The organism is Saccharothrix ecbatanensis (assembly GCF_014205015.1).
Lineage (GTDB): Bacteria > Actinomycetota > Actinomycetes > Mycobacteriales > Pseudonocardiaceae > Actinosynnema > Actinosynnema ecbatanense.
Map to the genome: position 1 here is coordinate 7,002,356 of NZ_JACHMO010000001.1, position 56,841 is coordinate 7,059,196.

The 56,841-nt window shown below is 71.1% G+C and carries 58 protein-coding genes (2 of these 58 only partly in view); 22 read left to right on the top strand and 36 right to left on the bottom strand.

Features of this window, described 5'->3' with window-relative positions:
- Positions 1-1,308, bottom strand: partial view of an AMP-binding protein gene (locus F4560_RS30195; RefSeq protein WP_184925825.1) — the 5' portion only. The gene continues 183 nt to the left of window position 1, outside the view; 1,308 of the gene's 1,491 nt are visible here — the first part of the coding sequence; the start codon lies at positions 1,306-1,308; its stop codon lies beyond the left edge, outside the window.
- Positions 1,309-1,476: 168 nt separating this feature from the next.
- Here F4560_RS30195 and F4560_RS30200 point away from each other — a divergent pair, with 168 nt between their 5' ends.
- The 3 genes from F4560_RS30200 (at position 1,477) to F4560_RS30210 (ending at position 4,317) form a co-directional block, all read left to right on the top strand.
- A complete protein-coding gene (locus F4560_RS30200; protein ID WP_184925827.1) occupies positions 1,477-2,130 on the top strand; it encodes a sigma-70 family RNA polymerase sigma factor in 654 nt (217 codons plus the stop codon).
- A 114-nt stretch (positions 2,131-2,244) separates the two neighbouring features.
- Positions 2,245-3,387, top strand: coding sequence for a DUF5667 domain-containing protein (locus F4560_RS30205; protein ID WP_184925829.1), 1,143 nt, complete (start codon positions 2,245-2,247; stop codon positions 3,385-3,387).
- Positions 3,388-3,426: 39 nt separating this feature from the next.
- Complete coding sequence (locus F4560_RS30210; protein WP_184925831.1) at positions 3,427-4,317, top strand: HAD family hydrolase; 891 nt, start codon at positions 3,427-3,429, stop codon at positions 4,315-4,317.
- A 138-nt stretch (positions 4,318-4,455) separates the two neighbouring features.
- On the opposite strand, the gene F4560_RS30215 is transcribed toward F4560_RS30210, so the two are convergent.
- The 21 genes from F4560_RS30215 to F4560_RS30315 form a co-directional block, all read right to left on the bottom strand.
- Positions 4,456-5,490: a lysophospholipid acyltransferase family protein gene (locus tag F4560_RS30215; RefSeq protein ID WP_312869565.1), complete on the bottom strand. Its 1,035-nt coding sequence runs from the start codon at positions 5,488-5,490 to the stop codon at positions 4,456-4,458.
- 6 nt (positions 5,491-5,496) lie between these two features.
- Positions 5,497-6,534, bottom strand: a complete 1,038-nt coding sequence (locus tag F4560_RS30220; protein WP_184925833.1) for an NAD-dependent epimerase/dehydratase family protein — start codon at positions 6,532-6,534, stop codon at positions 5,497-5,499.
- A gap of 221 nt (positions 6,535-6,755) precedes the next feature.
- Positions 6,756-6,857 (bottom strand): 30S ribosomal protein bS22, encoded by a 102-nt coding sequence (locus F4560_RS30225; protein WP_015105422.1) that lies wholly within the window; start codon positions 6,855-6,857, stop codon positions 6,756-6,758.
- Between the two features lie 122 nt (positions 6,858-6,979).
- Positions 6,980-7,183, bottom strand: a complete 204-nt coding sequence (locus F4560_RS30230; protein WP_033436603.1) for a helix-turn-helix domain-containing protein — start codon at positions 7,181-7,183, stop codon at positions 6,980-6,982.
- A 120-nt stretch (positions 7,184-7,303) separates the two neighbouring features.
- Positions 7,304-8,116 (bottom strand): pyrroline-5-carboxylate reductase, encoded by an 813-nt coding sequence (gene proC, locus F4560_RS30235; protein WP_184925835.1) that lies wholly within the window; start codon positions 8,114-8,116, stop codon positions 7,304-7,306.
- 242 nt (positions 8,117-8,358) lie between these two features.
- The gene (locus F4560_RS30240; protein WP_184925837.1) at positions 8,359-9,165 is read right to left on the bottom strand and encodes a thioesterase family protein; all 807 of its coding nucleotides are present in this window, start codon (positions 9,163-9,165) and stop codon (positions 8,359-8,361) included.
- An 8-nt stretch (positions 9,166-9,173) separates the two neighbouring features.
- Complete coding sequence (locus F4560_RS30245; RefSeq protein ID WP_184925839.1) at positions 9,174-10,097, bottom strand: proline dehydrogenase family protein; 924 nt, start codon at positions 10,095-10,097, stop codon at positions 9,174-9,176.
- A gap of 247 nt (positions 10,098-10,344) precedes the next feature.
- Positions 10,345-11,130, bottom strand: coding sequence for a sugar phosphate isomerase/epimerase family protein (locus F4560_RS30250; RefSeq protein ID WP_184925841.1), 786 nt, complete (start codon positions 11,128-11,130; stop codon positions 10,345-10,347).
- Positions 11,127-12,302, bottom strand: coding sequence for an Rv0497 family membrane protein (locus F4560_RS30255; protein WP_184925843.1), 1,176 nt, complete (start codon positions 12,300-12,302; stop codon positions 11,127-11,129). Before F4560_RS30255 ends, F4560_RS30250 begins: the two co-directional genes overlap by 4 nt.
- Positions 12,302-13,318: a Ppx/GppA phosphatase family protein gene (locus tag F4560_RS30260; RefSeq protein ID WP_184925845.1), complete on the bottom strand. Its 1,017-nt coding sequence runs from the start codon at positions 13,316-13,318 to the stop codon at positions 12,302-12,304. Before F4560_RS30260 ends, F4560_RS30255 begins: the two co-directional genes overlap by 1 nt.
- A 27-nt stretch (positions 13,319-13,345) precedes the next feature.
- Complete coding sequence (locus tag F4560_RS30265; protein WP_184925847.1) at positions 13,346-14,026, bottom strand: response regulator; 681 nt, start codon at positions 14,024-14,026, stop codon at positions 13,346-13,348.
- On the bottom strand, positions 14,023-15,252 hold the full coding sequence (locus tag F4560_RS30270; RefSeq protein ID WP_376775360.1) for a sensor histidine kinase: 1,230 nt from the start codon (positions 15,250-15,252) through the stop codon (positions 14,023-14,025). The genes F4560_RS30265 and F4560_RS30270 overlap by 4 nt, the downstream gene beginning before the upstream one ends.
- Positions 15,253-15,359: 107 nt before the next feature.
- The gene (locus F4560_RS30275; RefSeq protein ID WP_184929482.1) at positions 15,360-16,175 is read right to left on the bottom strand and encodes an oxidoreductase; all 816 of its coding nucleotides are present in this window, start codon (positions 16,173-16,175) and stop codon (positions 15,360-15,362) included.
- A gap of 123 nt (positions 16,176-16,298) precedes the next feature.
- Positions 16,299-17,045 carry a phosphoglyceromutase gene (locus tag F4560_RS30280; RefSeq protein ID WP_184925849.1) on the bottom strand — a complete coding sequence of 249 codons (747 nt, stop codon included), beginning with the start codon at positions 17,043-17,045 and terminating at the stop codon, positions 16,299-16,301.
- A gap of 154 nt (positions 17,046-17,199) precedes the next feature.
- Positions 17,200-17,484: a hypothetical protein gene (locus F4560_RS30285; RefSeq protein ID WP_184925850.1), complete on the bottom strand. Its 285-nt coding sequence runs from the start codon at positions 17,482-17,484 to the stop codon at positions 17,200-17,202.
- 155 nt (positions 17,485-17,639) lie between these two features.
- A complete protein-coding gene (locus F4560_RS30290; RefSeq protein WP_184925852.1) occupies positions 17,640-19,211 on the bottom strand; it encodes an AMP-binding protein in 1,572 nt (523 codons plus the stop codon).
- 415 nt (positions 19,212-19,626) lie between these two features.
- The gene (locus tag F4560_RS30295; protein ID WP_184925854.1) at positions 19,627-20,517 is read right to left on the bottom strand and encodes a DUF4349 domain-containing protein; all 891 of its coding nucleotides are present in this window, start codon (positions 20,515-20,517) and stop codon (positions 19,627-19,629) included.
- Between the two features lie 62 nt (positions 20,518-20,579).
- Entirely contained in the window at positions 20,580-21,089 is a 510-nt protein-coding gene (locus F4560_RS30300; RefSeq protein WP_246477899.1) for a type III secretion system chaperone family protein, read from the bottom strand.
- Positions 21,086-22,339: a D-inositol-3-phosphate glycosyltransferase gene (mshA, locus tag F4560_RS30305; RefSeq protein ID WP_184925856.1), complete on the bottom strand. Its 1,254-nt coding sequence runs from the start codon at positions 22,337-22,339 to the stop codon at positions 21,086-21,088. Before mshA ends, F4560_RS30300 begins: the two co-directional genes overlap by 4 nt.
- Positions 22,336-23,133 carry an alpha/beta fold hydrolase gene (locus tag F4560_RS30310; protein WP_184925859.1) on the bottom strand — a complete coding sequence of 266 codons (798 nt, stop codon included), beginning with the start codon at positions 23,131-23,133 and terminating at the stop codon, positions 22,336-22,338. The genes mshA and F4560_RS30310 overlap by 4 nt, the downstream gene beginning before the upstream one ends.
- 55 nt (positions 23,134-23,188) lie before the next feature.
- Positions 23,189-24,334: a L,D-transpeptidase gene (locus F4560_RS30315; RefSeq protein ID WP_184925861.1), complete on the bottom strand. Its 1,146-nt coding sequence runs from the start codon at positions 24,332-24,334 to the stop codon at positions 23,189-23,191.
- 79 nt (positions 24,335-24,413) lie between these two features.
- Between F4560_RS30315 and F4560_RS30320 the strand changes: the two genes are divergently transcribed.
- Positions 24,414-25,145 (top strand): SDR family NAD(P)-dependent oxidoreductase, encoded by a 732-nt coding sequence (locus F4560_RS30320; RefSeq protein WP_184925864.1) that lies wholly within the window; start codon positions 24,414-24,416, stop codon positions 25,143-25,145.
- On the opposite strand, the gene F4560_RS30325 is transcribed toward F4560_RS30320, so the two are convergent.
- Positions 25,099-26,094, bottom strand: a complete 996-nt coding sequence (locus F4560_RS30325; RefSeq protein WP_184925867.1) for a chymotrypsin family serine protease — start codon at positions 26,092-26,094, stop codon at positions 25,099-25,101. The two genes, F4560_RS30320 and F4560_RS30325, sit on opposite strands and share 47 nt — an antisense overlap.
- Before the next feature lie 102 nt (positions 26,095-26,196).
- Positions 26,197-27,306, bottom strand: a complete 1,110-nt coding sequence (locus tag F4560_RS30330) for a UDP-N-acetylmuramate dehydrogenase (RefSeq protein ID WP_246477900.1) — start codon at positions 27,304-27,306, stop codon at positions 26,197-26,199.
- Between F4560_RS30330 and F4560_RS30335 the strand changes: the two genes are divergently transcribed.
- From F4560_RS30335 to F4560_RS30355, 5 genes are all read left to right on the top strand, one after another.
- The gene (locus tag F4560_RS30335) at positions 27,305-27,799 is read left to right on the top strand and encodes a DUF2505 domain-containing protein (RefSeq protein ID WP_184925873.1); all 495 of its coding nucleotides are present in this window, start codon (positions 27,305-27,307) and stop codon (positions 27,797-27,799) included. The genes F4560_RS30330 and F4560_RS30335 overlap by 2 nt on opposite strands.
- Positions 27,778-28,584: a class I SAM-dependent methyltransferase gene (locus F4560_RS30340; protein ID WP_184925876.1), complete on the top strand. Its 807-nt coding sequence runs from the start codon at positions 27,778-27,780 to the stop codon at positions 28,582-28,584. The genes F4560_RS30335 and F4560_RS30340 overlap by 22 nt, the downstream gene beginning before the upstream one ends.
- 10 nt (positions 28,585-28,594) lie before the next feature.
- Positions 28,595-29,329: a maleylpyruvate isomerase family mycothiol-dependent enzyme gene (locus F4560_RS30345; protein ID WP_184925879.1), complete on the top strand. Its 735-nt coding sequence runs from the start codon at positions 28,595-28,597 to the stop codon at positions 29,327-29,329.
- Positions 29,330-29,340: 11 nt separating this feature from the next.
- Complete coding sequence (gene purU / locus F4560_RS30350; protein WP_184925882.1) at positions 29,341-30,219, top strand: formyltetrahydrofolate deformylase; 879 nt, start codon at positions 29,341-29,343, stop codon at positions 30,217-30,219.
- A gap of 68 nt (positions 30,220-30,287) precedes the next feature.
- Complete coding sequence (locus tag F4560_RS30355) at positions 30,288-31,358, top strand: LOG family protein (RefSeq protein WP_184925885.1); 1,071 nt, start codon at positions 30,288-30,290, stop codon at positions 31,356-31,358.
- Positions 31,359-31,381: 23 nt separating this feature from the next.
- Here F4560_RS30355 and F4560_RS30360 read toward each other — a convergent pair whose 3' ends face one another.
- From F4560_RS30360 to F4560_RS30370, 3 genes are read right to left on the bottom strand one after another with little or no spacing between them, the layout of a single operon-like run.
- Complete coding sequence (locus F4560_RS30360; protein WP_184925887.1) at positions 31,382-31,915, bottom strand: PIN domain-containing protein; 534 nt, start codon at positions 31,913-31,915, stop codon at positions 31,382-31,384.
- Positions 31,912-33,030 carry a helix-turn-helix domain-containing protein gene (locus F4560_RS30365; RefSeq protein WP_312869566.1) on the bottom strand — a complete coding sequence of 373 codons (1,119 nt, stop codon included), beginning with the start codon at positions 33,028-33,030 and terminating at the stop codon, positions 31,912-31,914. The genes F4560_RS30360 and F4560_RS30365 overlap by 4 nt, the downstream gene beginning before the upstream one ends.
- A 58-nt stretch (positions 33,031-33,088) precedes the next feature.
- Positions 33,089-33,637, bottom strand: coding sequence for a YbaK/EbsC family protein (locus F4560_RS30370; RefSeq protein WP_184925889.1), 549 nt, complete (start codon positions 33,635-33,637; stop codon positions 33,089-33,091).
- A 71-nt stretch (positions 33,638-33,708) separates the two neighbouring features.
- Between F4560_RS30370 and F4560_RS30375 the strand changes: the two genes are divergently transcribed.
- Positions 33,709-34,467 carry a MerR family transcriptional regulator gene (locus F4560_RS30375; RefSeq protein WP_184925891.1) on the top strand — a complete coding sequence of 253 codons (759 nt, stop codon included), beginning with the start codon at positions 33,709-33,711 and terminating at the stop codon, positions 34,465-34,467.
- 60 nt (positions 34,468-34,527) lie between these two features.
- On the opposite strand, the gene F4560_RS30380 is transcribed toward F4560_RS30375, so the two are convergent.
- From F4560_RS30380 to F4560_RS30400, 5 genes are all read right to left on the bottom strand, one after another.
- Entirely contained in the window at positions 34,528-35,082 is a 555-nt protein-coding gene (locus tag F4560_RS30380) for a type 1 glutamine amidotransferase domain-containing protein (protein ID WP_184925893.1), read from the bottom strand.
- 9 nt (positions 35,083-35,091) lie between these two features.
- A complete protein-coding gene (locus F4560_RS30385; RefSeq protein ID WP_312869567.1) occupies positions 35,092-35,754 on the bottom strand; it encodes an alpha/beta fold hydrolase in 663 nt (220 codons plus the stop codon).
- On the bottom strand, positions 35,748-36,032 hold the full coding sequence (locus tag F4560_RS30390) for a DUF2516 family protein (RefSeq protein WP_281392288.1): 285 nt from the start codon (positions 36,030-36,032) through the stop codon (positions 35,748-35,750). The genes F4560_RS30385 and F4560_RS30390 overlap by 7 nt, the downstream gene beginning before the upstream one ends.
- A gap of 115 nt (positions 36,033-36,147) precedes the next feature.
- Positions 36,148-36,849, bottom strand: a complete 702-nt coding sequence (locus F4560_RS30395) for a hypothetical protein (protein ID WP_184925895.1) — start codon at positions 36,847-36,849, stop codon at positions 36,148-36,150.
- Between the two features lie 5 nt (positions 36,850-36,854).
- A complete protein-coding gene (locus F4560_RS30400; RefSeq protein ID WP_184925897.1) occupies positions 36,855-37,241 on the bottom strand; it encodes a helix-turn-helix domain-containing protein in 387 nt (128 codons plus the stop codon).
- Positions 37,242-37,352: 111 nt separating this feature from the next.
- On the opposite strand from F4560_RS30400, the gene F4560_RS30405 reads away from it, so the two are divergent.
- Positions 37,353-38,477, top strand: a complete 1,125-nt coding sequence (locus F4560_RS30405) for a methyltransferase domain-containing protein (protein ID WP_184925901.1) — start codon at positions 37,353-37,355, stop codon at positions 38,475-38,477.
- Between the two features lie 18 nt (positions 38,478-38,495).
- Here F4560_RS30405 and F4560_RS45755 read toward each other — a convergent pair whose 3' ends face one another.
- Entirely contained in the window at positions 38,496-39,281 is a 786-nt protein-coding gene (locus tag F4560_RS45755; RefSeq protein ID WP_184925904.1) for a TFIIB-type zinc ribbon-containing protein, read from the bottom strand.
- Positions 39,282-39,354: 73 nt separating this feature from the next.
- On the opposite strand from F4560_RS45755, the gene F4560_RS30415 reads away from it, so the two are divergent.
- Positions 39,355-41,292, top strand: a complete 1,938-nt coding sequence (locus F4560_RS30415; RefSeq protein ID WP_312869568.1) for an NACHT domain-containing protein — start codon at positions 39,355-39,357, stop codon at positions 41,290-41,292.
- Here F4560_RS30415 and F4560_RS30420 read toward each other — a convergent pair.
- Positions 41,281-42,453, bottom strand: a complete 1,173-nt coding sequence (locus F4560_RS30420) for a pyridoxal phosphate-dependent aminotransferase (protein ID WP_184925906.1) — start codon at positions 42,451-42,453, stop codon at positions 41,281-41,283. The two genes, F4560_RS30415 and F4560_RS30420, sit on opposite strands and share 12 nt — an antisense overlap.
- A 29-nt stretch (positions 42,454-42,482) precedes the next feature.
- Between F4560_RS30420 and F4560_RS30425 the strand changes: the two genes are divergently transcribed.
- Positions 42,483-43,739, top strand: coding sequence for a DUF445 domain-containing protein (locus F4560_RS30425; protein ID WP_376775361.1), 1,257 nt, complete (start codon positions 42,483-42,485; stop codon positions 43,737-43,739).
- Here F4560_RS30425 and F4560_RS30430 read toward each other — a convergent pair.
- A complete protein-coding gene (locus F4560_RS30430; RefSeq protein WP_184925908.1) occupies positions 43,732-44,274 on the bottom strand; it encodes a CGNR zinc finger domain-containing protein in 543 nt (180 codons plus the stop codon). The genes F4560_RS30425 and F4560_RS30430 overlap by 8 nt on opposite strands.
- A gap of 152 nt (positions 44,275-44,426) precedes the next feature.
- Here F4560_RS30430 and F4560_RS30435 point away from each other — a divergent pair, with 152 nt between their 5' ends.
- The 8 genes from F4560_RS30435 to F4560_RS30470 all read left to right on the top strand — a co-directional run bounded on the left by F4560_RS30435 (position 44,427) and on the right by F4560_RS30470 (position 54,358).
- Positions 44,427-44,951, top strand: coding sequence for a PadR family transcriptional regulator (locus F4560_RS30435; protein WP_184925910.1), 525 nt, complete (start codon positions 44,427-44,429; stop codon positions 44,949-44,951).
- A gap of 44 nt (positions 44,952-44,995) precedes the next feature.
- Entirely contained in the window at positions 44,996-45,721 is a 726-nt protein-coding gene (locus F4560_RS30440; protein WP_184929489.1) for an ABC transporter ATP-binding protein, read from the top strand.
- Positions 45,718-48,036, top strand: a complete 2,319-nt coding sequence (locus F4560_RS30445; protein WP_184925912.1) for an FtsX-like permease family protein — start codon at positions 45,718-45,720, stop codon at positions 48,034-48,036. The genes F4560_RS30440 and F4560_RS30445 overlap by 4 nt, the downstream gene beginning before the upstream one ends.
- Before the next feature lie 123 nt (positions 48,037-48,159).
- Entirely contained in the window at positions 48,160-50,367 is a 2,208-nt protein-coding gene (locus F4560_RS30450) for an FtsX-like permease family protein (RefSeq protein ID WP_184925914.1), read from the top strand.
- A gap of 136 nt (positions 50,368-50,503) precedes the next feature.
- Positions 50,504-51,049 carry an RNA polymerase sigma factor gene (locus F4560_RS30455; RefSeq protein ID WP_184925916.1) on the top strand — a complete coding sequence of 182 codons (546 nt, stop codon included), beginning with the start codon at positions 50,504-50,506 and terminating at the stop codon, positions 51,047-51,049.
- The gene (locus F4560_RS30460) at positions 51,046-51,468 is read left to right on the top strand and encodes a hypothetical protein (protein WP_184925918.1); all 423 of its coding nucleotides are present in this window, start codon (positions 51,046-51,048) and stop codon (positions 51,466-51,468) included. Before F4560_RS30455 ends, F4560_RS30460 begins: the two co-directional genes overlap by 4 nt.
- The gene (locus F4560_RS30465) at positions 51,465-53,021 is read left to right on the top strand and encodes a CHAT domain-containing protein (protein ID WP_184925920.1); all 1,557 of its coding nucleotides are present in this window, start codon (positions 51,465-51,467) and stop codon (positions 53,019-53,021) included. The genes F4560_RS30460 and F4560_RS30465 overlap by 4 nt, the downstream gene beginning before the upstream one ends.
- 314 nt (positions 53,022-53,335) lie before the next feature.
- Entirely contained in the window at positions 53,336-54,358 is a 1,023-nt protein-coding gene (locus F4560_RS30470) for a hypothetical protein (RefSeq protein ID WP_184925923.1), read from the top strand.
- Positions 54,359-54,927: 569 nt separating this feature from the next.
- On the opposite strand, the gene yczR is transcribed toward F4560_RS30470, so the two are convergent.
- Positions 54,928-56,388, bottom strand: coding sequence for a MocR-like transcription factor YczR (gene yczR, locus F4560_RS30475; protein WP_184925926.1), 1,461 nt, complete (start codon positions 56,386-56,388; stop codon positions 54,928-54,930).
- Positions 56,389-56,449: 61 nt separating this feature from the next.
- Between yczR and yczE the strand changes: the two genes are divergently transcribed.
- A protein-coding gene (gene yczE, locus F4560_RS30480) for a membrane protein YczE (RefSeq protein WP_184925929.1) crosses the window boundary here: on the top strand, positions 56,450-56,841 show its 5' portion. Its footprint extends 238 nt past the window's final position; 392 of the gene's 630 nt are visible here — the first part of the coding sequence; it begins with the start codon at positions 56,450-56,452; its stop codon lies off the right edge, out of view.

The following is a 56,841-nucleotide window of genomic DNA, read 5'->3' on the forward strand; positions in this document are numbered from 1 at the left end:
TTCGCCGGTCCGCGCGTCCGGCACGCCGACCGCCGCCGCCTCGGCCACCCCGTCCAACTCGGCCAGCACCTGCTCGACCTCGTGCGGGTAGACGTTGAAGCCGTTGACGATGATCAGGTCGTTGGCCCGGTCCACCAGGTGCAGGTCGCCGTCCTCGTCCACGTAGCCGACGTCACCGGTGCGGAACCAGCCGTCGGCGTCCGGGCCGTGCGCGCCGTCCGGCCAGTACCCGCTGAACAGGTTGTCGCCCTTGGCCGCGACCAGGCCGGTGCCGGGCTCGTCCTCGTCCTGGTCGAGCGGACGCCCGTCGGTGTCGACCAGGCGCACTTCCACGCCCGGCAGCGCACGGCCGACCGAGCCGCCCTTGGGCACGCCGCCGGCCAGCGTCGTGGTCAGCACCGGGCCGGTCTCGGTGAGGCCGTAGCCCTCGTAGACAGGCAGGCCGACCGCCTCGCGCATGGCGTCCAGCAGACCGGCCGCCAGCGGCGCGGCTCCGGAGGTGAAGAGGCGGACCGTGGCCAGGTCCTCGCGCAGCCGGTCCACCGGCCGGGCCAGGATCGCCGCGTACATCGGGGGCACGCCGACCACCGTGGTCACGCGGTGCTCGCGGATCGCGGTCAGCGCCGCGTCCGGGTCGAACCGCTCCAGCAGCACGGCCGTCGCGCCCGCGCCCGCGACCTGGAGCAGCCCCGGGCCGAGCCCGTAGACGTGGAACAGCGGCAGCGCCAGCAGCACCCGGTCGCCCGGCGTCACGGGGGCGGGTCGCAGGGACGCGCACTGCCGCACGTTCGCCAGCAGCGCCCGGTGCGACAGCATCGCGCCGCGCGGCGTGCCGGACGTGCCGGAGGTGTAGCCGAGCACCGCCAGGTCCTCACCCGAGCCGATGGCGGGGAACTCCTCGCCCGGCTCCATGGTCGGCGCGGGCAGCACCTCGACGTCCGCGCCGCCGCCGTCGCCGACGAGCAGCTTCGCGCCGCTGTCCGCGACCAGTCTTTGCAGCTCACGGGTCGGCTGGCCCGGTCCGGCGGGCACCAGGACACCACCGGCGCGCAGGACGCCGAACACCGCGACGCAGTACGCGACACCGGCCGGCAGCCGCACGACCACCCGGTCACCGGGCTCGACGCCCGCCTGCGCCAACCGGTGCGCCTCGCCGTCCACGGCCGCGTCGAACTCGGCCCAGGTGTGGGTCTCCGGTGTGCTCCGATCGCCGGAGGCCGTGACATCGACCAGTGCGACGTGCTTGGGTCCACGGTGCGCGGATGCGCGAACCAGGTCGGAGATGTTGCTTGCGGAAGTGGTCAACATGACCTCCTGGTGAACCACAGCGGATCTCCGCGCAGTCTGTCACGCGGGAGCGGCGTCACGCAGTGGCTCCGCACCCGTCTCCGATTCGACCCCACCAGCCGCTACCTACTACGGAGTAACAACACGTATGCTGCCGGCACGGCGACCCTGTGGAGGTGCCGCGAGCCGATGACCGCACGGGCACGCGAGAACTCCGTCCGAACGATCCGGACGCTGCGCTCCAGGTGGAGTGCGGGAGGGCAGTCCAGCACGATCGAGAGCGTGGAGAGCAACGCGGCGACCGAGCCGTGGAACCTGGTCCGCGCCGCTCAGGGCGGCGACACGGACGCGTTCGGCGCGCTCTACGACCGCTACGTGGACGTGGTGTACCGGTACGTGCTCTTCCGCGTCGGCGACCGCACGCTCGCGGAGGACGTGACCAGTGAGACGTTCCTGCGCGCGCTCCGCAGCATCAGGTCGATCAGCTATCAGGGCCGCGACGTGGGCGCCTGGTTCGTCACGATCGCGCGGAACATCGTCTTCGACCACGTGAAGTCCAGCCGGTACCGGTTGGAGGTCACGACGGCCGAACTGGCGGACAACCGCGAGGTCACGGACGGTCCCGAGCAGGCGGTCCTCACCGACGCCACGAACGCCGAGCTGCTCCGCTGCGTCGCCCAACTGGGCGAAGACCAGCGGGAATGCATCACCCTTCGGTTCATCCAGGGGTTGTCCGTGGCGGAGACGGCAGCCAGGATGGGCCGCAACGAGGGCGCCATCAAGGCCCTGCAGCACCGAGCGGTGCGCCGGTTGGCCCAACTGCTGCCCACCTGGCTGCGGTGATCACCGTCGCACCGCTCGTGCTCGCGTAACCCCGGGACGTCCCGGGTCGTTACTCGGGGCAGGATCCTCGGTGCGGGACTCGTCCGAGACGGTGCGGGATGGTTGGCCAGCGGGATGGTGGGCAGAGGTATCACGCCGCTATGGCGTCACAGGCAGCGCGAGCAGTTCGCCCGCGCGATCGACGCGCATCCCGATCCGGCCCGTCCCCGGCCCGATCCGACCCGATCGGGTTCCGTCGAGTCCGAGCCGTCGGCCGGTGAGTTCGCCGAAGAACTGGCCGTAGTCGCGCTGCTGCGGAAAGCCGCAGTCACGAGCGGCCCCGACGAGGCCGTCAAGGCCCGGATGCGGGCCAGGGTGCTGGGTGCGACCGCGCCGCCGCCGACCAAACTCGACCAGCCCAAGGAAGAGCTGCGACGGCCGCGCGCCGGAGCCCGTGGCCGATTAGCGGTGGCCCTCGCCGCGGCGCTGTGCCTGTTGTTGTCGCTGACCGGGATGAGCCTGTTGCTCAGCCAGGACGCGCTACCGGGTGACGCGCTGTACGGCGTCAAGCGCACCGCCGAGACGGCTTCGCTCGGCCTCACCTTCGGCGAGGAGTCGAAGGGCCACAAGCGCCTGGAGTTCGCCGCCGCGCGCGTCGTGGAGCTGGAGACGCTGGTCGACCGGTACCGCGAGCCCTCCGGCGGGCCGCTCGGCGGCTACCTGACCGCGCTGACCGACTTCGACGCCGACGCCGCGGCCGGTTCCCGCGTGCTGGCCGCGGTCGGGTCGAACTCGGATCAGCGCGCCCTCACGGAGCTGCACGATTGGGCGATCGCGCACGCCACCCGATTGGGCGAACTGCGGGCCGCGCTGCCCGTCGAGGCCGCCGATCGGGCCGGGACGTCGCTGGACCTGCTCGACCGGATCGCCCAGCGCGCGTCGGCGTTGCAGGCACGGGCGGACTGCGTGTCCGTCACGTCGGGTCAGGTCGACCAGGTCGGCCCGGTGCCGGCCGAGGACGAGTGCGTGACGCAGCCCGTGGTCCCCGGCATGTCGCCGGAGCTCCGGCCGTCCGCGCCGGACCCCACGTCCGCCGCCGCGCCCACCACGTCCGACGGTGTGCCCGGCACCGGCACGTCGAGCGGCCTGCCGAGCGTCGGAGTGTCGCCTTCGACGCCGTCCACACCGTCCGCGCCGACCGTCTCGACGAGCGGTCCGGTGCTCCCCCTGCCCACGTTGACGCTCCCGTCGCTGCCCCTGCCCGGCCTCGGCGGCTGATCGCTACCCTGTCCCCATCGGACCGCGGGAGGCGCTGACGTGGTGAAAAGGCGTGTGGTGGAGGGCTCGGCCGAGCGGGAGAGACTTGCCGAGTTGGCCGGTGAGGCTTCGGCCGCTGCCGCGCTGGCGGTGGTCGGCCCCTCTGGGAGCGCGCCCACCGACCTCACCGCGGCGGCTTTCTTCGACGTCGACAACACGATGATGATGGGCGCGTCGATCTTCCACTTCGCCCGTGGGCTCGCCGCGCGCAAGTACTTCAAGAACTCCGACCTGGCCGGGTTCGCGTGGCAGCAGCTCAAGTTCCGGGTCGGTGGGCGGGAGGACCCGCAGAGCGTCGCCGCGTCCCGTGAGCAGGCGTTGTCGTTCGTGGCCGGTCGGTCGGTGGCGGAGTTGGTCTCGCTCGGCGAGGAGATCTACGACGAGCTGATGGCGGACCGGATCTGGACCGGCACGCAGGCGTTGGCGCAGATGCACCTGGACGCCGGGCAGCGGGTGTGGCTGGTGACCGCGACGCCGGTGGAGTTGGCGCAGATCATCGCCAAGCGGCTGGGGCTGACGGGTGCGCTGGGGACGGTGTCGGAGAGCACCGACGGCATCTACACCGGGCGGCTGGTCGGGGACTTGCTGCACGGTCGGGCGAAGGCGCACGCGGTGCGCGCGTTGGCCGCGAAGGAAGGTCTCGACCTGCGGCGGTGCACGGCGTACTCGGACTCGGTGAACGACGTGCCGATGCTGTCGGTGGTCGGCACGGCGGTCGCGGTGAACCCGGACTCGGGGCTGCGGGAAACCGCCCGCAAGCGGGGCTGGGAGATCCGCGACTTCCGCACCGGCCGCAAGGCGGCGAAGATCGGCGTCCCGTCGGTCCTGGGCGCGGGCGCCCTCGCAGGCGCCGTAGCCGCCACCCTCGCCTACCGCCGCCGCGACCGCTGACCTGCTCGGCGCTGACCACAGCTCGGCACTGACCAGCTCAGCACTGGCCGGCTCGGTCAGCCAACGGCGAGGTCAGCCCAGCGGGATGTGCCAGGTCAGCCCAGCGGCGACCGTCAGGGCCCAGGGGTGCGCGCCCGGTCAGCCCAGGAAGACGTTGCGGCGCTGCGTGAGCAGCCGGTACAGGGTCTGCTGGATGGTCTCCCGCACCTGGTCCGTCAGGTTGAACACCAGCATCGGGTCATCCGCCGCGTGCTCGCCGTACACGTCCGTCCGGATCGGCTCACCGAACTCGATGTACCACTTCGACGGCAACGGGATGGCCCCCAGCGGCCCGAAAAGCGGGAAGAACGGCGTCACCGGGAAGTACGGCAGCCCCAGCAACCGGGCCAGCGGCTTGATGTCGGCGAGCTTCGGGTAGATCTCCTCCGCACCCACGATCGAGCACGGGATGATCGGCACGCCGGTGTTCAGCGCCGCCGAGACGAACCCGCCCCGCCCGAACCGCTGCAGCTTGTACCGGTCCTTGAACGGCTTCCCGATGCCCTTGAACCCCTCCGGCCACACGCCGACCAGCTCACCGGAGCTGAGCAGCCGTTCCGCATCGGGGTTGCACGCCAGCGTCTGCCCCGACTTGCGCGCCAACGCACCCAGCACCGGCGTCTTGAACACCAGGTCCGCGCCCAACATCCGCAGGTGACGGCGCTTCGGGTGGTCCGCCCGCACCGCGAACGCCGTCATCGTCGCGTCCAACGGCAGCGTGCCGGAGTGGTTGGCGACGATCAGGGCACCACCCTCGCCCGGCACGTTGTGCATGCCGATCGTCTCCACCCGGAACCACTTCTCGTACAGCGGCCGGAGCGGCGGCATCAGGACGTGGTCGGTCAGGTCGGGGTCGAAGCCGAACTCGTCCACCTCGTAGTCGCCCTGGAGGCGCCTGCGGGCGAACGTCAGCAGTTCCGCCAGGTGCCGCTCCCACGCCGCCGGCTCGGACGCCACGGATTCCTCGGACGGCTCGTCCGTGAGTTCGGCCGAGGGCTCGTCCGGGGGCTCGGGCAGCACAGCGGCCGGTCGCGCCTGGGCCACGCCGCGTCGTCGTCGGGGCGCCTCCCGGTCCGCACCGTGCAGCGGGATCACCCGTGCCTCTGCCACCGCGTCCACCTCCTCGCCGTCCACCGGCGCCTAACGGAACCTGGCGGCCACGTCGAGCACGCCACGCTCGACCGACGCCACCACCTCGGGATCGATCAGCGGACGCAGGGCGCGCCCGCTCACGTAGTCGTCGAACGCCTGCTGCGTGGTCCACCTCGGGGTGAAGCCGAACTCCCGCTTGAGCAGCGTCGTGTCCACCACCCGGCCCCAGTTGAGGAACCTCATCTGGTCCGGGGAGAAGTCCACCAGCCTGGCACTGCGGAACAACCTGCCCACGGTCGGCACCGACGCGCTCGGCACCCGCAGGTTGATCCGGCCGGCACGGCGGATGGCCTGGGACAGCATCAGCACGCCGTCACCGCCCACGTTGTACACGCCGGGCAGGTCGTGCAGCGCGGCCCGTTCCAGCACGGCCAGCGCGTCCTCGGAGTGCAACAACTGCACCCTGGCGTCGTAGCCCAGCACCGTCGGCACGACCGGCAGGGCGAAGTACCTGGTCAGCACCGTGTCGATGCGCGGGCCGATGAAGTTGGTGAACCGCAGCGCGGTGACGTCGACGTCCGGCCGGCGGCGGGCGAACCCGCGCACGTACCCCTCGACCTCCACCGCGTCCTTGGCGTACCCGCTGGACGGCAGGTCCTTCGGGCCCATGTCCTCGGTGAACACCGCCGGATCACGCGAACTCGACCCGTACACCGCGCTGGTCGACTTCACCACCAGCTTGCGCACGTGCGGCGACTTCTGGCACGCGGCCAGCAGCTGCATCGTGCCGATGACGTTCATCTCCTTCATCGCGGTCCGGCCGGTCGGACCGGCCGGGTTCGCCGTCACCGACGCGTGCACGACCGTGTCGACCTGCGCGGTGGCGATGACCTTGGCGATGAGGGGGTTGCGGATGTCGGCGCGCACGAACTCGGCGCGGCCCATGCGGCGCAGCAGGTCACGTGACGGCAGCTCGGTGTCGACGCCGAGCACCCTGCCGATGTCCGGGTTCGCGGCGAAGCGCGCGGCGAGGTGACCGCCGAGGAAACGGCTGCAACCGGTGACGAGAACGACCTTGGGCGCCATGCGACTCCCTGTGCGGGTGGTGCGACTCGTCGATGCTAGCCGGGATCCTCGATCCACCCGGGACGAGGAGCAGGGTCTTGACGCAGGTCACCAGGGCTTTACCGGTCAATCACCCGGATGGCCGCTTCGGCGGCCGGGACGCGCGGCCAGGCGCGGAACGACAACACCGCCAGCCCCACGGCCGTTCGCCGGGGGACTGGCGGTGCGAGAACCCGCAGGGGTTACTTGCCGCGCTTCCTGCGCTGGACCCGCGTCTTGCGCAGCAACTTGCGGTGCTTCTTCTTCGACATGCGCTTGCGGCGCTTCTTGATGACCGAGCCCATGCGGGTTCCTTCACTACTAGACGTTGGTGGTCTCCACGCGCCGGTGGAAACACCCGTCAAGAGGGCGCGCCGACACCAGGCACGAACGGCCTATCAGTTTACCCGCCGCTCCATACCCGGCCTCACCCGGCGTCGAAGTAGGCGTTCCGCAGGTACTCGTGCACCGCCTTCTCCGGCACTCTGAACGACTTGCCCACGCGCACCGCCGTCAGCTCACCGGAGTGAACCAGCCGGTACACCGTCATCTTCGACACACGCATCATCAGCGCGACCTCGGCGACCGTCAGGAATCTGACTTGGCCGAGCGACTTCTCCTCCGCAGGCATGGATCACCGCGTCCTTCGACACGCGTCGTGCCGTCGGCTTCCCCACCGACGGTTCGACACGCACGTGCTCCCTTGAGGGTAACGGGACACGTGGGACTGGTGCGACGGCCAATGGCGGTATCAGTCCGCCTCGTGGTCCCGTCCCAGTTCCACCGAACGGTCCCGAGCTGCTTCGATGGCCGCCAGCATGGCCGCGCGGACACCGTGCTTCTCCAGCTCGCGGATGGCCATGATGGTGGTGCCGGCGGGTGACGTGACGGCCTCGCGGAGGATGACCGGGTGCTGGTCGCCCTCGTTCAGCATGGTGGCCGCGCCGACCGCCGACTGGATGATGAGCCGGCCGGCCAGGTCGCGCGGGATGCCGAGCAGGATGCCCGCGTCGATCATGGCTTCGACCAGGTAGAAGAAGTAGGCCGGGCCGGAGCCGGACAGGGCCGTGACGGCGTCCTGCTGGCTCTCCGGGACGCGCGCCACCTGGCCGACGGTGCGCAGCAGCTCCTCGACCAGGTTCAGGTGCTCCTCGGTGGCGTACTTGCCGGCCGAGATGGCGCTCATGGCCTCGCCGACGACCATCGGGGTGTTCGGCATGACACGGACGACCGGGGTGCTGTCGGGCAGCCTGCGCTCGTACAGGGACGTCGGGAGGCCCGCGCACAGGGACACGACCAGCGTGCCCGGCTTGATCACCGGTGACAGCTCGTCCAGCAGGGGTTCGATGTCCTGCGGCTTGACCGCGACCACGAGCACGTCGGCCCGCTGCGCCGCGCCCGCGACGTCGAGGCCCTCCACGCCGTACTGCGCCGTCAACGCTGCCGCACGGTCCGGGTGCTTCTCGGTGAACAGCAGCTCGTCGGCCTTGCGCCCCCCTTGCAGGAGCCCGGACAGCAGGGCCTCACCGATCTTGCCAGCCCCCAACACGGCGATGGTCGTCATACCCCAAGCCTGCCACGCCACCGGACGTTCAGAACGCGCGAGTCGTACCTTCAGGACGCGCGAGTCGTACCTTCAGGACCACCGTGTCCTACGTTCAGGACCCCCGAATTCAACGCTCAGAACACGCGAGTCCCTCCGGTCAGGCACCAGGAGTCGCGCGTTCGGACACAGCGAGTCGACCGGTCGGGAACGTAGAGCCACGCGCTCGGACACCGGGAGCCGAGCGGTCACGCACCGCGCGGTCAGCCCGCCGGGGTCAACGCCAGCTGCCGCGCCTGGCACACCAGCCGCCCGGCGGAATCGATCACCACGGCGTCCTCGTCGAACCACTGCCCGTGCACCGCGCTGCACGACACCCGCACGCGCAGCCACCCCGGCGCCGGATGAGACCGGAGCAACGACGTCATCTGCACCGTCGGCGACCACCCGAACCGACCCAGGTTGAACGTCACCGGCATCGAGATGTCCCCGGCGATCAGCGCGAAGTACGGATCCGGCCGCTCACCCAGCGGACGCACCCACAGCCGCAGCACCAACGGGTCGCCGACCCGCCCGGTCAGGAACCCGGCGCCCTCCTGGTCCAGCCGCACGTCGCACACCGACCCGAGCTTGTACACGCCCCCCGACCCCATGGACGCGAGGTCGATCGCGTCGGCGGGCGGCGCGGCGGCCATGTCCGGCAGGTCGACGTAGTCCGGCGTGCCGTTGGGCATCCGCCCGACCGTCACCACCGCCTCCACGCAGCTCCGCCCACGCTGCTCCAGCGCCGACGTCACCACGGTCGCCGTCCGCCCCGCCTTGCGCACCTGCGTCCGCAGCAGCACCGGCCCCACCTCCGGCGCACGCAGGAACTGCGTGCTCACCGCCAACGGCGCGAGGTCGTCGGCGCCGGGCACGGCCGCCCGCGCGCTGTCCACCGCCGCACGTGACACCAGGGCCAGCAGGAACCCGCCGTGCGGCTTGGGACCGACCGTCCACTCGGCGGGCAGGGACGCGGTGTACGTGCCGTCGCCCAGGGGGCGGACCGCACTGGCTACCGAGAAGGACACAGGGCTCCTCACGAACGGCTGACCAGCGAGCGCAGGAAGAACGAGACGTTCGCCGGCCGCTCGGCCAGCCGACGCATCAGGTAGCCGTACCACTGCTCGCCGAACGGGACGTACACGCGCACGACGTGCCCCTCGGCCGCGAGGTGCAGCTGCTCGCCGGTGCGGACGCCGTACAACAGCTGGAACTCGAAGTCCTCGACCGCTTTGTCGTGCCAGCGGGCGCGTTCCCCGATGATCTCGATCAGCCGCGGGTCGTGGGTGGCGAACATCGGGTAACCGGAGCCGGCGAGCAGGACGTTCGCGCAGCGCACGTAGTTGAGGTCGACCTCGTGCGGGTCGACGTAGCTCACCGACGCGGGTTCGGCGTACGCGCCCTTGCACAGCCGGACGCGGGTGTCCGCGAGCTCGCGGCAGTCGTCCAGGGTGCGGCGCAGGTACGCCTGGAGCACCGCGCCCACCGACGGCCAGTGGCGGCGCAGTTCGGCGAGCACGCGCAGGGTGGCGTCGGTGGAGGTGTGGTCCTCCATGTCGACGGTGACCGTGGTCGCGGCCTGTTCGGCCGCCGCGCAGATGCGGGACGCGTTGTCCAGCGCCAACGTCTCGCTCACGGCCAGGCCGACGGCGGACAGCTTCACGCTGACCTCGGCGTCGGCGGCCAGGCCCACGTCGTGCAGCTGGTCCAGCAGCTCCAGGTACGCGCGCACGGTGCGTTCGGCGGTCGCGCGGTCGGTGGTGTCCTCGCCCAGGTAGTCCAGGGTGACGCGCAGGCCGTGCCGGCCGACGAGGTCGCTGGTCACGTCGATCGCGTCGGAGATCTTCTCCCCGGCCACGAACCGGCGCACGACGTCACGGCTGACCGGCGCGGTCGCGACGACCCGGCGCACCGTGTCGTTGCCCGCGGCCGCGAGGATCAACGTGCGCAACGGATTCACGATCAAGACCCTAGTCGCTGGGCCGTGCCGGAGCGGATGGGAGTTCGGGCCGGTACGGGCCGACGTGCCTGAACACCGCGTTCACCGTGCGGGAACACACAACCCCCTGCGTCTGAACGTTGAACTCCCGGTGCCCGAGGGGACGACCCGCGTGTTCTGAGCGTTGAATTCGGGGGTCCTGAACGTAGGACACGGTGGTCCTGAACGTACGACTCGCGCGTTCTGAACGTAGGACTCGCGCGGAGGGTCAGAGGTGCAGGCGGGCGAAGAGGAGGGATTCGGCGAGTAGTTCGGCGCGTTCGGCGGTGGTGCGGGCGCGGCGGGTGTTGACCTCCAGCACGACCTGGCCGGTGAAGCCGGTGCCGGTCAGGTGCGACAGCAGCTCGGCGCACGGCTGGTTGCCCCGCCCCGGCACCAGGTGCTCGTCCTTCGGCAGACCCGAACCGTCGGCCAGGTGGATGTGCGTGAGCCCTTCGCCCATGCGCTTGGCCAGCTCCATCACGTCCGCGTGCGCGGCCGACGCGTGCGACACGTCCAGCGTGTAGTTCCGGTGCCCCACGTCCGTCGGGTCGATAGACGGCCGGAACGCCGTGACCTGCACGGACCGCCCCCGACCCAGAGCACGCCGCACCGGGAACATGTTCTCCACCGCGATCGCGACCCCGCTGGAGTCCTCCAACGACGCCACCAGGTCGGCGAACCCGTCCGCGTACTTCCGCTGCCACAGGAACGGCGGGTGCAGCACGACCGTCCGCGCGCCCAGGTCGCTCGCCGCCTCCACGCTGCGCCGCAGCCGTTCCGCCGGATCCGGCGACCAGACCCGCTGGCTGATCAGCAGGCACGGCGCGTGCAAGGCCATCACCGGCACGCCGCTGCTCTTCGCCAGCCGGTCCAGCGCCTTCACGTCCTGGCTGATCGGATCGGCCCAGACCATGACCTCGACACCGTCGTAGCCCAGGTCCGCGGCGGCCTGGAACGCGGCGCCCGCGGGTTGCGGCCACACGGCCGCGGTGGACAGGCCGACCGGGATCAAGACTTCACCAGGAGCATCGCCGCCGGCGAGACCGTGACGATCAACCCCACCAGGACGGCCAGGACGGTGGTCTGGAGGTCGTCCGCCCGACGGATCTTGCGGACCACCATCACCAGGCCGACGGTCACACCGAGCGCCACGACCAGCGCCGCGGGGGCGGCCGTGCGCCACAGGAAGCTGAAGCCGAGCCACAGCGCCGCGCCACCGAGCACGCCGACCGCGAGCTGGCCGATCATCACCAGCCACTCCTTGCCGGCCGAACGCTCGGCGGGCTCGTCGTCGTCCTCGACTTCGGCCAGCCCGGCGGGCTCGTCGTCGAACTCGCGCCGCTGGAAGTCACGGCGCTGGTAGTTGTCACTGGCGTCGTCCTCCTCGTCGAGGTCGACGTACGGGTGGAACTGGGTGCTCTCCTGCTCCTCGGCCTCTTCGGGCTCGTCGTCGTCGCCGAACCAGTCCTCGGGGGTCTGGTCGGGCAGCGGCTCGGGCAGCCTCGGCGGCGCGGGCGGCACGATCAGCACCGACTCGGTCGGCAACGACTCCAGCGGCACGTTCGGCGTGAGCTTGTCCGTGATCCGCGGCATGACCTCGGTGACCGGCTCGCGACCGGGCGGTTTCACCATCGGCGGCTTGGCCATCGGCGGAGCCGGCGGGCCGGGCCGCATGTTCGACGGCTTGACCTGCGGTTTCGGCGCGTTCGGCCGGGACTGCTCCGGGTAGTCGTCCACGATCGGCGGGACGACCCGCGTCTCCTCGGCCGGGTCCACGTCGGGCGCGCGACGACGGCCGGACTCGGTCTTCGACGGATCCAGCCGCGAGAGGTCCGGTCTGGACAGCTGCTCGGGCCGGGCGGCCGGGGGCGGCGGGGCGGGAGGCGGCGCGACCGGCGGCTGGTAGGCCGTGCGCTCAGTCTCGACGCCACGCTGCTGCTGCGACCGCGCGGGCGGCGACGGTGGCGGTGGCGGTGGCGGCGCGGCGGGCTCGTCGCGGATCGGCATCAGCCGGCCGCTGTCCGAGTTGACCCGGTCGATGATGGCCTGCGGACCGGTCTCCGACGCCTCTTCGGCACGTCGGCGTCGCCGACGCGGCGCAACCTCGCCGGAGCCCCCGCCGTATTGGGCGAGCAACTCCGCGACGGTGCGCTGGGTCTGCTCCGACTCGCTCTCTCGACTCATCAACTCCACCGTGCCCCGTGGCGGCCAGTCCGTCCAGTGTCACCCGTCGTGCGGGTGCGACCCGGCAGGGTGCTGCCACCCTGGTCCGAGCCATTAGTGTGGTCCAGCCGACGCAGGATGACACCTTCCCGCAGTGCCCAGGGGCAAATCTCCAGCTCGGCGAGTGACAGGGCTCGCATCGTGGCCTCCGCCACGAGAGCCCCCGCGACGAGCTGGTGGGCCCGGCTCGCGCTCACTCCTTCGAGTTCGGCCAGGTCGGCCGCCGACATCCGCGAGATGAACGCGACGAGCTGCCGCAGACCGGCGTCCGTGAGCACGCGCCGCGCCCGCGGACCGGCCGACGACGGCGCCGCGCCGGTCAACCGGGCCAGCGTGCGGAAGGTCTTCGACGTCGCAACCACACGATCGGGTGAGCCCACGCGGCGGATCTTCTTCGCCGCCGGCGCCAGCTGCTCGGCCAGCCACTCCGTGGTCTCGTTCACCTCGGCCCGGCTCGGCGGGTCGTTGCGGAACCGGGTCCGGGTCAGCCTGCCCGCGCCGAGCGGCACCGAGAACGCCTCCTCGGGCTCCTCGTCCACGCCGATCGCCAGCTCCAGCGACCCACCGCCGATGTCCAGGCACAGCAGCCGGCCCGCGGACCACCCGTACCAGCGGCGCACCGCGAGGAACGTGTACCGCGCCTCGTCCTCGCCGCTCAGCACCTGGAGGTCCACGCCCGTCTCGGCGCGCACGCGGTCCAGCACGTCGGCCGAGTTGCCCGCCTCGCGCACCGCGGACGTCGCGAACGCCATCAGGTCCTCGCAGCCCAGTCGCTCCGCCGCCGCCTTGGACGCGGCGACGGTGCGCACCAGCTGGTCGGCGCCCGCACGGCCGAGCATGCCGGAGCCGTCCAGCTGCTCCGCGAGGCGCAGCACGGACTTCTCCGAACTCATCGGCGTCGGGTGGGCACCCCGATGAGCGTCCACCACCAAGAGGTGGACGGTGTTGGACCCGACATCAAGCACCCCTAGGCGCACGCGGTGCACCGTACCCGGTCGGGATTGTCAGGATTCGAACTTGTAGCCCAGTCCGCGCACGGTCACCAGGTGACGGGGCGTCGACGGGTCCGGCTCGATCTTCGAGCGCAGCCGCTTGACGTGCACGTCCAGGGTTTTCGTGTCCCCGACGTAGTCCGCGCCCCACACCCGGTCGATCAGTTGGCCACGGGTCAACACCCGGCCGACGTTGCGCAGCAGGTACTCCAGGAGGTCGAACTCCTTCAGCGGCAGGTTCACCTCGCCGCCGTCCACCGTCACCACGTGCCGCTCGACGTCCATCCGCACCGGCCCCGCCTCCAGGACCTGCGGCAACAGCTCTTCGTTCTCCCCGCCGCGGCGGAGCACCGCGCGGATGCGGGCGATCAGCTCACGCGCCGAGTACGGCTTGGTGACGTAGTCGTCCGCGCCGAGCTCCAGGCCGACCACCTTGTCGATCTCGCTGTCCCGCGCCGTCACCATGATCACCGGCACCGTGGACCGGGCGCGCAGCTGCTTGCACACGTCCGTGCCGCTCATCCCGGGCAGCATCAGGTCGAGCAGCACGATGTCGGCGCCGTTGCGGTCGAACTCCTCCAGCGCTTCCTGGCCGGTGGCCGCGAGCGCCGCGGTGAAGCCCTCCTTGCGCAGCAGGAAGGCGAGCGGATCGGCGAAGGACTCCTCGTCCTCCACGATGAGCACCCTGGTCACAGCTCTCCTCCGTGTTTGCTGACCGCACCGCTCGGCACGGATCTCGCCATTTCCTGCCTGGACATGTCCTTCTTGGGCAGGTCTTTCCTGGGCAAGTCCTGGGTGGGCTCGTCCTGGTCGGGATGAGCCGGGATGCGCAGCGTGAACGTCGAACCGGTGCCCGGCAGACTCCACAGCTTCACCTCGCCGCCGTGGTTGTTGGCGACGTGCTTGACGATGGCCAGCCCGAGCCCGGTGCCGCCCGTCGCGCGGGACCGGGCCTTGTCGACCCGGTAGAAGCGCTCGAACACCCGGGTCTGCTGGTCCTCGGCGATGCCGATGCCGCGGTCGGTGACGGAGATCTCGACGAACCCGTCCACGAGCTTGCGGCTGACCGACACCGGACTGCCCGGCGGCGAGTACGCGACCGCGTTCTCCAGCAGGTTGCTCAACGCCGTGACCAGCAACGTCCGGTCGCCCTCGACTTCGAGCCCGGCGGGCTCGTCGGTGGTGATCTGGATGCCGGCGGACTCGGCGGACAGCTTGGACCGGCTCAGCGCCTCGTCCACGACGACGTCGACCTCCACCGGGCCGAGCTCCGGCAGCTTCTCCGCGCCCTGCAAGCGGGACAGCGCGATCAGCTCGGTGACCAGCGTGCCCAGCCGGGTCGCCTCCTGCATGATCTTGGCGCTGAACCGGCGAACCTGCTCCTGGTCGTCCGCGGCGTCCAGCACCGCCTCCGCCAGCAGCGCCAGCGCGCCGACCGGGGTCTTCAGCTCGTGGCTGACGTTGGCCACGAAGTCGCGCCTGGTCGCCTCCAGCCGGACCGACTCGGACTCGTCGGTGGCGTCCACCACGACGAACCCCTCGGTGAGCACCTTGACCGTGGCGTGCACGGCCGCCGGGTGGCGTCCCTTCACGACCTCAAGCGTCGACAGGTCGACCGAGATGACGCCGCCGTTGCGGCGGGCCAGCTCGGCGGCCCGTCTGGCCCGCTCGTCCACCCGGTTGTTCCGCACCACGCCGAGCTCCTCGGCGCGGTCGTTGTGGAGCACGACGTCACCGAAGCCGTTCAGCACGGCGATGCCGTCGGGGGACGAGTTGACGACCATGGCCATCAGGTCGGCGACGGTGAGGCCTTTGGGGCGGGTCTCACCGGGACGCGCTGTCGTGCGTCCGATGAGAAACGCCATACCGCCGATCAGCAGAACGCCGATCGACAGGACGAGGTAACCCGTTGCGGTCACAAGCGCATCGTAAGCAGGTCAGGGCGGGTATGGCCTAGTGCGCGGGTGTGGTTCGTGACTCCCGTGACATGTCCGACGCCGATGTTTTCCCTTCGGACGGCCGCAGTTCACCCAATCGTGTCCAATCGGGTCAGGTCCTGTTCGGACAGGTGCAGTTCGGCGGAAGCCAGGTTCTCCTCCAGGTGACGCGCGGAGGACGTGCCGGGGATCAGGAGCACGTTCGGCGCCCGGTGCAGCAGCCACGCGAGCGCGACCTGGCGGTCGGTCGCCTGATGCCGGTCGGCGACCTCCTTCAGGGTGTCGTGCTGCACCGGCGTGAAGCCGCCGAGCGGGAAGAAGGGCACGTACGCGATGCCCTCGGCGGTGGTGCGGTCGAGCATCTTCTCGTCGCGGCGTTCGGTGACGTTGTAGAGGTTCTGCACGCACACCACCGGCGCGATGGCCAGGGCCTGGTCGAGGTGGTGCCCGCGGACGTTGCTCAGGCCGAGGTCGCGGATCAGGCCCTGCTCGCGCAGTTCGGCGAGGACGGTGAAGGGCTCCTCGACGGACTCCGGGTCGTGGGCGCCGCCGATCCGGAGGTTGACCACGTCGAGTCGGTCCAGGCCGAGGTGGCGGAGGTTGTCGTGCACGGCGTCACGCAGCTCCTGCGGCCCGCGCGCGGTGACCCAGCTCGTGTCCGGGGTGCGGCGGTAGCCGACCTTGGTGACGATCGTCAGGTTCTCCGGGTAGGGGTGCAGGGCCGCCTTGATGAGCTCGTTGACCACGTGCGGGCCGTAGTAGTCGCTGGTGTCGATGTGGTCCACGCCCAGCTCGACGGCGCGGCGCAGGACGGCCTTCGCGTTCTCCGGGTCGGCGGGCGGGCCGTAGACGGCGGCGCCGGCGAGCTGCATGGCGCCGTAGCCGACTCGGTTCAGGTTCAACATGGTGTCCACGATCGCTCTCCGCGATCACGCGGTGGACACGGGGCCGGACAGATCGAAAACGGCGGCACGTGCGCAGGTGTGTCCTTGCGCACGTGCCGCCGTCGCGTGGTGGAGCTGTGGGGGTCAGCGGCCCTGGTTGGCCACGGCCTTGATCGCGTCGGCCGCCGCGTCCGGGTCGAGGTACTGGCCGCCCGGCTTGAGCGGCTGGAGCTCTTCGTCCAGGTCGTAGCGCAGCGGGATGCCGGTGGGGATGTTCAGGCCCGCGATGGCCTCGTCCGAGACGCCGTCGAGGTGCTTGACGAGGGCGCGCAGCGAGTTGCCGTGCGCGGCGACGAGGACCGTCTTGCCCGTGCGCAGGTCCGGCACGATGGCGGACTCCCAGTACGGGATCATCCGCTTGACCACGTCGAGCAGGCACTCGGTGAGCGGCAGGTCCGGGCCGAGGTCCGCGTAGCGCGGGTCCGCGTCCTGGCTGAACTCCGTGCCGGGCGCGATCGGCGGCGGCGGGGTGTCGTACGAGCGGCGCCAGAGCATGAACTGCTCCTCGCCGAACTCGTCCAGGGTCTGCTTCTTGTTCTTGCCCTGGAGGGCGCCGTAGTGGCGCTCGTTCAGCCGCCAGTCCCGGCGGACCGGGATCCAGTGCCGATCGGCCGCGTCGAGGGCGAGGTTGGCGGTGCCGATCGCCCGCCGCAACAACGACGTGTGCACCACATCGGGCAGCACGCCCGCTTCGCGAAGCAGCACGCCGCCGCGCGTCGCCTCCTTCACGCCCTTCTCCGAGAGGGGGACGTCCACCCAACCGGTGAACAGGTTCTCCGCGTTCCACACGCTCTCGCCGTGGCGGAGCAGCACCAGGGTTCCGACAGCCATGGCCGTCAGCCTGCCAGATGAGCCTGCCCTGTTCACGCGGGTGGTCACTGTGACCTTGATCGGTGCAGCTCCAGGCACCCGGAAAGGCTCCGGAAACGGGACGGCTCCGGGCCAGGCCGTGATCGGCCCGGCCCGGAACGACCTCGACGGTCGGTCAGCCGCCCAGGTTGCCGAGGCCGCCGCCACCGCCCAGACCACCGAGGCCGCCGCCACCGAGGGCGCCACCGCCCACGCCGGACAGGAACCCGTTGAGCAGCGGGCTGACGATCGGCACGCCCTGGACGCCGGCGAGGCCACCGAGGGGCGACTTCTGGTCGACGGAGGGGACCGACTTCGACAGCTGGTCCAGCTCACTGGGGGACGCGTTGGCCCCCGGTGCCAAGAGCAGGACGACAGCAGTGGCGCCGACCGCGACGGCCAGCTTTCCGAGCATGCGCATGCGTATGTTCTCCGATGTGTGGATGCGTGTTTTGCACCCGACATGGTTGTGACAACCCGCCCATCCGGCACGGCAAGCAGCCGACAACAACACCATCGAGTGGCAATCACACCCATCCGCGCAAGATCGTCCGCGCGATGCGGTGAACCCGTGGATCAGGCCGGTGAGCTGGCCTCACGTGCCCGGAGGTCCTTGCGGAGGATTTTCCCGGAGGCGGACTTCGGGATCGCCTCGATGAATTCCACCACCCGCACCTTCTTGTGCGGCGCGACCTGGGACGCGACGAACTCCATCACGCCGGCCGCGTCGAGCGACGCATTCGGCTGGAGGACGACGAATGCCTTCGGCACTTCCTCACCGTCGTCGTCACGCACCCCCACAACGGCGGCGTCCGCGATTTCCGGGTGGGTCAGGAGCAGGGCTTCCAGCTCGGCCGGCGGCACCTGGTAGCCCTTGTACTTGATCAGCTCTTTGACCCGGTCCACAATGCTGACCAGACCGTCCGAGTCGATCACCGCCACGTCACCCGTGTGCAGCCAGCCGTCCTCGTCCAACGTCACGGCCGTGGCGTCCGGGTTGTTCAGGTACCCCTTCATCACGTTCGGCCCGCGGCACAGGAGTTCGCCTCGTTCGCCGACGCCGACGTCCTCGCCGGTCGCCGGGTCGACGAAGCGGCACTCCATGTTCGGCACGATCACGCCGACCGTGCCCACCGAGATGTCGTCACGGCTGTCCGGGATCGCGTGGCTGACCGGGCTCATCTCCGTCATCCCGTAGCCCTGCGACACCCGGCACCCGAGGCGCTTGGCGACGGCCGCCGCGAGGTCCACGTCCAGTGGCGCGGCGCCGGAGAAGATCGTGTCGACGCCGGACAGGTCGTACTGGTCGACCAACGGGTGCTTCGCCAACGCCACCGCCACCGGCGGCGCGATGTACACCCGGTCGGTCCGGTGGTCCTGGATCACCCGCAGGAACTCCGGCAGGTCGAACTTCGGCAGCGTCACCACCGTCGCGCCGACGTGCAGGCCGTTGTTCATGAGCACCTGCATGCCGTAGATGTGGAAGAACGGCAGCACGGCGAGGATCTTCGTCTCGGGACCGACGGCCAGCATCGGCCCGCACTGGACGATGTTCGCCACCAGGTTCCGGTGCGTCAGCATCACGCCCTTGGCGCGGCCGGTCGTCCCGGACGAGTACGGCAGCACGGCCACGTCCTCGGCCGGGTCGACCGACACCGTCGGCACCGGCTCGGTGTTGGCCAGCAACGACGACAGGTTCGGGTAACCCTCGGCCTGGTCCAGCACGACGACGTCGGAGATGCCGGCCTTCTCGGCGCCCGGCGCGGCGTTGGGCAGCAGCACGGACACCGTGAAGAGCATCTTCGCGCCCGCGTCGGCCAGCTGGTGCGCGACCTCGTCCGCCGTGTACAGGGCGTTGATGGTGGTCGCGGTGGCGCCGGCGCGCAGGATGCCGTGGAACACGACGGCGTAGTACGGGGTGTTCGGGCTGAGGATGCCGATGACGTCGCCCTTGCCGATCCCCCTGGCGGCCAGCGCGGCGGCCAGCCGGTCGACCGCGCCGGCCAGTTGGCCGTACGTCAGCGACGCGCCCGAGGTGCCGTCGACCAGCGCGACCCGGTCGACCCGGTCGCCGAGGTCCGCGAACAACAGCTCGTGCAGCGAGACGTCCGGGACCGCGACATCGGGGAACGGACTGCGGAAGACCATGCGGCTGCCTCATTCATCCGGGGGCCGTGATCCCGTCATCGTGAGTCAAGCCACACCGCCGGTCAAGGCCGGCGATGATCACCCACAGCGTTACTTAATTCGGCTAAGAACAACACGAATGGACTAGCGCCGGCTCTTGTGGTGATCGCCGACGATCTGCCAAGTTGGCAGGGCCTCGCGGGTCGGCTCCCACGCACTCAGACGACCGGCGCGGCACGAACCGCGGCTTGCCATCCCCCCGTCGGGCCGCGGCCCGCTTTGGAAAACCGGGCTCCCCCCGCCCGGCTCCACCGCAGCGGGGACTGTCGCGGGGCGGCTTGAGCTCGTGAATCCCCCTCTCTCCCAAGCCGCCCCGCGCTCCCGCGCGATGTTGCTCTCAGTAGACTTTTCGCCAGGAACGGCTACCCCGATAGGGCTACGGGGTCGCGGTCGTGACTGCGGGTTTCGCGGCTGCCCTCCGCCGCCGACGCCACCACAGGTACCCGAACGCCGGCACGCCGAGCACCACCGCGAACGGCAGCACGCCGCCCAGCACCACCAGCAGCCAGCTGAACGCCGCCAGCAACGCCTTCCAGCCACCGGCGAACGCGCTCAGGAAGTCGTCCTCCTCCTCCACCACGACCGCCAGCGCGCGCTGCGACGACATGACGACCGTCAACGTCGACATGGCGACTTGGCCCTTCAGCGTCTCGTACCGCCGCTGCAACGACTCCAGCTCGGACTGCCGCTTGGTCAGCTCGGCCTCGATGTCGGTGATCTCCGACGTGGTGGAAGCCCGGTCCAGCAGCCCGCGCACCCGCTCGACACTGGCCCGCTGGTTGGCCAACCGGGCCTCGATGTCCACGACCTGCTCGGTCACGTCCTCGGTCTGCAACTCACGCCGGCTGACCTCGACGCCGTCCAGCCGGCCGATGGACTCCAGCACCGGGTCCAGCCGGTCGCCGGGCACCTTCAACGTCACCGAAGCGGTCTGCGCCTGCGACTTCTCCTGCGCCGAGTACCCGCCCTCCGCAATGGCCAGGCCCTTGACCTGCGCCAACACCGCGGTGACGTCCGTCGCGCGCAAATCGATCGTCGCGGTGCGCACGAGCTGCCGGTTCTGCTGCGCCGACGAACCCGCCTGCTGCGCCTCGCCGGACCCGGCCTTGCCGGCGGACTCCTGCTTCGGTGTCCCGCCGCCCGGCTGCTGCTGCGCCGCCTGGGGCGCGGCCATGTCCGCCGACGACCCCGACGACATGTCCGATCCGCACCCGGCCAGCGCCACCACCGCGAACGCGGCGACCGCCAACCCCACCCGTCTGCCCACTTGCCCTCCCTCGGTTCACCGGTGGGACGGGACGCGGGCTCACCGCAGTTGCGCGGGCGCGATCACGATTCGGACACCAGATGGCGGAACGCCTGGAGGTTGGCCAGCGACTCGCCGCGCGAGACCCGCCAGTCCCACTCGCGCTGGATGGCGCCGGCGAACCCGATCTCCAGCAGCGTGTTGAAGTCGCCGTCGGCCGCCTCGACCACCTGCCCGAGCACGCGGTCCAGCTCGTCGGGCGTCACGGCGTGCGGCGCGACCCGGCCGACCAGGTAGATGTCACCGGTCGTGTCGATCGTGTAGTGCACGCCGTACAGCTTCGCGTTGCGCCGCAACAGGAACCGGTAGACGGCCTCGTGCGCCTCGTCGGGCTTGCGGCACACGAACGCCTCCACCACCAAGGCGTGCCTGCCGGCCACGAGCCAGCAGTTCGTCTGGAGCTTCTTCGTGCCGGGGAGGGTCACGAAGTACCGGCCCGGCCCCTTGCGGTCGTAGTCCAGCCCGCGTTCGTCCAAAGTGGACCGGATGACGTCGTCCAAGCCGTCCGGGCCCTGGTCCGGTTCCCCGCTCAAGCGAACACCTCCTCGCGGAACACATCGCGTGCCTCGGCGTACCCGGCGAGGAGTGAATCCGTCGTCCGGTCCCACGAGAACCGGCGGGCATGGCCGACGGCGTTGCCGGCCAGCTCCTCCCGGTACCCGGGGTGCAGCACGATGTCGGACAACGCCCGCGCCCACGGCTCCGCGTCGTGGCCGTCGACCAGCGCGCCGGACACACCGTCCCGAACGGCCACCGGCAGCCCGCCGACGGACGCCGCGACGACCGGCGTGCCGCACGCCTGCGCCTCCAGCGCGACCAGGCCGAACGACTCGTTGTAGCTGGGCACGGCGACCACGTCGGCCGCCTGGTACACCCGCGCCAGCGCCGCGCCGCCCTGCGGGGGCAGGAACCGCACCACGTCGGAGATCCGCAGTTCCGCCGCGAGCCGGATCAGCTGGTCGGGCGTCTTCATGCCCGAACCGGACGGCCCGCCGACGATCAGGACCACCAGCCGCGACCGCAGCCCCGGGTCGCGCGCGACCATCTCGGCGGCGGCGCGCAGCAGCACGTCCGGCGCCTTCAACGGCTGGATGCGCCCCACGAACGCGAGCACGAGCGACTCCGGCGCCAGCCCCAACGCGGACCGCGCGGCCTCCCGGTCACCGGGCCGGAACCGCTCCAGGTCCACGCCCGGCGGCACGACCAGCACCTTCGCCGGGTCCGCGTCGTACAGCTTGATCAGCTCGGTGGCTTCGACATCGGTGTTGGCCACCAGCCGGTCCGCCTCGGTGACCACCTGCTCCTCGCCGATCACCCGCATCCGGGGCTCCGGCATGTCGGACGCGGCCAGCGCCAGGTTCTTCACCTTCGCCAGGGTGTGCGCGGTGTGCACGAGCGGCACGGCCCAGCGTTCCCGGGCCAGCCAGCCGACCTGCCCGGACAGCCAGTAGTGCGAGTGGACGACGTCGTAGTGGCCGGGCTCGTGCCGTGCCTCGGCGCGCAGCACGCCCGCGGCGAACGCGCAGAGCTGGCCGGGCAGCTCCTCCTTGCCCAGACCCTCGAACGGGCCGGCCACCACGTGCCGGACCTTCACGCCCGGCGCGAGTTCGGCGACCGGCGGCAGGTCGGACGAGGTGGCCCGGGTGAAGATCTCCACCTCGATGCCGCGCTGCGCCATCCGCGTCGCGGTCTGCACGATGTAGACGTTCATGCCGCCCGCGTCGCCCGTGCCGGGCTGCTCCAGCGGCGAGGTGTGCACGGAGAGCACGGCGACCCGCTTCACCGGGAGACCTCCGCGACGAAGCCGGCCAGGTCCGCGGCGAAGCGTTCGGGCTGTTCGAGGAACGGGGAGTGTGCCGTCCGTTCGTAGCGGCGCAAGTCGGCTCCGGGGATCATGGCTGCCGCGAACTCGCCGGCGGCCGGGTCGACCACCTCGTCGGCGGTGCCGTGCACCACCAGTGTCGGCTTGTCGACCGACTTCAGCACGGCGGCGCTCTCGACGTCACGCTCGAACATCTCGCGGCGCACCCTCGGCGGGACGCGCAGGGCCGTGCCCAGCAGGCGTTGCACCAGCTCACCGGGCAGGCCGGGCGCCTGGTCGCGGCAGAACTCGGTCAACGCCGGCGCCGCCACCGCCGGGTCCTCCGACAGCGAGTCGGCCAGCGTGGCCTTCGACAACCGGCCGGTGACCCCGCCGGGCCGGTCCTTGCCCAGCTCGGTGATCGCGCCGACCAGCACCAGCCCGGACACCCCCGCCGTGCCGTGCGCGCGCAGGTAGTCGGTGATCACCAGCCCGCCGTAGGACCAGCCGACCAGCACCGCCGGCCTGCCGACGTGGTCGAGCACCGCTCTCAGGTCGGCGGCCCAGGCGGCCGACTCGCGGTAACCGCCCTCGGTGATCTCCGAGTTGCCATGACCACGCAGGTCGAGCGCGTACGAGCGGTACGACGGATCAGGCGGCCACACCTCCCCGGACTGGGCCCAACCGTGCACCAGCACGACCGCCGGGGCGTCCACCGGGCCCGACTCACGGACCGCCAGCCGGACGCCCTCGGCGTCGAGGAGAGTGTTCTGCACGATCTAGCTCAACGCTGTGGTCAGCCAGTCGCTTCCCGTCACAACCGAATTTGTGTCACAACGCGGACATGCTCTGCCATTGGGACCAAGGGATCTGCCAGTCGTACCAGTCGAACTGCGGCGGCAGCGTGGTGATCGAGCCGGTGACCTCGACCGGGTCACCCACGAGCGCGCTGTCGTAGTACGCCTTGGCGTCCGCCTCCAGCAGGTTCGCGCAGCCGTGCGAGGTGTTGTTCGTGCCGATGTTCGCGGCGTTGTCGTTGTTCTCGTGGATGAACTCGCCGTGGTTGGAGAACCGCACCGACCACTTCTTCACGACGTTGGTGTAGCCGTACTGGGGGTTGTCGAAGCTCCACGTGTCGAACTTCTGCATCACGACGAACGTGCCGTTCGGCGTGGCCAGGTTCGGGTCCGCGTCCTTGCCGAACGACGCTGGGTAGGACGCCACGGTCTGCCCGTCGCGCTGCACCACGAGCTGGTGCGACGGCGTGTCGATCTTCACGAGCTGGTGGCGGCCGATGGTGAAGTCGCTGGTCACGTCCGCGCGGCCGAACGCGCCGCCGCCGTAGGGGACGCCGTAGAGCTTCGCCTCGACGTGGATCTGGGTGTTCGCGGGCCAGTACTTCTCCGGCCGGTAGTGGACCTCGCGCGAGCTCAGCCACGCCCAGCTGCCCTGCACGCCCGCCGAGTTGGTGACGGTCAGCGCCTTCTCCACGGTGGCCCGGTCGGCGACGTCCGCGTCGAACTCGACCTTGATCGGGACCGCGACGCCCATCGTCTGGTTGTCGCCGGGGAACAGCGTGGCGCGCACCTGGACGGCCGGGTTGATCGTGGTGAACGCGCCCTTGAGGTCGACCGGCCTGCCGTCGGTGCCGGTGACCCGGCCCGCGTACGTGTAGGTCTTGCCGTAGCCCAGCGGCTCGGTGCTCGACCACGACTTCTTGTCGTCGGCGATCTTGCCCTTGACCGGCGTGCCCTCGGGGTTGGTGAGCGCGACCTCGTCGATGACGCCTTCGGCCACGGTGACCTGCGCCGGCACGTTCACCGGGACGTCGGCCGCACCGTCGGCGGGCGCGGTGGTGACCTTCGCCACGGGCGGGTTGTCGCCGCCCACCGGCTTGGCCGTGCCCTGTTCCACTTTCGCCGAGCAGCCGGCCACCAGGGCCAAGCCGATCAGCAGCGCCGCCACTGTCCTGTGCACGTTACGACCTCCTGATCGAAGGACGTTCCACGCGGCTTCCGGTGCGAGTGATCTGCGTCACACACATAGGATCACCTGCGTGAACCGTCCTATCGCAGTCGTGACCGGGGCCAGCGCGGGAATCGGTGAGGCCACCGCCCGCAGGCTCGCCGCCGAGGGATTCGAAGTGGTGCTCGGCGCCCGGCGAATCGACCGCCTCCAGGCTATCGCGGACGACATCGGGGGCACGGCCGTCGAGCTGGACGTCACGTCCGCGCCGTCCGTGGCGGCGTTCCTGGATGCCGTCCCCGCCGTGAACGTGCTGGTCAACAACGCCGGCGGCGCGCGTGGCATGGCCACCGTGGCGGAAGCCGACGAGGAGCACTGGCGGTGGATGTGGGAGACGAACGTCCTCGGCACGCTGCGGATCACCAAGGGCCTGCTGCCGAAGCTCATCGCCTCCGGTGACGGGCACGTGGTCACGGTGACGTCGGTCGCCGCCTTCGAGGCCTACGACAACGGCTCCGGGTACACGTCGGCCAAGCACGCGCAGTCGGCGCTGCACCGGACGCTGCGCGGCGAGCTGCTCGGGCAGCCGGTGCGGGTGACCGAGATCCTGCCGGGCATGGTGGAGACCGACTTCTCCGTCAACCGGTTCGACGGCGACGCCGAGCGGGCCGCCGCCGTCTACCAGGGCGTGACCCCGTTGACCGCGGACGACGTGGCGGACGTGATCGCGTTCGCGGTGACCAGGCCGGCGCACGTGAACCTCGACCAGATCGTGCTCAAGCCCCGGGCACAGGCGTCGGCAACCCGCGTGCACCGGGCGTGAGCAGGTCGACGTCGAGCTGGTCCAGCACCGGGCGGATGGGGTTGGCGAAGCCGCGCCGCGGGCTGCCGCCGCAGTAGAGGCCGACCACGAGGTTGGCGTCGTCGAGCAGGACGGCGCCCGAGTCGCCGTGGTCGGCGAACCCCGGCGTCTCGACCCTGATCTGGTCGTACAGGGTGCGGACGCCGAGGCCGACGCCGAAGTCCAGCCTGATCGCGGCGTCCGTGGAGGCGACCACGCCTTCGGTGACGGCCGTCGTCCGGCCGCGCTTGCGCACCCGTTGGCCGATCCGGGCCTCGGCCTGGCCCAGGACGGGACCGAGTTCGACCACGTCCAGCTGCACGCACGGCGTGGTGAGCATGATCGCGGCGGCGTCCACCGCGCCGGACAGGGCGGCCCGCGCCAACGCGCCGACGCGGTCGTGCACCGGGTGCCCGCCGTCGACCCGGGACGGGTGCACCATCGGGTCCCCGACCGCCCAGGCGTCGTCCACGCACGCCACGTGGAACGACGTCAACGCCATCACCATGTGCCGGCGGCGCGGCGTGACGAACGCGCCCAACGTCCCGGCGACCACGTAGTCGTCGACTTCGGGGACGTCCGGCGGCACGAACCGGATCGCCCGGCTCGGCCCGATCCCGATCCCGCCCAGCAGCAGCTCGTGCCGCTCCGCCCCGCTCACGCCTTCAGGTGACGCGATGGTGTGGTGCGGCGAGAACGAGTCCTCGACCACGTCGGTCGGCACGCCCAGCACGTCCGGCGGGATGGCGAACTGGGCGGCCGGGCCCTTGCGGCGGACGAACACCACGATGGCCGGCACACCCGTCGCCCTGCCGCCGACGGTCTTCTCACCGAGGTCGACACCCACCACACCGGGCCGGCTCAGGAAGTCGTCCTCAACCAGCTTCTTGATCGGCCTGATCGCCGCTCGCTCGTCGTCCGGGTAGGCCATGGCGACCTCCAACGGGTGCCCCTACCTCCATGAAACGCGCGCAGTGAGGTTTCGTCACACCCAGTCACCCATTCGGCTGTTCGGCCGACACGGTGGAGGGGTTCAGCGCAGGTCGCAGGCCACCAACACCGGTTCCGGGCGCAGCTCCACGCCGAACGCCGTCCGCACCCCGTCACGCACCTCGCGCGCCAGGTCCAGCAAGTCCTCGGTCGACGCCCCGCCGCGATTCGTCAACGCCAGGGTGTGCTTGCCCGACAACGCCACCCGGCCGCCCGGCCCGCGATACCCGCGGTGGAAGCCGGCGCGTTCGATCAGCCACGCCGCCGACAGCTTCGAGAACCCGGCGCCCGCCGGGTACGTCGGCACGTCCACGTGCGACCCGAGCCGCTCGGCGATCCGGATCAGCACCCCGGTCAACGTCGAGTCGTCCACCATCGGGTTGGTGAAGAACGAGCCCGCGCTCCACGTGTCGTGGTCCGTCGCGTCCAGCACCATGCCCTTGCCGCGCCGCAGTTCCAGCACCGCCTTGCGGGCCGCGTCAGCGGGCACCCGGTCGCCCTGGGTCACACCCAGCACCCGTGCCAGCTCGGCGTACCGGATCGGCGCGGACTGACCGCCCGCCGTCAGCGCGAAGCGGGCCCGCAGCACCACCGCGTGGTCCGTGCCCTTCAGCACGCTCGTCCGGTAGGCCAGCCCGAGCCCGTCCGCGGGCACCTGGTGCACCCGGCCGGTGCGGCGGTCCAGCAGGTCGACCGAGGTCAGGACCTGCGCCACCTCCACGCCGTACGCGCCGACGTTCTGCACGGGCGTGGCGCCGACCAGGCCGGGGATGCCGGACAGGCACTCCAGCCCGCCCAGGCCCTGCGCCACGGCCTCCGCGACGACCGAGTCCCAGTCCTCGCCCGCCTCCACGGTGAGCTGCACCAGCCCGTCGCCCAACGGGTCGAGCCGACGACCGGCCGTGCCGACCTGCACCACCGTGCCGGCGAACCCGGCGTCCGCGACCACGAGGTTCGACCCGCCGCCGAGCAGCAACAACGGCTCACCGGACGCGTCCAACGCGCGCACGGTCTCGACCAGCTCGGCGGCCGTGGTGGCGCGCGTGAACCTCGCCGCGGGGCCACCGAGCCGGAGCGTGGTGCACTCGGCCAGCGGCACACGGGTACTGGAGGGCGGGGTTGTCACGACCGTGAACGGTAGCCTCCGCGACATGGCACGCCGCATCGAGCACCGAACCACGTCCCGCCGGCCCGCGCGGGACGTGTACGCAGCGCTGGTGGACGAGACGTACCTGCGCGAACGGCTGGACGCGCTGGGTGGCACGGACCCGAGGCTGGTCGCCTTCACGACCACCGAGACGAGCACGTCGTACCAGCTCAGGCAGGGTGTGCCGGCCGACAAGCTGCCGTCGGTGGCACGCGGTCTGCTCGGCGGCGACCTCGTCATCGACCGCGCCGAGTCCTGGACCGAGGCCGGTTACGCGGGCACGGTCGAGGTCACGTTGAACGGCGTTCCGGGCCGTTTGGACGGCACGATCACGCTCGCCGACACCGCGAGTGGGAGTGAACTCACCCTCACGGGTCAGGTGAAGGTCGGCATCCCGCTCATGGGCGGCAAGCTGGAGACGTTGATCGCCGAGCAGGTCGCCCTGCTGCTGGACAAGGAAACCGAGTTCACCGCCGAATGGCTCGATCGCCACGCCTAGCCGCGGGCCGGGCGCGCGCGCTCGGCCTGCCCACGAGAGGCACCACCAACCCGAACCGCCTGCGCCGGGTCGACCGGTGGGTCGCGCACGCCTACCGCGACCTGCTGCTCTCCCACGACCAGCCGCTGGTGGTGGACCTCGGCTACGGGTCGTCGCCCATCACCACGGTCGAGCTGGCGTCCCGGCTGGGCAAGGTCAGCCCGGACGTCCGGGTGCTGGGCCTGGAGCTGGATGCGGACCGGGTCGCCGCGGGCAAGGAGGTCGCCGACCCGCCGCGGCTGGACTTCCGGCGCGGCGGGTTCGAGCTGGCCGGCGCCCGCCCGGTGCTGCTGCGCGCGTTCAACGTGCTGCGCCAGTACACCGAGGAGCAGGCGGCGGAGGCGTGGGACACCATGGTCGGCCGCCTCGCGCCGGGCGGGGTGTTGGTGGAGGGCACGTGCGACGAGATCGGCCGCCGCTGCTGCTGGGTCGCGTTGACCGCCGAGGGGCCGCGGACGTTCACCCTGTCGTGCCTGCCCGCCGATCTGGAAACGCCGAGCGACCTGGCCGAACGGCTGCCGAAGGCCTTGATCCACCACAACGTGCCGGGCGAGAAGGTGCACGCGCTGCTCAGCGAACTGGACGCGTGCTGGGCGACGTCCGCCCCGTTCGCCCCCTACGGGCCGCGCGCTCGCTGGGTGGAGTCGGTCCGGCTGCTGGCCGCGCGCGGCTGGCCGGTGCTGGACGACCGGAAGCGCTGGCGGCTCGGCGAGGTCACCATGTCGTGGGATGTCGTGAGTCCCTAGGCTTCGCGGCGTGGACCATGCCTATTTCGTGCAGCAGTTGAGGATCCAGTACGCCGCACTCCGGGACGCGGCGGTGGCCGCCGGGCCGGACGCGCCGGTGCCGACGTGCCCGGGGTGGACGGTGCGGGACCTGGTCGACCACATCGCGCTGGTGCACTCGTGGGTGGTGCGGGCGCTGCACACCGCGCCGGACGCCGAGCGGCCCCTCCCGGACGAGCGGCCCGCGGACTGGGACGAGCTGCTCGCGTGGTGGGAGGCGAAGTTCGCCGAGCTGGCGGACACGCTGGCCGGCAGCCCGTCGAACACGCCGGCGTGGACGTTCTCCGAGGCGAAGAACTACGGCTTCTGGTCCCGTCGCCAGGCGCACGAGACGGCGATCCACCGACTGGACGCCGAGCACGCGCTGCACGGCGCGGACGTGCCGTCGCTGCTGTTCGACGTGGAGTTCGCGGCGGACGGCGTGGACGAGTACCTGACCCGGATGCTGGTGCGCGCCGCCCAGCGCAAGCCGATCGAGTCGGCGGGCCGGGTGCTGTTCCACGCCGCGGACGCCGGTCGGGCCTGGGAGGTGCGGCTCACGCCGGGCGAGCCGCCGGAGGTCGGCCCGATCACCGGCTCGGCCACCGACGAGGACGCGACCGTCGCGGGCACCGCGGACGCGCTGTACCGGGCGGTGTGGGCGCGGCCGAGCGGAGCCATCACATCCGGTGACAGGTCACTGCTCGACGGGCTGCCTCGACCGTAGATACTTCGGTGGTGTCTCTGCCTGAACGACGCTATGTGATCACCTTCGGCTGCCGTGACCGGACCGGCATCGTGGCCAGGATCTCCTCGTTCCTGGCGGAGCAGGGCGGGTGGATCGTCGAGGCGGCCTACCACACCGACCCGACCACCAACTGGTTCTTCACCCGCCAGGAGGTCCGGGCGGACTCGCTGCCGTTCGGTGTGGACGAGCTGCGGACCCGGTTCACCGAGGTGGCCCGGGACCTGGGCGCGCTGCCCGGTTCGTGGCGGGTCACGGACACCGGCGAGCGCAAGCGCGTGGTGATCCTCGTGTCGAAGGACAAGCACTGCCTGTACGACCTGCTGGGCCGGGTGGCGGCGCAGGAGCTGGACGTGGACGTGTCGGCGGTCATCGGCAACCACGCCGGGATGGCCGGGATCACCAGGGCGCACGGCATCCCGTTCCACCACGTGCCGTTCCCGGTGAACGACCCGGAGGGCAAGCAGGCGGCGTTCGCGCAGCTGCGGCAGCTGGTCGACGCGCACGAGCCGCACGCGGTGGTGCTGGCGCGGTTCATGCAGATCCTGCCCGCGGAGCTGTGCGCGGACTGGGCCGGGCGGGCGCTGAACATCCACCACAGCTTCCTGCCGTCGTTCGTCGGCGCGCGGCCGTACCACCAGGCGCACGGCCGGGGCGTGAAGCTGATCGGCGCGACGTGCCACTACGTGACCGCGGACCTCGACGAGGGCCCGATCATCGAGCAGGACGTGATCCGGGTGGACCACGCCGACTCGGTCACCGACATGGTCCGCAAGGGGCGTGACATCGAGAAGGTCGTGCTGGCGCGCGGTCTGCGGTGGCACCTCGAAGACCGGGTGCTGGTGCACGGGAACCAGACCGTCATCTTCTAGTCGCTCGTTCCAGTCGCCGGCCGCCGGAAACGCGCGTGTGGGGCCGGTGCGGGTCGTAGGCTTCGCCGGTGCGCACCGAGTTCACCGATCCCGACCAGGTCCGCGCGGCGGGCGATCTGAAGCACGCCGTGCTGATCGGCCTCGACCTGAGCGACGAGGACCTGCGCGTGCCGATGGACGGCGCGCTGTTCCTCGGCTGCACGCTCTCGCCGGTCGGCCAACGGCGTGCGGCGGCGGCCGGTGCGCTGGTGTTCCCGGCGATCCCGAACCTGCCGTACGACGTGTACCGGTCGCGGCTCTACACGCCGGTCGAGCTGTTCGCCGGGTTCGACCCGGCCGACCCGCTCTCCTACGCGAAGACACCGGACGCCCTGATCTACCAGCACAGTCGGGCTCAGGGCCACAACCCGGACCCGCTGCACGCGCTGGCCGAACGCCTGCACGACCACGCGATCACCGACGCGTTGGCGGACGTCCTGATCGGCACGCCGGTCGCCGTGATGGGCGGCCACGCGCTGGGCCGTGACACGGACGGCTACCGGCGGGCGGTGCGGCTGGGCGCGGCGCTCGGCGAGGCCGGGTTCACCGTGCTGACCGGCGGCGGACCGGGCGTGATGGAGGCCGTGCCGCTGGGTGTGCGGATCGGCGTGGACGAGCCGACGTTGAAGGACCTGGCGCGCGCCCCGAAGTTCGGCGACGACGCCGCGTCCATCGGCCGCTGGATCGCCGCGTGCCCGACCGACCTGCCGGCTTTCGAGCGGCCGCGCACCATCGGCATCCCGACCTGGTTCTACGGCCACGAGCCGCCGAACCCGGCGTGCGAGCTGCACGCCAAGTACTTCGCCAACTCGGTGCGTGAAGAGGGCCTGCTCACCGTCGCGACCGGCGGCATCATCTACACGCCGGGCAGCGCGGGCACCGTGCAGGAGGTCTTCCAGGACTACTGCCAGAACCACTACGGCTCGGTCGGCCCGGCCGCGCCGATGGTGTTCCTGGGCAAGGAGTTCTGGGTGGACGAGGTGCCGGCCGCGCCGCTGGTCCGGAAGCTGGCCAAGGGCCGTGAGGCGGAACGGTGGATCCTCGTCACCGACGACGTCGACGAGGCCGTGGCCTTCCTCGGCGACTACCCGGGCGTCTAGCGGGCCAGGCCCAGGCAGTCGGCTCAGCCCACAAGGCCGTTGTCCGCTGCCCACTTCTCGAAGCCGCCGGGCAGGAACGGCAGGCGGTATTCGCCTTCGAGGAGGTGATCCGCCAGTTGAGCGACGAGACGAACGGTCAGCAGTCCCGAACGGATGCTCTCGCACAACAGCCCGAGCGTTCCGATGTGCTCGACGCCGTGACGATCCGCGACCTTCCGGGCCGCGGAGTCATCGACGACTGCGACCCCACCGCTGATGCTCGCCAACGCGAGGACGGCGGCTTCGCCACGATTGCGCTCCCTGACCACCAAGTACCTTGAGAACTTCGCGTACGCCTCCAGTTCGACCTCGCCGACCAGCTCCACAGGTTGGAGCCACGACGCGTCGACGACGAATTGCAGATGCGGATGGGAACCCACCCCAGCCCGAAGCTCGACCTCTACCGCATCCGGAATCAACGCGTCACGATCGTTGACGACGGCACGCAAGACGCCCGGCCACTGCTGTTTGGCGAAATGGCTCAGCGGGCCCGTATCGAGCACATGTGGCGGCGTCACCGCACGAACGTCCAGATCGCATCCTCGGGGAGCGGCTGCAACGGGGGCAGTGACGACTCTTCCCACGTGTCCAGCAGGAGGTCGATCGCGCGTGCAGACGAAATGGTCTCCTGACGGTACAAGCGCAGAACCGCCAGCTCGTACTCGCGCGGCAACATCGGCGGAGCCAGTTCGTCAGCCACGACGAGGTTCAACTCGACGATGTCCGCCCTCGTGGTCCGCGCACCTCGGACCAGGTGCGCTCCGCTGTGGTCGATCACAGTCAGCTCGACCAGTCGCCGGGCGAGAGTGGACATGTCGACTCGGTAGTAACTCGCCACCCGAACCGCCGCTGTCCGCACATCGTCACCGCTGTCGACACATCGGTTCCACATCCCGGTCACACCTGGTTCCGGCAACAGGAGCGCGCGCGCGAACCGATCAAGCCTGGCTTCCCAGCTTTCCGGGTCGAGACTCTCCGCGACGCGCCAGTCGACGGCGTATTCGTCGGCCAGGAGATAGTGGGCGAACTCGTGTGCCACGGCCAGCCGGCGACGTCCCACCTGGAGGTCGCCGTTGACCAGTGCGATTCCTCCACGTTCGAGCATCACCGATGCCGCGTCCGCCGAATCCGCGCCGAGTCTCAAAGCGAATACGAGGAGCCCTTGGGGGGCGACCACCTTCGCGATCTCCTTGACCGGCTCCTGATCGTCCAGTCCCAACAAGGAACGGGCGTGCCGGGCCATCGCCTCGACCTCGGCGTTCGTGGTGGGACGCATGAACGGATCGACCGTCACGAGACCGGCCTTCTTGTCCTCGGCCAGGACGAACTCGACATCTCGGACGATGCGCTCGATCACCGTGTCGATCACAGGGCTCGCCGCGCCGGGTTCCCTGAGATTGCGGTGGGAGAGGATCGCCGGAGGCGCGTCGTCGAGGAACCACTCGATGCGAACCCCGAGTTCGTCGGCGATCCGGGCCAACTGCAGCGCTGACACCCGCTGGAGGCCGTTCTCGATCTTGTTCATGGCAGGCCGACCCAGCGAGACCGCAGTCGCAAGTTGCTGTTGGGTGAGCCCCGCGCGGCTCCTGGCCTCCGCTATCCGGCCGCCCAAGGTCTTCGCGTCAATCGGCACGTGTTCGATTCTAGAACATCGAGGCAACCGTCGGGCCTCACGAACGGGCGAAACAGGGCTAGCGGGCGAGGCCGTCCACGACCTCGGCGCCGGGAAGCTTCGCCAGCACCTCGCCCGGCACGAGCAGCTTGCTGCCCCGGATACCGCTGCCGATCACCAACTCCGGCGCGGCGGCAACCTCGGGCGACAGCAGCACCGGCCAGTCCGCGGGCAGGCCGACGGGCGTGATGCCGCCGTACTCCATGCCGCTGAGCGACACCGCGTCGTCCATCGGCGCGAACGACGCCTTGCGCGCGTCCAGCCGACGTCGGACGACACCGTTCACGTCCGCCCGCGTGGTCGCCAGCACGAGGCACGCCGCGTACCGGACGGTGTCCCCGCGCTTGCCCGCGACGACGACGCAGTTCGCCGACGCCTCCAACGGCGAGCCGTAGTGCGCGCAGAACTCGGCCGTGTCCGCCAACGTGGGGTCGATCTCCGCGACCGCGAACCGCGCGCCGTCCGCCATCGACCGGAGCGCGGCGGCGACCGGACCGGCCACGAGGTCCAGCCGGTCGAGCGCGGGCACGGGGGTCAGGGTTCCTGCGATGGTCCACACACCGACCATCCTGCCGGCTCGCCTTGACGTTGACGTTACGTCAACCTCTAGCGTGGTCCGCACAGGAGGGGAGCACGGAAATGGCCTGGTCGATCGCACAGGTGGCGCGGATGTCGAAGGTGACTTCGCGGACGCTGCGGCACTACGACTCGATCGGCCTGCTCGAACCGGCGTGGATCGGCGGCAACGGCTACCGGTACTACGAACAGGAGCAGCTGCTCAAGCTCCAGCAGATCCTGCTGCTGCGCGACCTGGGACTCGGCCTCGACACCGTCGCCGAGGTCCTGGACGGGCGGCACTCGACGGTCGCCGTGCTGCGCAACCACGCGCGGCGGTTGACGAAGGAGCAGGAACGGCTGGTGAGGCTGGCCAAGACCGTGACCCGGACGATCGAGAAACTGGAAGGGGGTTATCGCATGAAGATGGAAGAGCTGTTCGACGGCTTCGACCCGGACCGCCAGGCCCGCTACGAGGCGGAACTGGTGGAGCGCTACGGGGACCAGGCGCAGGAGCACATCGACGAGGGCAAGCGCCGGATGCAGGGCTGGTCCAAGTCCGACGCCGACGGGTTCATGGCGGAGTGGCGGTCGATCTACCAGGCGTACGCCGGGCTGTTCGACGCCGGTGTCGCGGTGGACGCGCCGGAGGCGCTGGACGTGACCGACCGGCATTTCCGGTGGCTGAGCCTGAGCTGGACGCCGAACCGGGAGTCCTACACCGGGCTGGGTCAGCTGTACGTCGACGCACCCGAGTTCAAGACGCAGTTCGACGCGCACGCCGAGGGCTTCGGCGAGTACGTCCGCGACGCCATCGCGGCCTACGCGCAAGCACGCCTCTAGAGGGGTGTCCACGGGGAGGTGCACATCCCCGTGGACGGGTCCTTCAGGGAGTCAGGAGGGTCAGAGGCCCTGCAACCCGAAGGCCTTCAACGCCTCGCGGTTGAACGCGGGCAGGTCGTCCGGCTTCCGGCTGGTCACGAGCGTCCAACCCCCGCCGCCGGACACGCACACCTCGCTGTCCTCCCACTCACCGCCTGCGTTGCGGATGTCGGTGGCGAGGCTCGGGAACGACGTGAGCTTCTTGCCCCGCACCACGTCCGCCTCCACCAGCAGCCACGGTCCGTGGCAGATCGAGGCGACCGGCTTGCCCGCGGCGACGTGCTGCTTCACGAACTGCACCGCGTCGCGGTCCAGCCGCAGGATGTCCGCGTTGGCAACCCCACCCGGGATCACCACGCCGTCGTAGTCCATCGGGTCCGCGTGCGCGAACGGCACGTCCACGGAGAACGTGTCGGCGGGCGTCAGGTGGTCGAACCCCTGCACCTGCCCGAGTTTGGGCGCGAGCAGCCTCGGCAGCGCACCGGCCTTCTCCACGTGCTGCCAGGGATCGGTCAGCTCGACCTGCTCGATGCCCTCCGTGTCGACCAGGAATGCGATCTTCTTCTGTTCGGCCATGTGCTTCGGCTACCCGCGCAGGAAGTCGAGCAACCACCCGCGGACGTCACCCCGATGGGTCGTCCAGGACGGCACGAGCTCCAGCCGGCCGTTCGGGAACGACGCCGCCACCTGCTTGGCCACGTCTTCCGGGTGCAGCGGGTCACGGGTCGCGCCGACCACCAGCACCGGGGCCGTGACCTGGGACAACGCCGCACGGTCGGCGACCGCGACCTGGCCGGGCAAAGCGGCCAATGCACCGTCCAGACGGGCGAACGCACGACGCCGCTCGGCCTGGTAGTCGGGCGGGCCGCCGACGGCGGTGATCGCGTCCTCGCGGTCGAGCACCGGCCTCGGCTCGTCCAGCACGGAGGGCAGCAGCAACGCCACCCGGTCGAACGCGTCGGGTTCCCCGGCCAGCAGGGTGAGCAGCGCGCCCGCCGTCAGCGACACGCCGATCGCTTGCGTCGCACCGGTTTCACGGGCGACTTCACGCAGGTCGGCGGCGATCCGCCGGTAACTCCAGTACCCCTCGGGCGCGTCCGGGGCGTCGCCGTGCGAGGGGAGGGTGACCACGACTTTCGTGCCCGGCAGGCCGGACGTGGGCAGACGGGCTTCACCGGGTGTCGCGCCCAGGCCGTGGCCGACGAGCGTGACCGGCGTTCCGGAGCCGAAGCTCCGGAACGTCACCACCGGGGGCCGCGCTGGACCTCGATCAGCCGCGGCCGGACGTCGACCACGTACACCGTGACCGCGACCAGCCCGGCGAGCCAGAACATGGCGCCGGCGGAGAACGGGTGGAACAGCAGCAGCGCGAACGCGCCACCGCCCGTGATGCCGAGCCACGCGGGCTTGGTCATGCGCTCGGCCGCGGTGTAGGCGTCCGCCCGCTGCGACAGCGCGTGCGCGAACGCGAACACGCCCATGACCAACGCGGCGTAGTACGCCGCGAACATGACCCACAGGTCCAGGTAGAGCGGGCTGAACGGCGGGAATGAGGGCAGCACGAGTCCAGCCTACGTGCGTTCGGCGTCCCCGGTACAGCGGAACGGGGCGTCCCTGCAGGGACGCCCCGCACCGGTTCGGTCACTTCGTGGTGTCGGTGGGCTTCTTCGCCGCGGTGGAACGGGTGCCCGTGGCCTTGGGCGCCGTGGTCTTCGTGGTGGCGGGCTTGGTCACCACGGCCGGCTTGCGCGGCGCGGGCGCGGTGCGGTCGGCCGCCTTGCGGGTGGTGCCACGCACCTCCTCGGCGACGTCACCGCCGACCTCGACCACCGTCTCGGCCAGCTTCTCGCTCGCGTCGTCCAGCTCGCCGGCGACCTTCTCGCCGACCTCGCGGGTGCGGCGGGTGACCTTGCCGAGCACGTCGTCGGCCATCACGCGGGCGTCTGCGGCGGCGGCCTCGGTGCGCTTCTGCGCGTTCTCGACGGCTTCCTCGACCTGGTGCAGCGCCTTCTGGAACTGCGGCTGGGTCTTCAGCTTCTCCAGCGCCTCCTCGCCGTGCTGGGCGAGGTACTGGTAGAGGTTCAGGGCCGACTGCGTGTACGCGTCGACGACCTTGCGCAGCTCCGCCGGGTCCAGCTTGTCCAGCAGGTCCTTCTTCAGGTCGGCCGACTCGGCGGCGTTGCGCGCCTCTTCGGCGCGCTCACGGGCCTTGGTGAGCGCGTCGATGACGGCCTTCGCGGCCAGGTCACCGGCGCCGAGCGCGGCGAGCAGCGGGGTGCGGGCGGCGGCGACGGCCTGCTCGCCGGCCTTCCGCAGCTCCTCGGTGGTGGGCATGTTCGGCATGGAGATCACTCCTCCGGCTTGGTCTGGTTTGCGGCGGTGTTCTCCCGCCGGAATGACTCGTAGACGTCGAGCAGCACCTGTTTCTGCCGCTCGGTCAGGTCAGGGGCGGTGACGATGGCGTCCGTGAGGGCGCCGCCCTCCCGCTGCTCCAAGATCCCGGCCTCGACGTACAGCGCCTCCGCCGAGATCCGCAGCCCCTTGGCGATCTGCTGCAAGATCTCCGCGCTCGGCTTGCGCAGCCCGCGCTCGATCTGGCTCAGGTACGGGTTGGAGACCCCGGCGAGCTTGGCCAGCTGCCGCAACGAGATCTTCGCGGTGTTGCGCTGCTCGCGGATGTACTCGCCGATGTCGCGGCCGAGTTCGGCCACCGCCTTGTCGATGGACTTGTCCAAATTTGCGGCACCTCCTCGATCCGTATTCGACGGTACGCGGAGGTGCTAGCTGTTGCAAGCGCTCTGCTAGCGATCCGGCCGTGTGCTCGACCACAGCGCTACGGTGGTGGCGTGGACTTGGCGGCGGACCTGCGCGGACAGCTCGTCGACTCGCTGGTGGCCGCCGAGGTCATCCGCGATCCGCGCTGGGCGGAGGCGTTTCGGCAGGTCCCGCGGCATGCGTTCCTGCCGGGGTTCTTCGTGCAGCGGCCGGACGGCACGTGGGAGCCGGTGACGTCCGCGCACCCCGACCACCTCGCGCTGGTGTACCGGAACGAGGTGTGCGTGACCCAGCTCGACGGCGACGACCGGGCGTGGGAGCAAGCACTGGCGAAGGACGCCGTCATCGGGGTACCCACCAGTTCGTCGAGCATGCCGACGATCATGGCGATCATGCTGGAGGCCCTGGCCGTCACGCCGGGGAACCGCGTGCTGGAGATCGGCACCGGCACCGGCTACAACGCCGCCCTGCTCTGCCACGTGCTCGGCGACGGTCTGGTGACGTCGATCGACGTGGACGCCGGAGTGCTGGCGCGGGCCGAGTCCCGGCTCACCGGTGCCGGCTACCACCCGAGGTGCGTGGCGGGCGACGGCGAGCAGGGGTACGCGCCTCGTGCGCCTTACGACCGCATCCTCGGGACGTGCGCCGTGTCCCGGATTCCTTCGGCGTGGCTGGCGCAGACCGCGCCGGGCGGGCTGATCGTCACCACGTTCAACCGGCCCATCGGCGCCGGGTTGGTCCGCCTGACCGTCCACGACGGCCAGGCCACCGGGCGCGTGCTGCTGGAGGACGGCCGCTTCATGCCGCTGCGCGCCCACCGCCAGTCATGGGCGGACGAGGCCCTGGTCGACGCCCTGACCGCGCCGGCGACGGAATCCCGGACGACCCTGCTGCCGTCGCGTGCCGTGGTGGACCCGTCCAGCGGCTTCGAGTTCTTCGCCGGCCTGGCGTTGTCCGAGGTCGCGATAGCCGCCGACCCGATCCGCCTGGTGCACCCGGACGGCTCGTGGGTCCGGCACCGGGGCGCGGTCGTGGACCAGGGAGGCCCGCGCGCCTTGTGGGACGAGGCCGAAGCCGCCTACCGCCAGTGGCGGGCCCTCGGCAAACCCCGCCGCCACCAGTTCACCTTCACCGCCACCCCCACCGACCAGTACTTCGCCCTGGACGGCACCCTCCACACCTGGCCCCTCCCCTGACCCCACATCCCCGGGCGGTCAGTCGAGCAGTTCCTCCAGGAAGCTGCGGCGGCGGGGCTGGGGGTGCGGGTAGCCGTACTGGCCGGGGTACTGGGCGGGGTACTGGCCGGGCGGGTACGCGGGTGGCGGGGCGGGCGCGGTGCCGGGTGGTGGCTGGTACGGGGGTGGGGCGCCGCCGGGCTGGACGCCGGGTACCCGGGTGCCGGGCGGCGGTTGGTAGGGCGGTGGTGGGCCGGCGGGTTCGGCGGGCGGTGCTGGTGCCGGTGCCGGTGCCGGTGCTGGTGCTGGTGCTGGTGGAGGCTGGTACGGGGTCGGCTGGGCCGGGGTGGATGGGGCGGCAGGCGGCTGCTCGCCCTCCACGGGTTCGGCACCCTCGACAGGCTCGGTGGGTCCGGCGGGCTCGACGGGGCTGGTGGGCTCGACGGGGCTGGTGGGCGCGGCAGGGCTGGTGGGCGCGGCAGGGCTGGTGGGCTCGGCGGGCGCATGGGCCTCGACCGGGACCTGGCCTGCGAGAGGTGCGTGCATGGTCTGGTCGTGCGCCGGCGCCGGGTCGTACGCCGGCGGGCCGGGCACCGGAGTCATGGGCACCGGAGTCATGGGCACAGGGGTCATGGGCACAGGCGTCATCGGTACGGGGACGCCTTCCGGCCGGTACGGCTGGGCGTAGTGCGCACGTTCGGCGGCGATGATCTGCTCCAACTCGCCACCGTCCAGGAAAACGCCCTTGCAGTTCTCGCACTGCTCAACGTGCACGGAACCGCGGCTGATGGTCTGCATCAGGTCCTGGCATTTCGGACAGATCACAGATCCGAGGGTACGCACGACACAGGGGTGACGGTGTCACCACCATCCGTCACAGGTCCGTCATGATGCGTTGGTGTCCAGATTCCGCCAGCGGGCCGTCCTCACCGGATGCGTGCTGGCCGCCGTGCTCGCCGCGGCCGGCCTGTTCGTCACCGACTACGGCATCGCACCCGAACTGTGGCTGACCGGCCTCGCCCTCGGCTTCCTGGCGCTGCTCGCCGCCCTGGACCCGTGGGTGCACCGCAAGCGCGCCGCGGGCCTGGCCACCGACGACAACCTCGACGCCGCCACGACCGCCCTCGCGCACGCCCTGCACGCCCAGTGGAACGAGGAGTGCCGCGCCCGCGGCCTGCACGACAACCTCCTCGACGTGCACTGGAGCGCCCTCCAGGACGGGCAAGGCGAACCCGGCCACAGCGACGCGGTCGTCCGCGCGTTCCAGCGCAGCCCCCGCATGGTGTTCCTCGGCGAACCCGGCGCGGGCAAGAGCACCACGGCCATGCTCCTCACCATGGGCCTGCTCGACCGCCGGACGGACGGCCCGGTGCCGTTCCTCCTCCCCCTGTCGACCTGGGACCCGAACGCGGAGGACGTCCGCACCTGGATGACCCGGCGGCTGTACGAGGACCACCCGGCCCTGCGCAACACCGAGCTGTACGGCAGCTACGCGGGTGACCTGCTGGTCGAGCAGCGCCGCGTGTTCCCGGTGCTGGACGGCCTCGACCAGATCCCAGCCGAACACCGTGCCGCCGCGCTGGACCGCATCAACCGCGCGTTCCCCGGCTCGCACCCGCTGGTGCTGACCAGCCGCACGGACGAGTTCGCCGAAGCCGGCAACCCGGTCCGGGGCGCGCAGGTCGTCCAGCTCCAGCCGCTCGACCAGGAAGAGATCGCGGGCTACATCCGGGCGGTCTCGGACCCCGTCACGGCGGCGCGCTGGGAGCCGATCTTCCTGCACCTGCGCGACGAGCCGGACGGTCGGCTGGCCGACGCGCTGTCCACGCCGCTCGCGGTGTGGCTGGCGGGCATCGTCTACGGCTACGGCGAGCCGAGCGAGCTGCTGGACCGCGGCCGGTTCCCGGATCGCCGCGCGGTCGAGGACCACCTGGTGGACCGGTTGGTCAGCAGCGCGTTCGGTGATCGCGGCATCGCACACCAGGCCCGCGCGAGCCAGGTCTGGCCACGCGACAAAGCCACCCGCTGGCTCACGTTCCTGGCGGACCAGATGCGCGAACGCGGCGTGCTCGAACTGGGCTGGTGGGAGCTGCGCCGGTCGGTCGGCGCCGTGTGGCTGGCGCTGCTCGGCGCGATCGCGCTGGGCGCCATCGGCGGGTTCGGCGTCATGTGGCTGATGGCGTACGCGAGCACGCCGAAGCTGGCCCCGATCACCGGTCTGGCCGCCGGACTCGCGGTGGCCGTGGCCGCGCTGTACGCGTCGAGCGACCGTGCGCCGAAGCCCCGGCTGGGTGTGTGGCGCAGTCTCGTCGTGGTCAGCGGCGTGCTGGGCACGGCGGCAGGTCTGGTGTTCGGCGCGTTGTACGGGCCGGCAGCCGGTCTCGTCGTCGGGCTGGGCATCGCGGTGGCGGTGGCGCTGCGGTTCTCGTTGGCCAGCAGCGCCGAGTTGAGCCACCCGTCCAGTCCGAAGTGGACGATGGCGCAGGACCGGATCGCGGTGTGGACCGGGTCGCTCGTGCTTGCCGTGGTGTTCGGCGCCGCCGCCGGTCTGGTGTTCGGGCCGACCCAGACGGGCATGGTCGGGCTTGGCCTGGCGTCCGGTCTGATGCTCGGCTTCACGCTGTCCGTGCTGCACCTGCGCTGGTGGTGGTTCACGGTGGCGCGGATCTGGCTGGCGCTGCGCGGGAAGCTGCCGTGGGAGCTGATGGAGTTCCTGGAGGACGCGCGCAAGCTCGGCGTGCTGCGCCAGGCGGGCGCCGCCTACCAGTTCCGGCACGCCCTGGTGCAGGACCGGCTGGCGGGCGCCCGCCCGGCGGAGGTCAAGTCAGACGCTTAGCTTCCGCAGCCGGCTGATCGCCTCGTCCAGCACCTCGTCGCGCTTGCAGAACGCGAACCGCACCAGGTGCCGCCACTCGTCGGGGTGATCGGTGAACACCTGCACCGGCACGCCCGCGACACCGATCCGCTCCGGCAGCTCCCGGCACAGCTGCGCGCCGTCGGTGAAGCCGAGCGGCCGGACGTCCGCGGTGATGAAGTACGTGCCCTCGCTCGGCCGCACCGAGAACCCGGCCTCGGTCAGCCCGCCGGACAGCCGCGACCGCTTGTCCTGCAACGACGTGCGCAGGCCCTCCACCCAGTCCAGCTCGTTGCGCAACGCGTGCGCCACGGCGGGCTGGAACGGCGCGCCGCCGACGAAGGTCATGAACTGCTTGGCCGCGCGCACCGCGCCGACCAGCTCCGCCGGACCGCACGCCCAGCCGATCTTCCAGCCCGTGCAGTTGAACGACTTGCCCGCGCCCGAGATCGTGACGGTCCGCTCCGCCATGCCGGGGAACGTCGCCAGCGGCACGTGCGCGAGGCCGTCGAACACCAGGTGCTCGTACACCTCGTCGGTGATCGCCACGATGTCGTGCTCGACGCACAGCGCGGCGACGGCGGCCAGCTCCACGTAGTTCAGCACGGTCCCGGTCGGGTTGTGCGGCGAGTTGAGCAGCAACGCCCTGGTCCGCGGCGTGATCGCGGCACGCAGCGCGTCCACGTCCAGCCCGAGCCGCCCCGTGCCCGGCTCCTCGACCAGCCCGACGGTCCGCCGCGTCGCGCCGGCCAACGCCACGGACGCCGCGTACGAGTCGTAGTAGGGCTCGATGAGCACGACCTCGTCACCGGGCTCCACCAAGGCGAGCAACGAGGCCGCGATGGCTTCCGTCGCGCCCACCGTGACGAGGATCTCGGTGTCCGGGTCGTAGTGCGTGCCGTAGCGCGCCCGGTGCTCGGAGATCGCGTTCCGCAGCTCCGGCATGCCCGGACCCGGCGGGTACTGGTTGAGCCCGGCGTCGATGGACGCCTTGGCCACTTCAAGCATGCCGACCGGGCCGTCGGTGTCCGGAAAACCCTGCCCGAGGTTCACCGCCCCGGTCCGGTTCGCCAACGCGGTCATCTCCGCGAAGATCGTCGAGGTGAACGGCCGCATCCTGGGGACTAGCGCTGGTACCCGCACAAGCCCGAATCTTCACGGACAATGGCGGCGTGGAGCAACTGACCGCCGCTGACCAGCTCAAGCGCCAGGGCTTGCGCCGGATGAAACTCGTGGCCACCGGATTCTTCCTGGCCGCGACCGTGATCTTCGTCGTGGCGCTGTTGTTCGAGGACGGCGGCCCGGCGTGGATCGGGTACGTGCGGGCCGCGGCCGAGGCGGGCATGGTCGGCGCGATCGCCGACTGGTTCGCCGTGACAGCCCTTTTCCGCAGGCCACTGGGCCTGCCGATCCCGCACACGGCGATCATCCCGAGCCGCAAGGACACCTTCGGCGACGCGCTGGGGTCGTTCGTCGGGACGAACTTCCTGTCCGAGGCGGTGGTGCGGGACAAGCTGCGGCGGGTCGGCATCGGCCGGCGCCTCGGCGAGTGGGTCGCCGAACCGGCTCACGCCGAGCGGGTGACGTCCGAGGTGGCCAACGTGGTGCGTGGCGCGGTCACCGTGCTGCGGGACGACGACGTGCAGGCCGTGGTCGAGCAAGCGCTCGTGCGGCGGTTGGTCGACCAGCCGTGGGGTCCGCCGCTGGGCAAGCTCCTCGGGCAGGTGCTCACCGACGGGGCGCACCACAAGCTGGTGGACCTGATCTGCGACCGGGCGTACGACTGGGTGCGGGACAACTACGACAAGGTCATGGGCGTGGTGTCGGACCGGGCGCCGTCGTGGTCGCCGAAGTTCGTGGACTCGTTGCTCGGCGACAAGGTCTACGGCGAGCTGATGGACTTCGCGTGGGCGGTGAAGACCGACGGCAACCACCCGATGCGGCTGGCGGTGGACCAGTTCCTGATCGAGTTCGCGGGCGACCTGCGGACCGACCCGGCGACGATGCAGCGGGCCGAGCAGGTCAAGCAGCAGCTCGTGGAGCACCCGGACGTGCAGCGGCTGATCGGGTCGGCCTGGGGCACGGCGAAGAAGATGCTGCTCGACGCGGCCGAGGACCCGTCGTCCGAGCTGCGCAAGCGCGTCCGCGAGGGGCTGATGTCGTTCGGCCGCCGGATGGTCGAGGACGAGTCGATGCGGGCGAAGGTCGACGGGTGGCTCGAAGGCGCGGCGGGGTACGTGGTGACCAACTACCGCGACGAGATCACCACGCTGATCACCGACACGGTCGAGCGCTGGGACGCCGAGGAGACCTCGCGCAAGATCGAACTCCAGGTCGGCCGCGACCTCCAGTTCATCCGCATCAACGGCACGGTCGTGGGCGCGCTGGCCGGCCTGGTGATCTACACCGTCTCCCAGCTCGTCACCTGACCGTCACGCTGAGGGCGCGCCGCTCCCGCCAGTTGCGCGCCTTCTCCCGGTTGCCGCACGTCTGCATCGAGCACCAGGTGCGCGAGCGGTTGCGCGAACGGTCGAAGAACGCCCACCGGCAGTCGTCCGCCTGACAGATCTTGAACCGCTCCCACGACCCGAGCACCGCCAGCCGTGCCGCCGCGCCGAGCACCGCGCCGAGGGCGTCGGTGCTGGACATGGTCGGCACGCCGTGGCTGAGATCGACGCGGACCAGGCCCGCGGCGGGAGTGGGATCGGGTCCGTCGTGCGGTTCACCCAGCGAGGCCCGCAGCGACGCGCGGGCGGCGCGGACTTCCGCCGGATCACCCGCCCGGCCGAGGCCGCGTTCGGTGACCCAGGCGCGCCAAGCGGCGGCGCTGTCCAGGACGTCCGTGCCGAGTTCGAGATCTCGGGTGTTCAGGAAAGCGAGCAGCAGCTCCACATCGTGTTCCGCATCGCCGGCTCGACCCTGCGTGAAAGCCGCGTGGTCCCAGCCGGCCGCCAGACCAGTCACCCCTCCACTGTAGGCGTCGAAAGGTCGCGATGTGGCGAAGTAACCGTCAAACGATTGTCACCGGTTAGCCCGACCGCCGCACCGGACGACCGCGTACGCTGGGCCGTTCGAGCTATGAACCCCGTGTATACCCGGTGTGTATAGTCGCCCACATGTCGATCGGACACACCCTGCTTGGCCTGCTGGAAAAGGGCCCGAGCCACGGATACGACCTGAAACGGGCCTACGACGAGCGCTTCGGCCAAGACCGGCCGCTGCACTACGGGCAGGTTTACACAACGCTCTCGCGGCTGCTGCGCAACGGCCTGGTCGAAGAGGCCGGAGTCGAGTCGGGCGACGGTCCGGAGCGCAAGCGGTACGCGATCACGGACGCCGGCGTGACGGATGTGGAGCACTGGCTGGGCACGCCGGAGAAGCCGGAGCTCTACCTCCAGAACACGCTCTACTCGAAGGTAGTGCTGGCCCTGCTGTCCGGTCGCAGCGCGGACGACGTGCTCGACGTCCAGCGCGCCGCCCACCTGACCACGATGCGCGAGCTGACCAAGCGCAAGGCGCACGGCGACCTCGCCGACCAGCTGATCTGCGACCACGCCCTGTTCCACCTGGAAGCCGACCTGCGCTGGCTGGAACTCACCGCCGCGCGCCTCGGCCAGCTGAAGCGGGCGGTGACCCGATGAGCGAAACGACACCGGACACGATGGCGGACACGGCACCCGAGACCATGGCACCAGACACGACGGCACCCGACGCGGCACCGCAGCCGGCACCCGTGAAAGCGCTGCTGGAGGCCGTCGACCTGCACAAGGCGTTCGGTCCCACGCCCGCGCTCGACGGCGCCGGACTGAGCGTGCACGCGGGCGAAGTGGTGGCCGTGATGGGTCCGTCCGGCTCGGGCAAGTCGACCCTCCTGCACTGCCTGGCCGGCATCCTCACACCGGACCGGGGCACGGTCCGCTACCGCGACGTCGAGCTGAGCGCGATGGGCGACGGTCCGCGCAGCGAGTTGCGGCGCACCGACTTCGGCTTCGTGTTCCAGTTCGGCCAGTTGGTGCCCGAGCTGACCTGCCTGGAGAACGTAGCCCTCCCGCTCCGGCTCGGTTCGGTGAAGCGCAAGGAAGCCGAGTCGCGCGCCCGCGACTGGCTGGAACGGCTGGAAGTCGCCGACGTCGCGGACAAGCGCCCCGGCGAGACGTCCGGCGGCCAAGGCCAGCGGGTCGCGGTGGCACGCGCCCTCGTGACAGGTCCGCGCGTGGTGTTCGCCGACGAACCGACCGGCGCGCTGGACTCGCTCAACGGCGAGCGCGTGATGCAACTGCTCGTCACCGCGGCGAAGGAGACGAACGCGGCGGTCGTCCTGGTGACGCACGAACCGCGCGTCGCCGCGTACTCCGACCGCGAAATCGTGGTCCGCGACGGTCAGTCCCGCGAGATGGAGCCGACCCCGTGAGGCAGTGGGTTTCCGACCTCGCGCTCGGCGTCCGGCTGGCTCTCGGCGGCGGGCGCACGTCGTGGGTCCGGCTCGTGTTGACCGGCCTGGGCATCGGCATCGGGGTGGCCGTGCTGCTGACCGCGTCCTCGGTGACGACCGTGCTGTCCGAGCGCGCCGAGCGGCAGGCCGTCCGCGAGCCGATCACCAGCGAGACGACCGGCGCGGAGCAGACTTCCGGTGACGTCCTGTACTCGACGATGTGGGACAGCGCGTATCGGGGCGAGTCGATCGCCGGCTACTTCGTGAAGGGCAGCGGCCCGGACGCGCCCGTGCCGCCGGGCATGTCGAGGGTGCCCGGCGACGGCGAGATCTTCGTGTCGCCCGCGCTGCGGGAGCTGCTGGAGTCACCGGAAGGCGAGCTGCTGCGCGAACGGTTCCCGCAGCAGGTGGTCGGCACGATCGACCGGGTCGGCCTGAACGCGCCGCACGACATGGTGTTCTACGCGGGTGACGCGACCCTGAAGGTGGACGGCCCGAGCGCGATCACGGGCTTCGGCGGGGAGTTGACCGAACGCACGCTCGACCCGCTGCTGACCCTGCTGATCATCGTGGGCGTGGTCGCGCTGCTGTTCCCGGTGCTGGTGTTCGTGGGGATCAGCACCCGGTTGGCGGGGGCCGAACGGGACCGCAGGCTGGCGGCGTTGCGGCTGGTCGGCGCGGGCGCGTTCCGGGTGCGCCGGATCGCGGCGGGCGAGTCGCTGCTGGGCGCGTTCGCCGGGCTGGCGGTGGGCACGGCGCTGTTCTTCGTGGCACGGCAATTCGTGGAGAACGTGCGGCTGGTCGGGGTCAGCGTGTTCATGGACGACCTGACCCCGTCGCTGCCTTTGGCTGTCCTGATCGCCGTGCTCGTGCCGGTCATGGCGGTGGTGACGTCGGTGGTCGCGATGCGCCACACGGTGATCGAGCCGCTGGGCGTGGTGCGTCGGGCGAAGCCGGTGCGCCGGGTGCTGTGGTGGCGGACTGTGCCGCTGATCGTCGGCGGGGTGGCGTTGATCAGCCAGTCCGGCACGCTCGGCGGTGACGAGAACCGCGCCTCCGAGTCGGTCGTGGTCGGCGGCATCCTGATGCTGCTGCTGAGCATCCCCGTTCTGCTGCCGTGGGTGGTGGAGCGCGTTGTGGGTCGCATCCGCGGCGGCGCGCCGTCGTGGCAACTCGCGATCCGCAGGCTCCAGCTGGAAAGCGGCACGGCGGCCCGGGTGGTCGGCGGCGTCGCCGTGGTCCTGGCGGGCGGCATCGCGCTCCAGTCGATCATGACCAGCGCCGAGAGCGAGATCGTGGGCTCGCCGCGGCCCGACACGGACCGGAGCCGGATGGCGATCTCCATGCAGCCGTCGACGCCGGAGTCGACCCTGCAGGCGGTCGGCATGCTGGAGCGGGCGACGGGCGTCAAACAGGTCCACACGACGTACGACCTCCTGTTCTCGGCAGCTTCGGAGCGGTTCGACTCGGCGACGGTCGGCACGTGCGAAGCCCTGAAGGTCCAGGTGGAGCTGCCGAACTGCCAGGACGGCGATTCGTTCTACGTCCAGCCAGAGACCACCTACGACAGCGGGCCCGTGCCGGTCAAACCAGGCCAGGAGGTCACGGTGTTCTCGGGGACCACCTCGACCGGCGAACCCCAGCGCGGTCCGAAGTGGACGGTGCCGGCGTACGCCGTGGTGAAGATGCCCACCGGCGCGATGGGCGTCCGGGGTCTGTTCCTCACTCCGTCCTTGGTGCGGGACCTGCCCCTCTCGTCCGGTAGCGCCACCCTCCACGTCGTGGTCGACCTGGGCGTGCCCGACGTCGCCGAGCACGTCCGGAACGCGGTGGCGCCGATGACCTGGCGCACCTACACCTACTACATGGGCGAGGCCGCGGTGGCCCAGCGGGTGAAGGAGTTCCAGGGCATCCGCCGAGGGCTGTTGGCGGGTTCGCTGATCACGCTGCTGTTCGCGGGCGCCAGCCTGTTGGTGCTGGCCCTCGAACAGGTGCGGGAACGCAGGCGACCGCTGGCGGTGCTGGCCGCGAGCGGCGTCCCGAGAGGCGCGCTGAGCCGATCCCTGCTGTGGCAGAACGCGGTGCCGCTGGTCCTCGCGCTCGTCGTCGCAGTGGCCGTGGGAGGCAGCCTGACGGCCCTGCTGTTGCAGGTCCTCTCCCGACCCGTCGTGCTGGACTGGCCGGGTATCGGCCTGCTCAGCGCCGCCGCCGCGCTGCTGGTCGTCGTGGTGACGGCCTTGTCCCTCCCGTCCCTGCGACGGGCCACCGGCGCCCTCGGTCTCCGATCCGAGTAACCCACTCGGTAGGCCGAAGCCACGTCACCGCCCTCCACGGCGTCTCTTGATTGTGATCCCAAACCCGCACCACCCCCACCACGTCGTCCGCGGAGACGACCGGAGCACTCAGGACGCGCTCCGATGAGGTGGGCCGCCGACCTGGTCCTCGGCATCCGACTGGCTGTCGGGGGCAGCCGGACGTCCTGGGCCAGGTTGGCGCTCACCGCCGCCGGTGTCGGCCTCGGCGTCACCGTCCTGCTCCTGGCCGCGTCCATCGGCCCGGCCCGCGAGGCCAAGTCCGAACGCGTCCAAGCGGCGTCCCTCACGTCGGCCACGTCGGCTCCCACCCTCAAGGCGCGGCACGTCAGCGTCTCCTGGCAAGGCCGTCTGATCACCGGCGTGGAACTGGCCGCGACCGCACCCGACGCGCCGTTGCCACCCGGCGTCGGCCGCGTCCCCAGACCGGGCGAACTGGTCGTGTCCCCCGAACTGCTCGACCTGATGCGCACCGACGACTCGGTCCGCGCCCGCTTCCCGGAGAGCGTCATCGGCGTGATCGCGGACGCCGGCCTGCCCAGACCGAAGTCCCTGATCTTCTACGCGGGCCTGCCCGACGCCCACCTCGACACCGCCCACCCGGCCACCGGCTTCGGCGGCGACCGGCCCCGGTCGACCCTCCTGCCGATCTACCGGCTGCTGATGGTCGCCGCGATCGGGGCGCTGCTCGTGCCGCTGGGCATCTTCATCCTGGTCGCCACCCGCCTCGGCGCGACCGGCCGTGAACAACGCCTGGCCGCGATCCGGCTGGTCGGCGCGTCCCGCAACCAGATCCGCTGGATCGCGAGCGGCGAGACGTTGACGGGGGCCGTGCTCGGGTTGTTCGTCGGCGTGGCGCTGTTCTTCGCCGCCCGGCCGCTGGCCCGGTTCATCGAGGTCGAAGGAGTGGGCTTCTTCCCGACCGACCTGCTGCCGGACCCACTGCTCGGGGCGTTGATCGCGGTGGGCGTGCCGGTGGTCGCCGTGGTGTCGGCCCTGCTCGCCCTGCGCACGGAGGACGTCGGCCCGCTCGGGCTGTCCCGTGCCGTCGAACTCCCGAAGCACCGGGCGTGGTGGCGGTTCGGGCTGATCGGCGCGGGCGCCCTGCTGATCGTGGTGATCACCGCGGTCGGCAGCTACTGGCAGGTGATGGAGGACCCGAGCCTCGCCGTCGGTCTCGGGATCGGCGTCACGTTGATCCTCGCGGGCACGGGCGCGGTGCTGCCGTGGTTGGTCGGCAAGGTCGCGCACCGCCTGGAACCGGACGGCATCGCCCCGATGCTCGCCCTGCGCACCCTCCGCTTCGACGCCGGCACACCTCGCGTCCTGGCCGGTGTCGTCGTCGTGCTCACCGGGTCGTTGACGTTGCAGGTGCTGCTCGGCGTGGCGGCCCAGTTCACCGCCGCCCCACCGTCCGACACCCCGGGCCGCTGGGTGCTCGACCTGCCCGACCGCACCCCGGTCCGGTCGCTGGAGGAGGCGATCGCGCTGGTCGGCGGCGTGCGGCAGGTCAGCGAAGTGCGCGTCGCCAGTGCCGGGGGCACCGCCGTCATCAGCACCGACTGCGCCGAGATCGTCGAACGGCTGAAGGTCGAGGACTGCACGACCGGCTCCGCGTACCTGGTCGGCCCCGGCCCCGCGCCCGGCACGAAGCTGATCGTCAACGGGCAGCAGTGGACCGTGCCGCAGTACAAGTCAGTGCCCGAGGTGTCCGAGGTGTCCGAGGTGTCCGAGCGCACGGAAGCGCTGTCCGAGGAAGCGCTGTTCGTCGCGGGCGGAGCCGATCCGGTGCTGGCGGCTATCCCGCCGATCGAGCTCGTCGTCCGGGGCGATCCGGACGAGTCCTTCGGTGACCGGTTGCTGGCCGCCACCGGCCGCGCGGACCGGGGCGTGATCCTCCGCCGTCCTGCCGGACAGGTCGAGCTGTTCACGTCCCTGCGCAGCGGCGTCATCGGCGGATCGGTGCTGCTCACCCTGCTGGCCGTGATCGGGCTCGCCGCGGCGGCCGTGGACCAGGTCTTCGAACGCCGCCGGCCCACGGCGGTGCTGGCCGCGAACGGCGTGCCGCCGAAGGTCCTCGCGGTGTCCGCGCTGTGGCAGTCCGCGATACCGGCGGCGCTCGGCATCGGGCTGGCCATCCCGATCGGTCTCGGCACGGCGTGGCTCGTGGTGCCCGCGGAGCGGTTCCGCGTCGACTGGACCGAGATCGCCACCACGGTCGCCGCGGCGGCGGTCGTCGTCCTCGTGGTGACGCTGTGCACGTTGCCGGCGCTGCGCACGGCGATCCACCCGACCAGCCTGAGAACCGAATAGCGACGCGCTGCGAACCGACGCGGCGAACCGACGCCGCGAACCGAATAGCGACGCGACGGAACGATCGCGGGTTCCCCCGACCACACCATCGGATGGCCACGGTATCCCCAGGTCAGGCCGGGTGCTCTCAACGAGCATGCAAGATCGGACCAACACTGAACTGCTCACGCTCGCCCAGGCCGGCGACGAGACCGCGTGGCACGAGATCGTCCGCCGGTACGTCCGCCTGGTCTGGGCGGTGCCGCGTTCGCACCGGCTGAACCCGGACGACGCGGCCGACGTCTGCCAGGCCACCTGGCTGGCGCTGGCCGAGAACCTGACCCGCATCCGCCGCCCCGAGCGGCTGGGCGCGTGGCTGGTCACGACGGCCCGGCGCGAGACGCTGACCGTGCTGCGCCTGCGCGGTCGGGAGGAACCGCTCGACCTGTGGGAACCGCCCGACGACCGGCCGACACCCGAGGACGCGGCGGTGGCGGGTGACGCCGGGCCGAGGTTGTGGCGCGCGTACGCGACGTTGACGGACCGGTGCCGGGAGATCCTGCGGCTGGCGGCGTTCGCGCCGGAACTGTCGTTCACGCAGGTCGCCGAGGCGGTCGGGATCCCGGTCAACAGCCTGGGCGCGACCCGCGGCCGGTGCCTGGCCGTGTTGCGCCGACGCATCGGCGTCGAGGTGGCCCGATGACCACCGACCGTGAACTCCTCGACGCCCTCGCCCACCTCGTCGACAACCTCGACCCGACACCGCGAACCCTTGCCGCGCAAGCACGATCGGCTCTCGACGAACGCACCGGCGGGACCGCGATGCGGCTCTTGTCCGACTCGGCCCGGGTCGATCCGCCAGGCATGCGGGGCAGGGGCGGCACCCGCACGTTGGCCTTCACCGGCCTCGACCTGCGCCTCGACCACGTGACGGGTGGCCTGCACGCCACCGGGCTGGCCCGCGCCGGTGCGGTGGCGGTGGCGCGCTGGCCGGGTGGCGAGGTGACGGCCGTGATCGACCCGGCCGGCTGGTTCCACGTCGACCGCGTGCCGTTCGGGCCGGTCAGGTTCGTGCTGCGCGGTGACGGCCGTGAGCACGCCACGCCGTGGTTCGTCGCATGACGCCCGACCGTTCGCTGGCCCTCGTCGGCCACGCGGAAGCGCTGCTCAACACCGGTCTGGTGCGTGAGGCGAACGTCGTGCTGCGGCAGGCGGTCAACTTCTCCCGACTGCCCGAAGCGCTGCTGCTCGCCGCACGGTGTGCGTTGCGGGACAACGACCTCACCGCGGCTCGCGCGTTGACCGACGAGGCCGAAACCCTGTTCCGCGCGGAGAACCGGCCGTCGTGGATACCGGCCGCGCAAGCCGTGGCGTTGCGTGCGGGTGCGTCCGGTTCACCTCTTGCGGTGGCCGATGCGTGCGACCGGCACGGGCACTACGACGACGCGGCCGAACTGCGACTCACCCACGCGCCCTCGCAGGCGGCGGCGCACCGGCACCAGGGCACGTCCCGGTCCCGGGCCATCGGCTGGCTGGCCCGCGCACGGCTCGCGGAGACCCGGCGTGACGCGGTGGCCGCGTGCCGGGCCGGGTTGGCGCTGCACGACCCCGACACCCACGGAGACCTGGTGGACATCGCCCTTGACCATGCCCTGACCAGCGGCGACGCCCGATCCGCGTGGCGCTGGAGCGAACACCGACCGGTGTGCCCGCCGGACGTCCCGCCCGAGGTCGCCTCGGTGCGCGCCGAACTGCGCCTGGCCAGGGTGCGGCGTGATCGGGACCGGATCGCACGGCTGGAACGCGAGATCCGCCGGCTCTCCCACGTCCCGCGCGTGGTCCGGCGACCGGCCGTTCCGCTGGCTGACGTGGTGGATGCGTTGGGGGACAAAGCGTTGCTGCACTTCATCAGCCATCGGGGACAGCTGCTGGCGGTGTCCGTCGCCGCCGGTCGGGTGCGGCTGCACGATTTCGGCGAAGCCCGGACGACAGGTCGGCACGTTCGTTCGCTGTCACTCGCCGTGGCGCCGCACGCGATAGCCGACCTCGACCGCCTGCTGCGGCCGGCGGGCGACCGGCCGCTGGTGATCGTCCCGAGCCCGGAACTGGAGCGCATGCCGTGGGCCGCGCTGCCGTCCGCCGCCGGGAGGGCGTTGTCGGTGGCGCCCTCGGCGAGTTGTTGGCACCGGGCGAGCACCCGGCCGTTGGCGCTGGCGAACCGCCTCTGGGTCGCCGGGCCGAGTCTGCTGCACGCGCACCGGGAGGTGGAGGCGTTGCGGAGGACGCACGGCGGTCGTTCCTGTTCCACGGTGGACGAGACGTTGCGCGAGATGGTCCACGTGGACGTCGCGCACTTCGCCGCGCACGGCGTGCGGCAGGACGACTTGTTCTCGTACCTCCAACTGGACGACGGGCCGTTGGACGGGCACGACCTCAACGGCTTGGCGCGGGTGCCGTCGGTCGTGGTGCTGTCGGCGTGCGAGTCCGGTTTGGCGCGGGTGTTGTTGCGGCGTGGTGCGCGGGTGGTCGTGGAGAGCGTGCGGGCGGTGCCGGACGACCGGGTGGTGGACCTGATGGTCGACTTGCACGACGGCTTGGCGAACCCGGCGCAAGCGCTTGCGGACGCGCAGGCCCGACACGGTGATCTCGGCTTCGTGTGCGTTGGCGCGGGATGAGCCGTGCCACTCGACGGGACGACACTCGAATGGACTAATGGGACTGCGTGCACCGAATCCACTGCTCAGGCGTCCATTGCGGACACGGGATGGGCGTCCACAAGGGACTTCGGTGGGGATGATCCGATGCGGTGAACACGACGGACTGTGGTCAGCGGCGGGTGTGACAACCCGGACAGCCGCACCCCACCGCCCTTCCGAGTGGGTTCCGGCGCAGATCGTTCGAAAATTCGGTTACCAGTGCTAGACATAGCAGAACGTCGACCTCGAACGGTCCGTCCCGTTCGCCGTACCCGGAACGGTGGTGATCCACAGTGGCTGTCTCCGACGCGGTGCGCCGCAGCGGGTCGGCGCTGCTCCGGGCGCTCGCCGTCGGCGGGTTGGCCACGGCGGCCTGGCTCGCGTGCGCCGGGCTCGCCTCGGCCGGCGAAGATCACCCGGACGAGATCGCGACGACGCTCGACGCGGTGAACGTGGCGCTGGGCGAGCAGCAGTCGGCCACCGCCGACCCACTGCTCGCCGACCCACTGGCGTCCGACCCGCTGCTAGCCGACCTGCCGGCGTCCGACCTGCTCGGCCTCCCGACGTTCGACCACAGTGCCTTCGCAGCGGACTGCCGCCCCTTCGACGGCCCCCTGGACGGCCGCCTCGACCGCCCACTCGCGGTCAACGAGCGCCCGTTCGAAGCCGCCCTCGAAGTCGGGTTGCCGTCCCTGCTGGACGCACCGTCGACCGACGACTCACGCGCTCCGCACTCCGATCCGTACTCCACCCCGTACTCCGACCCGAACGCGGACGCGCCGTACGCCGATCCGTACGAGGACGACGAGTACACCCACCCCGGATTCACGTCCGGGAGCAGCAACTACAGCCACTCGGGCTCGGTGTCGAACACCATGCCCGCCCCGCTGTACGAGGCGAAGGTGGCCGCGAAGGCAGCGGCCCGGGCAGCAGCTTCGGCGCCGCCCGTCGCACTGCCGCCCCCGACGGCAGCTCCAGCCCCGACGGCCGTTCGCGCAACCGCACTGGCCGGCTTGGACCTGCTGCCCGTATCCGCTTCACCGGTCTCCCAGACCACGTCGAACGCCGACGTGGTCTGGGAGGTGCCGAACCCCAGTGCCCCCGCACCCACGCCGAACCAGGCGCCGGCGCCCAGTGCGCCGACTGCGTCGTCTTCGAGCAGTGCGGACAGCGGTGGTGGTCACCGCGGTGGCCTCATCGCGTCGTTCAGCAGCCAGTCCGACCCGAAGCCGTTGGCGGCGTGGTCGACCGAGCGGTGGGACGGCGGGCGATCTCCAGGCAGCGTTCCCGGGCTGCCCAGCACGTCACCCGACTGAGTCAGACAGGACCCGTGTGCCCAGAGCACACGTGAAACGACCGTCTGCCAGTCATATCCCGCATTAACACCGTCGCGCAGCCGTGCAGTCGCTTCGCAGCAATTGACGCGCTGGCGCACGCCCCAGACTTCCCGTCCTGCCGACCGCGCCCTGGCAGGAACGGGCAAGGTCCCATCGCCGCGCTGCCCCCGCGGCGAAGGGATCGCACGGGAACCTGCGGCAGGGGACGCCAATCCCTGGAGCGTCCCCGCCGCAGGTCCACGTTCCACCGTCGGGTTCCGGCTCATCGAGGGGCTGCGCCGGGACCCGACGGGAATCGCGTACACAATCGGGTGATCATCACCGAAATATGTACGGAAACACTGTTACCGCACCTCGGTTAAACCATGAGGAGTCCCGCCAACCACCCGACACACCTCCACCCGACACACCTCCAGCCAGCCACCGCCCCGCGAGACAGCAGCGAAACGCCCCGGAGACAGGCACAGGCGGCAGGGACACGGGTGACAGGACGCAAGCGGCAGGGACTCAGGCCGCGGGACACAGGCAGCGGGACAGTCGGCAGGCGCCTAGGCGACAGGAACGGTGACGTCAGCCTCGCCCGCCGGCCCCGTACCGGCCACCGACGCCGCCACCAGACCAAGCCGGCGGGCGGCGTCGCGCAGGACGTCCGGGGGCTGGACGAACGGCAGCCGGAGCCAGCGCTCGAAGCCACCGTGTGCGCCGAAGCGCGACCCCGGCGCCAAGCGGATGCCGTGATTCTGCGCGACGACCGCGATGCGCGTGCTCACCGGCGCGTCCAGCTCACACCACACACTGAGCCCGCCCGAAGGCGTGCGGAAACGCCAAGCCGGGCAGTGTTCGCGCAGGCCCTCGATCAGCACGTCGCGTTGGGCCGCGAGCTGGGCGCGGCGTTCACGTAGCGCCGGTTCGGGGTCGGCCATCAGCTCCGCCAACACCAGCTGCTCCACCACCGCGGAGCCCAGGTCCAGGGCCGTGCGGGTGGAGATCAAGCGGTGGACTACTTCGGGGGTGGCTCGGATCCAGCCGATCCTCAGGCCGCCCCAGTGGGATTTGCTCGCCGAGCCCAACGTCACGACCAGGTCCTCGGCGAACGACGCCATCGGCGGCGGGCCGTCCAACGGGTCGCCGTCCAGGTCCAGTTCGACGACGGTCTCGTCCACCACCAGCGGTGTGCGGGCGCGGCGGGCTATGTCGGCCAGTTCGGCTCGACCCTCGGCGTCCAGACGGTGCGCGGTGGGGTTGTGGAAGTCGACCACGACGTACGCCATGCGGGGCGCGGCTTGGCGCAGGGCCGCCGCGATGCCGGGCAGGTCCCAGCCGGTGTCGGTCATCGCCACCGGCACCGGGATGGCCGAAACGGCCTTGATCGCGTCCAAAGCGTTGGGGTAGCTGGGCTGCTCGACCAGCACCCGGTCGCCCGGACCGGTCAGCAGCCGCAGCGCCAACGCCAGCGCGTGCTGCGCGCCGCTCGTGATCACGATCTGGTTCGGCGACGTCGGCAGCCCACGCGCCGCATACCGGTCCGCGATACGTTTCCGCAGCTCAGGCAACCCGTGCTCGTAGTAGCCGTGATCGGCCAGGTACTCCGGCAGCGACCGCCGGACCTGGTCGAACGCCGCCAGCAACCCCGGCAACGCAGGCGGCGCGGCACGGGCGAAGTCGACCATGCTCTGCCCAACCAACGGGGTGTCCGGCGCCACCCCCAGACTCCCGGTCGGCAGGCTGATCCACGACCCCGCCCCGCGCCGACTCGCGACCAGACCTTCCGCCCGCAGCTGGTCCAGTGCGGCCGTGATCATGGTCCGGCTCACCGGCAGCACCTCGGCCAGCTCACGTTCCGCCGGCAACCGCGTACCCGCGGGCAGGCGGCCGTCCAGCACCAGCATCCGGACCGCGGCGGCCAGGTCCGCCGAGCCGTGACGTGTGCCACGACGTCGCCACTCACCGAGCAATCGGGCCAGACGGAAGCCGGATATACGTCCACCTGGTGGGACGTTGCGATTCATAAGGCCAATTATTGCCGATTGGCTCTGGAATACAAGGCCAATCTCGACGAAGGATAGCCACATGCTCGCCGCACTCACCCAGGTCCCGGTCACCGTCTCGCCGCTCCGCCGCATCCCCCAACTCCTCGCCGGGCTCTGGCTCTACGGCGCGAGCATGGCGCTCCAGATCCGCGCCACCCTCGGCCTCGACCCGTGGGACGTGCTGCACGAGGGCCTGACCAAGATCACCGGCTTGTCCTTCGGCACGATCACCGCGCTCGTCGGCCTCGTGGTCCTGCTCTGCTGGATCCCGCTCAGACAGAGACCCGGCGTCGGCACGATCAGCAACGTGATCGTCATCGGCGTCGCGGTGGACGTCAGCCTGGCCATCCTGCCGAACCCGGTCGAACTCCTGCCGCGCATCCTCTTCCTCACCGCCGGCATCGTGCTGAACGGCGTGGCCGCCGCCGTCTA

Excerpts from the sequence above, each read along its gene's own strand:
- F4560_RS30285 (WP_184925850.1), bottom strand. The coding sequence starts at position 17,484 with ATGCGCATGCTCGGAAAGCTGGCCGTCGCGGTCGGCGCCACTGCTGTC.
- proC (WP_184925835.1), bottom strand. The coding sequence starts at position 8,116 with ATGACGACCATCGCCGTGTTGGGGGCTGGCAAGATCGGTGAGGCCCTG.
- F4560_RS30370 (WP_184925889.1), bottom strand. The coding sequence starts at position 33,637 with ATGGTCGGTGTGTGGACCATCGCAGGAACCCTGACCCCCGTGCCCGCG.
- F4560_RS30275 (WP_184929482.1), bottom strand. The coding sequence starts at position 16,175 with ATGTTGAACCTGAACCGAGTCGGCTACGGCGCCATGCAGCTCGCCGGC.
- F4560_RS30440 (WP_184929489.1), top strand. The coding sequence starts at position 44,996 with ATGGCACCAGACACGACGGCACCCGACGCGGCACCGCAGCCGGCACCC.
- F4560_RS30455 (WP_184925916.1), top strand. The coding sequence starts at position 50,504 with ATGCAAGATCGGACCAACACTGAACTGCTCACGCTCGCCCAGGCCGGC.
- F4560_RS30375 (WP_184925891.1), top strand. The coding sequence starts at position 33,709 with ATGGCCTGGTCGATCGCACAGGTGGCGCGGATGTCGAAGGTGACTTCG.
- F4560_RS30395 (WP_184925895.1), bottom strand. The coding sequence starts at position 36,849 with ATGCCGAACATGCCCACCACCGAGGAGCTGCGGAAGGCCGGCGAGCAG.
- F4560_RS30335 (WP_184925873.1), top strand. The coding sequence starts at position 27,305 with ATGGCACGCCGCATCGAGCACCGAACCACGTCCCGCCGGCCCGCGCGG.
- F4560_RS30200 (WP_184925827.1), top strand. The coding sequence starts at position 1,477 with ATGACCGCACGGGCACGCGAGAACTCCGTCCGAACGATCCGGACGCTG.
- F4560_RS30460 (WP_184925918.1), top strand. The coding sequence starts at position 51,046 with ATGACCACCGACCGTGAACTCCTCGACGCCCTCGCCCACCTCGTCGAC.
- F4560_RS30330 (WP_246477900.1), bottom strand. The coding sequence starts at position 27,306 with ATGTCGCGGAGGCTACCGTTCACGGTCGTGACAACCCCGCCCTCCAGT.
- F4560_RS30290 (WP_184925852.1), bottom strand. The coding sequence starts at position 19,211 with ATGGTCTTCCGCAGTCCGTTCCCCGATGTCGCGGTCCCGGACGTCTCG.
- F4560_RS30220 (WP_184925833.1), bottom strand. The coding sequence starts at position 6,534 with ATGGCGCCCAAGGTCGTTCTCGTCACCGGTTGCAGCCGTTTCCTCGGC.
- yczR (WP_184925926.1), bottom strand. The coding sequence starts at position 56,388 with ATGAATCGCAACGTCCCACCAGGTGGACGTATATCCGGCTTCCGTCTG.
- F4560_RS30465 (WP_184925920.1), top strand. The coding sequence starts at position 51,465 with ATGACGCCCGACCGTTCGCTGGCCCTCGTCGGCCACGCGGAAGCGCTG.
- F4560_RS30450 (WP_184925914.1), top strand. The coding sequence starts at position 48,160 with ATGAGGTGGGCCGCCGACCTGGTCCTCGGCATCCGACTGGCTGTCGGG.
- F4560_RS30205 (WP_184925829.1), top strand. The coding sequence starts at position 2,245 with ATGGTGGGCAGAGGTATCACGCCGCTATGGCGTCACAGGCAGCGCGAG.
- F4560_RS30280 (WP_184925849.1), bottom strand. The coding sequence starts at position 17,045 with ATGGCTGTCGGAACCCTGGTGCTGCTCCGCCACGGCGAGAGCGTGTGG.
- F4560_RS30380 (WP_184925893.1), bottom strand. The coding sequence starts at position 35,082 with ATGGCCGAACAGAAGAAGATCGCATTCCTGGTCGACACGGAGGGCATC.
- F4560_RS30230 (WP_033436603.1), bottom strand. The coding sequence starts at position 7,183 with ATGCCTGCGGAGGAGAAGTCGCTCGGCCAAGTCAGATTCCTGACGGTC.
- F4560_RS30325 (WP_184925867.1), bottom strand. The coding sequence starts at position 26,094 with ATGGCCTACCCGGACGACGAGCGAGCGGCGATCAGGCCGATCAAGAAG.
- F4560_RS30435 (WP_184925910.1), top strand. The coding sequence starts at position 44,427 with ATGTCGATCGGACACACCCTGCTTGGCCTGCTGGAAAAGGGCCCGAGC.
- F4560_RS30255 (WP_184925843.1), bottom strand. The coding sequence starts at position 12,302 with ATGAGTCGAGAGAGCGAGTCGGAGCAGACCCAGCGCACCGTCGCGGAG.
- F4560_RS30225 (WP_015105422.1), bottom strand. The coding sequence starts at position 6,857 with ATGGGCTCGGTCATCAAGAAGCGCCGCAAGCGCATGTCGAAGAAGAAG.
- F4560_RS30340 (WP_184925876.1), top strand. The coding sequence starts at position 27,778 with ATGGCTCGATCGCCACGCCTAGCCGCGGGCCGGGCGCGCGCGCTCGGC.